The sequence below is a fragment of the Pseudoalteromonas sp. SWYJZ98 genome (genome assembly GCF_015864495.1).
GTDB classification, from domain to species: Bacteria; Pseudomonadota; Gammaproteobacteria; order Enterobacterales; family Alteromonadaceae; genus Pseudoalteromonas; species Pseudoalteromonas distincta.
Genome location: NZ_JADYXA010000002.1, coordinates 115,344 through 173,014, shown reverse-complemented (window position 1 = coordinate 173,014; position 57,671 = coordinate 115,344). Strand labels below are relative to the sequence as shown.

Annotated in this window: 51 protein-coding genes (2 of these 51 cut by a window edge); 18 read left to right on the top strand and 33 right to left on the bottom strand. The window is 40.0% G+C overall.

Annotated elements, in window-relative coordinates; translation table 11 throughout:
• The 5 genes from I6F10_RS02455 to rnm form a co-directional block, all read right to left on the bottom strand.
• Positions 1-336, bottom strand: the 5' portion of a protein-coding gene (locus I6F10_RS02455; protein WP_165742914.1) for a YceI family protein. The gene continues 246 nt to the left of window position 1, outside the view; only the first 336 of its 582 coding nucleotides appear in the window; its start codon is at positions 334-336; its stop codon lies beyond the left edge, outside the window.
• Between the two features lies 1 nt (position 337).
• Positions 338-889 carry a cytochrome b gene (locus tag I6F10_RS02450; RefSeq protein ID WP_024594560.1) on the bottom strand — a complete coding sequence of 184 codons (552 nt, stop codon included), beginning with the start codon at positions 887-889 and terminating at the stop codon, positions 338-340.
• A gap of 145 nt (positions 890-1,034) precedes the next feature.
• Positions 1,035-1,871, bottom strand: a complete 837-nt coding sequence (locus I6F10_RS02445; RefSeq protein ID WP_165742913.1) for a segregation and condensation protein A — start codon at positions 1,869-1,871, stop codon at positions 1,035-1,037.
• Between the two features lie 6 nt (positions 1,872-1,877).
• Entirely contained in the window at positions 1,878-2,498 is a 621-nt protein-coding gene (locus I6F10_RS02440; protein WP_002961576.1) for an L-threonylcarbamoyladenylate synthase, read from the bottom strand.
• Positions 2,495-3,349, bottom strand: a complete 855-nt coding sequence (rnm, locus tag I6F10_RS02435; protein ID WP_002961577.1) for an RNase RNM — start codon at positions 3,347-3,349, stop codon at positions 2,495-2,497. The genes I6F10_RS02440 and rnm overlap by 4 nt, the downstream gene beginning before the upstream one ends.
• Positions 3,350-3,813: 464 nt before the next feature.
• Between rnm and I6F10_RS02430 the strand changes: the two genes are divergently transcribed.
• From I6F10_RS02430 to trpA, 6 genes are read left to right on the top strand one after another with little or no spacing between them, the layout of a single operon-like run.
• Positions 3,814-5,382: an anthranilate synthase component 1 gene (locus I6F10_RS02430; protein WP_197098371.1), complete on the top strand. Its 1,569-nt coding sequence runs from the start codon at positions 3,814-3,816 to the stop codon at positions 5,380-5,382.
• Position 5,383: 1 nt separating this feature from the next.
• Positions 5,384-5,986 carry an aminodeoxychorismate/anthranilate synthase component II gene (locus I6F10_RS02425; protein WP_165742911.1) on the top strand — a complete coding sequence of 201 codons (603 nt, stop codon included), beginning with the start codon at positions 5,384-5,386 and terminating at the stop codon, positions 5,984-5,986.
• 11 nt (positions 5,987-5,997) lie between these two features.
• Entirely contained in the window at positions 5,998-7,035 is a 1,038-nt protein-coding gene (gene trpD, locus I6F10_RS02420; RefSeq protein ID WP_165742910.1) for an anthranilate phosphoribosyltransferase, read from the top strand.
• Entirely contained in the window at positions 7,028-8,392 is a 1,365-nt protein-coding gene (gene trpCF / locus I6F10_RS02415; RefSeq protein ID WP_165742909.1) for a bifunctional indole-3-glycerol-phosphate synthase TrpC/phosphoribosylanthranilate isomerase TrpF, read from the top strand. The genes trpD and trpCF overlap by 8 nt, the downstream gene beginning before the upstream one ends.
• Before the next feature lie 7 nt (positions 8,393-8,399).
• Entirely contained in the window at positions 8,400-9,584 is a 1,185-nt protein-coding gene (trpB, locus tag I6F10_RS02410; RefSeq protein WP_165742908.1) for a tryptophan synthase subunit beta, read from the top strand.
• On the top strand, positions 9,581-10,402 hold the full coding sequence (gene trpA / locus I6F10_RS02405; RefSeq protein WP_024595006.1) for a tryptophan synthase subunit alpha: 822 nt from the start codon (positions 9,581-9,583) through the stop codon (positions 10,400-10,402). The genes trpB and trpA overlap by 4 nt, the downstream gene beginning before the upstream one ends.
• Before the next feature lie 65 nt (positions 10,403-10,467).
• On the opposite strand, the gene I6F10_RS02400 is transcribed toward trpA, so the two are convergent.
• Both I6F10_RS02400 and I6F10_RS02395 read right to left on the bottom strand, forming a co-directional pair.
• The gene (locus I6F10_RS02400) at positions 10,468-11,046 is read right to left on the bottom strand and encodes a type 1 glutamine amidotransferase domain-containing protein (RefSeq protein ID WP_024595007.1); all 579 of its coding nucleotides are present in this window, start codon (positions 11,044-11,046) and stop codon (positions 10,468-10,470) included.
• Positions 11,047-11,371: 325 nt separating this feature from the next.
• Positions 11,372-11,641, bottom strand: coding sequence for an HU family DNA-binding protein (locus I6F10_RS02395; RefSeq protein ID WP_197098370.1), 270 nt, complete (start codon positions 11,639-11,641; stop codon positions 11,372-11,374).
• Positions 11,642-11,832: 191 nt separating this feature from the next.
• Between I6F10_RS02395 and I6F10_RS02390 the strand changes: the two genes are divergently transcribed.
• Positions 11,833-12,408 (top strand): inner membrane-spanning protein YciB, encoded by a 576-nt coding sequence (locus I6F10_RS02390; RefSeq protein WP_197098369.1) that lies wholly within the window; start codon positions 11,833-11,835, stop codon positions 12,406-12,408.
• Between the two features lie 66 nt (positions 12,409-12,474).
• Entirely contained in the window at positions 12,475-13,116 is a 642-nt protein-coding gene (locus tag I6F10_RS02385) for a CPBP family intramembrane glutamic endopeptidase (protein WP_165742906.1), read from the top strand.
• Positions 13,117-13,249: 133 nt separating this feature from the next.
• On the opposite strand, the gene I6F10_RS02380 is transcribed toward I6F10_RS02385, so the two are convergent.
• The 8 genes from I6F10_RS02380 to I6F10_RS02345 form a co-directional block, all read right to left on the bottom strand.
• Positions 13,250-15,130: a hypothetical protein gene (locus tag I6F10_RS02380; protein WP_165742905.1), complete on the bottom strand. Its 1,881-nt coding sequence runs from the start codon at positions 15,128-15,130 to the stop codon at positions 13,250-13,252.
• A gap of 9 nt (positions 15,131-15,139) precedes the next feature.
• Complete coding sequence (locus tag I6F10_RS02375; protein ID WP_165742904.1) at positions 15,140-16,231, bottom strand: hypothetical protein; 1,092 nt, start codon at positions 16,229-16,231, stop codon at positions 15,140-15,142.
• A gap of 62 nt (positions 16,232-16,293) precedes the next feature.
• Positions 16,294-19,332 (bottom strand): hypothetical protein, encoded by a 3,039-nt coding sequence (locus tag I6F10_RS02370; RefSeq protein WP_165742903.1) that lies wholly within the window; start codon positions 19,330-19,332, stop codon positions 16,294-16,296.
• 500 nt (positions 19,333-19,832) lie between these two features.
• Positions 19,833-20,999 (bottom strand): 2-methylaconitate cis-trans isomerase PrpF, encoded by a 1,167-nt coding sequence (gene prpF / locus I6F10_RS02365; protein WP_197098368.1) that lies wholly within the window; start codon positions 20,997-20,999, stop codon positions 19,833-19,835.
• Positions 21,000-21,010: 11 nt separating this feature from the next.
• On the bottom strand, positions 21,011-23,620 hold the full coding sequence (gene acnD, locus I6F10_RS02360) for a Fe/S-dependent 2-methylisocitrate dehydratase AcnD (RefSeq protein ID WP_197098367.1): 2,610 nt from the start codon (positions 23,618-23,620) through the stop codon (positions 21,011-21,013).
• 130 nt (positions 23,621-23,750) lie between these two features.
• Positions 23,751-24,875: a bifunctional 2-methylcitrate synthase/citrate synthase gene (gene prpC / locus I6F10_RS02355; protein ID WP_197098366.1), complete on the bottom strand. Its 1,125-nt coding sequence runs from the start codon at positions 24,873-24,875 to the stop codon at positions 23,751-23,753.
• Positions 24,876-24,917: 42 nt separating this feature from the next.
• The gene (gene prpB, locus I6F10_RS02350) at positions 24,918-25,796 is read right to left on the bottom strand and encodes a methylisocitrate lyase (protein ID WP_002962361.1); all 879 of its coding nucleotides are present in this window, start codon (positions 25,794-25,796) and stop codon (positions 24,918-24,920) included.
• A gap of 82 nt (positions 25,797-25,878) precedes the next feature.
• The gene (locus I6F10_RS02345) at positions 25,879-26,568 is read right to left on the bottom strand and encodes a GntR family transcriptional regulator (RefSeq protein ID WP_197098365.1); all 690 of its coding nucleotides are present in this window, start codon (positions 26,566-26,568) and stop codon (positions 25,879-25,881) included.
• A gap of 265 nt (positions 26,569-26,833) precedes the next feature.
• On the opposite strand from I6F10_RS02345, the gene rsmF reads away from it, so the two are divergent.
• Positions 26,834-28,285 (top strand): 16S rRNA (cytosine(1407)-C(5))-methyltransferase RsmF, encoded by a 1,452-nt coding sequence (gene rsmF, locus I6F10_RS02340; protein ID WP_197098364.1) that lies wholly within the window; start codon positions 26,834-26,836, stop codon positions 28,283-28,285.
• A 241-nt stretch (positions 28,286-28,526) separates the two neighbouring features.
• Here the strand turns inward: rsmF and I6F10_RS02335 are convergent, their stop codons facing one another.
• From I6F10_RS02335 to yceD, 14 genes are all read right to left on the bottom strand, one after another.
• Entirely contained in the window at positions 28,527-30,386 is a 1,860-nt protein-coding gene (locus I6F10_RS02335) for an alkaline phosphatase D family protein (protein ID WP_197098363.1), read from the bottom strand.
• Between the two features lie 4 nt (positions 30,387-30,390).
• Positions 30,391-31,170: a TatD family hydrolase gene (locus I6F10_RS02330; RefSeq protein WP_197098362.1), complete on the bottom strand. Its 780-nt coding sequence runs from the start codon at positions 31,168-31,170 to the stop codon at positions 30,391-30,393.
• A 115-nt stretch (positions 31,171-31,285) separates the two neighbouring features.
• Complete coding sequence (locus tag I6F10_RS02325) at positions 31,286-31,612, bottom strand: PilZ domain-containing protein (protein WP_002962367.1); 327 nt, start codon at positions 31,610-31,612, stop codon at positions 31,286-31,288.
• A gap of 11 nt (positions 31,613-31,623) precedes the next feature.
• The gene (locus tag I6F10_RS02320; RefSeq protein WP_197098361.1) at positions 31,624-32,538 is read right to left on the bottom strand and encodes a DNA polymerase III subunit; all 915 of its coding nucleotides are present in this window, start codon (positions 32,536-32,538) and stop codon (positions 31,624-31,626) included.
• A 1-nt stretch (position 32,539) separates the two neighbouring features.
• Complete coding sequence (tmk, locus tag I6F10_RS02315; RefSeq protein WP_002962371.1) at positions 32,540-33,166, bottom strand: dTMP kinase; 627 nt, start codon at positions 33,164-33,166, stop codon at positions 32,540-32,542.
• Positions 33,167-33,172: 6 nt separating this feature from the next.
• On the bottom strand, positions 33,173-34,159 hold the full coding sequence (mltG, locus tag I6F10_RS02310; protein ID WP_197098360.1) for an endolytic transglycosylase MltG: 987 nt from the start codon (positions 34,157-34,159) through the stop codon (positions 33,173-33,175).
• On the bottom strand, positions 34,153-34,968 hold the full coding sequence (gene pabC / locus I6F10_RS02305; protein WP_197098359.1) for an aminodeoxychorismate lyase: 816 nt from the start codon (positions 34,966-34,968) through the stop codon (positions 34,153-34,155). The genes mltG and pabC overlap by 7 nt, the downstream gene beginning before the upstream one ends.
• 59 nt (positions 34,969-35,027) lie before the next feature.
• A complete protein-coding gene (gene fabF, locus I6F10_RS02300) occupies positions 35,028-36,266 on the bottom strand; it encodes a beta-ketoacyl-ACP synthase II (RefSeq protein ID WP_002962376.1) in 1,239 nt (412 codons plus the stop codon).
• Positions 36,267-36,480: 214 nt separating this feature from the next.
• Complete coding sequence (gene acpP, locus I6F10_RS02295) at positions 36,481-36,717, bottom strand: acyl carrier protein (RefSeq protein ID WP_002962377.1); 237 nt, start codon at positions 36,715-36,717, stop codon at positions 36,481-36,483.
• 250 nt (positions 36,718-36,967) lie between these two features.
• Complete coding sequence (fabG, locus tag I6F10_RS02290) at positions 36,968-37,714, bottom strand: 3-oxoacyl-ACP reductase FabG (protein WP_197098358.1); 747 nt, start codon at positions 37,712-37,714, stop codon at positions 36,968-36,970.
• Positions 37,715-37,725: 11 nt separating this feature from the next.
• Positions 37,726-38,652: an ACP S-malonyltransferase gene (gene fabD, locus I6F10_RS02285; RefSeq protein ID WP_197098357.1), complete on the bottom strand. Its 927-nt coding sequence runs from the start codon at positions 38,650-38,652 to the stop codon at positions 37,726-37,728.
• Between the two features lie 52 nt (positions 38,653-38,704).
• A complete protein-coding gene (plsX, locus tag I6F10_RS02280) occupies positions 38,705-39,745 on the bottom strand; it encodes a phosphate acyltransferase PlsX (RefSeq protein ID WP_002962380.1) in 1,041 nt (346 codons plus the stop codon).
• 12 nt (positions 39,746-39,757) lie between these two features.
• A complete protein-coding gene (gene rpmF, locus I6F10_RS02275) occupies positions 39,758-39,928 on the bottom strand; it encodes a 50S ribosomal protein L32 (protein WP_002962381.1) in 171 nt (56 codons plus the stop codon).
• A 9-nt stretch (positions 39,929-39,937) separates the two neighbouring features.
• Entirely contained in the window at positions 39,938-40,462 is a 525-nt protein-coding gene (gene yceD / locus I6F10_RS02270) for a 23S rRNA accumulation protein YceD (RefSeq protein WP_007375269.1), read from the bottom strand.
• Between the two features lie 131 nt (positions 40,463-40,593).
• Here yceD and I6F10_RS02265 point away from each other — a divergent pair, with 131 nt between their 5' ends.
• On the top strand, positions 40,594-41,193 hold the full coding sequence (locus I6F10_RS02265) for a Maf family protein (protein WP_138488900.1): 600 nt from the start codon (positions 40,594-40,596) through the stop codon (positions 41,191-41,193).
• Positions 41,194-41,202: 9 nt separating this feature from the next.
• Here I6F10_RS02265 and I6F10_RS02260 read toward each other — a convergent pair whose 3' ends face one another.
• Positions 41,203-41,865 (bottom strand): HAD-IA family hydrolase, encoded by a 663-nt coding sequence (locus tag I6F10_RS02260; protein ID WP_331461817.1) that lies wholly within the window; start codon positions 41,863-41,865, stop codon positions 41,203-41,205.
• Entirely contained in the window at positions 41,862-42,821 is a 960-nt protein-coding gene (gene rluC / locus I6F10_RS02255; RefSeq protein ID WP_197098356.1) for a 23S rRNA pseudouridine(955/2504/2580) synthase RluC, read from the bottom strand. The genes I6F10_RS02260 and rluC overlap by 4 nt, the downstream gene beginning before the upstream one ends.
• 772 nt (positions 42,822-43,593) lie before the next feature.
• Here rluC and rne point away from each other — a divergent pair.
• Positions 43,594-46,926, top strand: a complete 3,333-nt coding sequence (gene rne / locus I6F10_RS02250; RefSeq protein ID WP_197098355.1) for a ribonuclease E — start codon at positions 43,594-43,596, stop codon at positions 46,924-46,926.
• Positions 46,927-47,400: 474 nt separating this feature from the next.
• Here the strand turns inward: rne and yejK are convergent, their stop codons facing one another.
• The gene (yejK, locus tag I6F10_RS02245; protein ID WP_002961473.1) at positions 47,401-48,417 is read right to left on the bottom strand and encodes a nucleoid-associated protein YejK; all 1,017 of its coding nucleotides are present in this window, start codon (positions 48,415-48,417) and stop codon (positions 47,401-47,403) included.
• 62 nt (positions 48,418-48,479) lie between these two features.
• On the opposite strand from yejK, the gene I6F10_RS02240 reads away from it, so the two are divergent.
• From I6F10_RS02240 to I6F10_RS02210, 7 genes are all read left to right on the top strand, one after another.
• Positions 48,480-48,692, top strand: a complete 213-nt coding sequence (locus I6F10_RS02240) for a DUF1414 domain-containing protein (protein WP_002961475.1) — start codon at positions 48,480-48,482, stop codon at positions 48,690-48,692.
• A 5-nt stretch (positions 48,693-48,697) separates the two neighbouring features.
• On the top strand, positions 48,698-50,194 hold the full coding sequence (locus I6F10_RS02235; protein ID WP_197098354.1) for a DUF3413 domain-containing protein: 1,497 nt from the start codon (positions 48,698-48,700) through the stop codon (positions 50,192-50,194).
• 86 nt (positions 50,195-50,280) lie between these two features.
• Entirely contained in the window at positions 50,281-50,760 is a 480-nt protein-coding gene (locus tag I6F10_RS02230) for a DUF4124 domain-containing protein (RefSeq protein WP_197098353.1), read from the top strand.
• Positions 50,761-50,863: 103 nt separating this feature from the next.
• A complete protein-coding gene (gene aceK, locus I6F10_RS02225; protein WP_197098352.1) occupies positions 50,864-52,582 on the top strand; it encodes a bifunctional isocitrate dehydrogenase kinase/phosphatase in 1,719 nt (572 codons plus the stop codon).
• A gap of 17 nt (positions 52,583-52,599) precedes the next feature.
• Positions 52,600-53,538, top strand: coding sequence for a LysR family transcriptional regulator (locus I6F10_RS02220; RefSeq protein WP_002961484.1), 939 nt, complete (start codon positions 52,600-52,602; stop codon positions 53,536-53,538).
• Between the two features lie 177 nt (positions 53,539-53,715).
• Positions 53,716-54,159, top strand: coding sequence for a ferritin-like domain-containing protein (locus tag I6F10_RS02215; RefSeq protein ID WP_002961486.1), 444 nt, complete (start codon positions 53,716-53,718; stop codon positions 54,157-54,159).
• A 314-nt stretch (positions 54,160-54,473) separates the two neighbouring features.
• On the top strand, positions 54,474-54,869 hold the full coding sequence (locus I6F10_RS02210) for an ExbD/TolR family protein (RefSeq protein ID WP_197098351.1): 396 nt from the start codon (positions 54,474-54,476) through the stop codon (positions 54,867-54,869).
• Positions 54,870-55,116: 247 nt separating this feature from the next.
• Here I6F10_RS02210 and I6F10_RS02205 read toward each other — a convergent pair whose 3' ends face one another.
• On the bottom strand, positions 55,117-57,671 hold the 3' portion of the coding sequence (locus tag I6F10_RS02205; protein ID WP_197098350.1) for a TonB-dependent receptor plug domain-containing protein. Its footprint extends 481 nt past the window's final position; only the last 2,555 of its 3,036 coding nucleotides appear in the window; the start codon falls outside the window, past its right edge; its stop codon occupies positions 55,117-55,119.

The window sequence follows — 57,671 nt, the reverse complement described above, 5'->3', positions numbered from 1 at the left end:
GCTGGTGCTTTTAAATGTCGCTTTTGGGTATTTATCCACATTTAAAAAATCTTTACCGTGTAAGTGCTTATCGCGCTCTGCATGGTTAGAATCAAGGCTTGTGGTGTCAATATTTACCATAATTTTTGATGCATCAGGGTTTTTAGCATCATAACTAAATGTGCCGTCAAAAGTATTAAAACGACCATATAACCAGCTGTAACCTAAGTGTTTAATTTTAAAGTTAACAGATGCGTGCCCGCCTTTTGTATCAATTACATAATCAGCTGCATTAGCGGCTGTTGCCGATAACATCATTGCAGCCGAAACGGCTGTGCTTACTAATAATTTTTTCATTTTAATCATCCTTTAATGGTTTGATCATTCTGATTAAGGTTTTATCTTTATCGATAAAGTGATGTTTTAACGCCCCTAGTGCATGCAATACTGCAAACCCTATTAATGTGCACGCGCCGTAATAATGTACTTTTCCTGCAATATCGGCTTGGTCATCAAAAGCAAAATCAAGCGCTGATACGTTAAATAAGGTAAACACTTCTATTGGACGTCCGTCTGCGGTTGATATTAAATACCCAGCAACAACAATAACGGCCAAAATAATATACATAACAATATGCGCGGTGTGTGCTAATTGGTTCATACCTTTACTTTCACCTAAGGGTTTAGGTTGTGTAGATAAAGCACGCCATAAAATTCTAAATAAAAATACGGCCACAAGCGTAATACCAATGCTTTTATGTAAATCGAGCGAGCCTTTGTACCAGCTATCGTAATAAGTAAGCTCAACCATATATAAACCTAAACCAAACAGGCCAAAAATAGTCAACGCCATGAGCCAATGTAAAATAATGGCGACAAGTCCGTAAGATGAAGGTGTATTTTTAAACATGTGTAACGTCCTATAATGCTATGACGTTACAATATAGTGCATAGCCGTAAATGAAAATAACATTTACAAACACTTTACGTGCGTATAAGCACAGAACTTTGATAATTAAAGTCAGTTTTAGAAGTTGAGGATTAAACAGATAAGTTTATAGGGTGGATTGCTCGCTCAAGCTGACATAAATTAAGCTCTCTGGGCTTACTTGCAAACAAGTAACAAGTCCTTCTTTAATGAGCTCAAGCATGGCTATAAAACTAACCACCACACCACTACGCCCTTCATCAGGCGTAAAAAGCGCATTAAAAACCACTGCTGAATTTGCTTTCGATAGCTGTTGTAATATTTGGCTCATTCTCTCTCGGGTTGAGAGTACTTCGGCAGTAATTTGATGATGTTCAAACGTTTTTGCTCGCGCCATAACATCACTCAACGCCAGCATTAAGTCTTTAAGTTCAATATCGGGGAGGTTTTGACTTGTGTCTTCATTTATTGGCATAGCGGCATGCGCTATAAAAATATCACGCCCAACACGGGGGGTATCATCGAGGTTTTCGGCGGCTTTTTTAAATAACTCATATTCTTGCAGGCGTTTAATAAGCTCAGCGCGAGGGTCTTCTTCCTCTTCAAGCTCTTCGTGAACAGGGAGTAATAAGCGCGACTTAATTTGTGCAAGTAACGCAGCCATTACTAAATATTCGCCGGCAAGTTCGAGTTGAAACTCGGTCATCATTTCAACGTAACTTACATACTGCTCTGTAATACTAAAAATAGAAAGATCGAGCACATCAAGCTTATGCTTTTTAATTAAATAAAGCAGTAAATCGAGAGGGCCTTCAAAGGTTTCTAATATTATTTCGAGCGCATCGGGCGGAATATATAAGTCTTCTGGTTTATCTACAACCGCTTTACCATGCAAAAAAGCCAGTGGCAACTTTTGCTGCACTGGCTTTTCATTACTTTTTGTATCAGCAGTACTTTCGCTCACTTGTTATTACTCAAATGGGCTTGTATCACCACAGCCAACACGTAATATTTTAACTTCATCTTCTGACAAGTCGATTACTGTGGTTGCTTGCTCGGCTAAATGGCCACCGTGAATAATTAAATCAACGTGTTTATCTAATCGCTCTAAAATTTCATCCGGATCTGATTCTGTAAATTGTTGCCCTGGTAAAATTAAAGAACACGACATTAGCGGCTCGCCAAGTTCGGCAAGTAACGCACAAGCAATTGGGTGTTCAATTACACGCATGCCAATGGTTTTTTTCTTGTCGTTTAATAGACGCTTAGGGACTTCTTTTGTGCCTTTAAAAATAAAGGTATAAGGCCCTGGCGTATTATTTTTAATTAATCTAAATAGCTGGTTATCTACACGTGCATAAGTAGATAGCTCCGATAAATCACGGCAAACTAGCGTAAAATTATCGTTTTTTTCAATACCACGAATACGCTCTATGCGCTCTTTGGCTTGCTTATTACCAATATTACAGCCAATGGCATAGCCCGAATCTGTTGGGTAAACAACAACACCACCTTGTTTAATAATATCAACGGCTTGACTAATCAATCTTGGTTGCGGGTTATCAGGATGAATATGGAATAATTGACTCATGTTAATGCCCCTTCTTGTCCTTCCCAAACTTGCCAAACACCTTGGCAGTCTTTTGGTAAGTATAAATTTTTGCCAAGCTCTAAATAGCTTGTCGGAAAATGAAAATCAGACCCTTGCGAGCAAAGTAGTTCGTACTCACGGCTGAGTTCACCTAAAAATTGACGTTCGCTTGGCGCCTGTTGAGGTTGTGCAACTTCCATTGCGTCTCCTCCTACACTTTTAAATTCTACTAATAATTTGCGTAGCCACTTGTTTGACATTTGATAGCTACTTGGGTGAGCAAGTACAGCAACACCACCAGCGGCATGTATTGCCTCTACAGCGGTTTGCATGGTGCACCAGCAACTAGGTACATAGCCTGTTTTGCCGCGCCCTAAGTACTTTTTAAAAACACCCGGGAAATTTTTAGCTACACCGCGCTCAATAAGGGCACGTGCAAAATGTGCGCGCGTAATTTGCGCGTCTTTTGCCAGCTCTTTAGCTTGCTCGTAAATGCCATCAAAACCATTTTTTGCAAGGCGTGCGCCAATTTCTAGTGCACGCTCTTCTCGCTTTTGCTGCTGAGCCGATAATAAAGAGGTAAGGTCAATATTATTAATATCAATATTTAAACCTACAATATGAATTTCGAAGCTTTCCCATTTGGTAGACACTTCGGTACCCGTTATTAATGAAAGCGGTAAGTTTTCTGCTTCAATAAATTGCTGAGCAGGCTTAATAGCCGCCACAGTGTCATGATCGGTAATAGCAAACACATCAATATTTTTATCAACAGCGCGATGCAATAATTCTTCAACCGTTAAACGCCCGTCTGAATGTGTAGTATGGCTATGTAAATCGTATTTTATCAAAAGAAAACTGCTTAAAATTAAGGGTTACTGGTGTTTATGTAAGTATAACAACTTTTTTGACTAAATTGTTTTAAATAAACACTTGACACAAAAGCATAAGATACGTTTTACTGTAGCCACTTTCAGACACATTAAGAATTAACAATAATGATCAATTCAAACTTAAACACTATTTGGTGGTGGCACTCGTAATTTTCGGGTGATGAATTGTCGTGTCTAGCAAAAATTCAAAACCCGCAACTATGCGGGTTTTTTTATAACTAAATTTTACGAAACATATACGTTAAAAATATTTAATAAATTTTGAGGCAGAAAAACATGAATAACGGTCTTACTCTTACACATCGTTGGTGGTGGCGCCTGATATAGCGGGACGGTAATGATCTGTTTGTAATTTAGATATCGTTATTCAAACCCCGCATTGCAAAAGCACTGCGGGGTTTAATTTTTTGAGGGAATGAGGTTTGATTTTTAGTCATATAACTACCACACCAGGCGAAGTAACAAGCATTACGCAAGTACGCGACTATATTAGTAGCCCTCTTGCATTATACGCGGCACTTGATAAGCCTAACTCACTACTGCTTGAATCGGCTGAGATTGATTCTAAAGACAGTGTAAAAAGTTTAATTTTAGTTGATAGCGCCCTGCGCATTGTATGTAAGGGTAAAACGGTAACTGTTAGCGCACAATCTAATAACGGCAAGCAATTATTAAGCTACTTACAAGCAAATGTTAAGAGCTGTGATTCACAATTAAACGACACAACGCTTACACTTAACTACCAAGACACCAGCAGCGATATAGACGAAGCAAGTAAGCTTGTTGCTGATAACGCTTTCAGCGCTCTTCGTACCTGTATTAACAGTATTCAAAGCACCACCGAAAATCCGTTTTCGGTATTTTTAGGCGGTGTGTTTGCCTACGACATGGTGGCAAACTTTGAGCAATTAAGTGATGTACCTGATGGCGAAAACACCTGCCCTGATTATGTATTTTACTTAGCCGAAACCTTAGTTGTTATTGATCATCAAAAACAAACAACCGAACTCATTGGCAATGTATTTAATGGCCCAGACGTACACGCTAACTGCTTTGAAGTAGGTAAAGAGCTTGAGCGCTTAAATACGCTGTGCGATAACGCAGCAGAATTTAGTGCGGATATGCAAAGTGGACAATGTGATGTAAGCGTTGATATAAGCGATGAAACGTATTGCGAGCAAGTTGTTAAGCTTAAAAAGAACATTGTAGATGGTGATATTTTTCAGGTAGTGCCGTCGCGTACATTTTCACTACCTTGCCCTGATTCTTTACATGCGTATAGCCAGCTTAAAAAGCAAAACCCAAGCCCTTACATGTTTTATATGCGCGATGAAGACTTTGCATTATTTGGCGCGTCCCCTGAGTCGGCCCTTAAGTACGATATAGGTAATCAGCAAGTAGAAGTTTACCCAATTGCTGGTACTCGAGCGCGCGGCAAATTTGCTAACGGGCAAATAAACCCAGACCTAGACAGCCGCATTGAGCTTGAACTAAGAAACGATCAAAAAGAGCGCGCCGAGCATTTAATGCTCGTTGATTTAGCCCGTAACGACGTAGCCCGCATTAGTGTTGCAGGTACTCGTTTTGCCAAAGAGTTATTAAAAGTAGACCGCTATTCACAGGTAATGCATTTAGTTTCACGCGTTGTTGGCACACTAAAACCCGAGCTTGATGCACTGCACGCTTACCAAGCGTGTATGAACATGGGCACGCTTGTTGGTGCACCAAAGGTTCGTGCTGCTGAGCTTGTTCGTCAAACTGAAGGTAAGCGCCGTGGCAGTTATGGCGGCGCTGTAGGTTACTTAACCGGTGATGGCGCAATGGATAGCTGTATTGTTATTCGCTCTGCTTTTGTTAAAAATAACATAGCCTACGTGCAAGCAGGTGCAGGTGTAGTGTTTGACTCAGATCCTATTTCTGAAGCAAACGAAACTCGCGCTAAAGCACAAGCGGTTATCACCGCCATAAAATCTACGTATAAGGCGGTATAAAATGAGTAAAGCGAATCCTATTAAAATCTATTTTTTAGATAACTTTGACTCATTTACATACAACCTTGTTGATGAGCTTACGATGCTTGGCTGCGAACTTGTTGTTTACAGAAACAACATTAGCGCTGAGGTTATTTTTAATAAAATGCGCCAAGAGCAAGGCCAAGTGCTATTAGTACTTTCACCAGGCCCTGGCACACCAACCGATGCAGGCTGTTTAATGGAGCTTATTGAGCTCTCTAAAGGCCACTTCCCAATGCTAGGCATTTGTTTAGGCCAACAAGCGTTAACACAAAGCTATGGCGGAGTAATCGGTCACGCGGGTGAAACCGTACATGGTAAGTCTTCAATTATTAATTTAGGCGAACATCCTGTATTTGATGGTATGGGCAATACAATGCCTGTAGCACGTTACCATTCATTAATGGCAACAAAAGTGCCTGATAATATAAAGGTTATTGCCCAGTACGAAGATATCCCTATGGCTATTTATCATCATGATGACAATGCATTAGGTTACCAGTTTCATCCAGAATCAATACTGACGCCAAACGGCGCAATGCTACTTCAGCAAAGTGTCGCTTACTTAACACGCGCTAAATAAAAAAGGACATTATGAGTACACAACCAGAACAACCCATAAATGTTCAACACGCTATTGAACAACTAATTACAGGGCAATCATTAAGCTACGCAGACGCCAAAGCACTGTTTGATGAAATAATGCAAGGTAACATGAGCGAGATTGAGCTAACCGCCCTACTAATAAGCCTTAAAATTAAAGGCGAAGTAAGCGATGAAATAGCAGGTGCTGCAGCCTCAATGCGCGATAACGCTGTTGCTTTTACTACCAGCAGTACACAACTTGCTGATAGCTGTGGCACAGGCGGCGATGGCTCAAACACAATTAATATAAGCACAACAGCAGCCATAGTTGCCGCTGCTGCCGGCATTAACATGGTAAAACATGGTAATCGCAGTGTATCGAGTAATTCAGGCTCTGCCGACTTACTAAAAGCGCTGGGCATTAATATAGACATGAGCCCAGAGCAGGCAGCAAAATGTCTTGAGCAAACCAATTTTACCTTTTTGTTTGCACCGCACTATCACAGTGGCGTACGCCATGCTATGGGCGTGCGTACAGCGCTTAAAACACGCACTATTTTTAATATTTTAGGCCCGCTTGCTAACCCTGCAGCACCTGATGTGCAATTGTTAGGTGTGTACAACGAAGCGTTATGTATGCCAATGGCACAAACACTTAAAACCCTTGGCACAAAGCGCGCTATGATTGTTCACGGCTCGGGCACTGACGAAATAGCTCTACACGGCCCAACAACGGTAGTTGAGCTGAATAATGGCAAGCTTACACAGTACACACTAAACCCAAGCGACTTTGACCTTGCAAACTATTCACTTGAACAACTCGCTGGTGAAGGCCCACAATACAACGCAAATGCTAGCCTTGCCATCTTACAAGGCAAAGGCACAGATGCACATAATGCTGCCATTGTGGTTAACGTAGCTGCCCTTTTATACCTAACAGGTAAAGCAGAAACGTTAAAAGAAGGGGCAAAGCGAGTACAAACATTATTAAGTTCAGGGCAAGCCATGAACACACTAAATGCAATTATTGAGGTAAGTAATGGCTAATGTATTAGATAAAATTGTTGCTGATAAAAAATTAGAACTAATTGAGCGTAAAGCCGCACGCCCGCTTGAAAGCTTTAAGCACCTTGCAGTGCCTACAAGCCGTAGCTTTTACAAAGCATTAGCCGCCCCAGGCACACAGTTTATTTTAGAGTGTAAAAAAGCATCGCCCTCAAAAGGGTTAATTAGAGAGCCATTTGATTTAACCGAAATCACCTCAGTTTATAAAAAATACGCCACCTGCATGAGCGTGTTAACTGATGCTAAATATTTTCAAGGCAGTTTTGATTACCTCGAATTTGTGCGCAGCCAAGTAGAACAACCGCTTATCTGTAAAGACTTTTTTATAGATGAATACCAAGTATATATGGCGCGTATTTATGGCGGTGACGCTATATTGCTGATGCTTTCGGTAATTGATGACGAAAGCTATAAAGCACTGCATGCTGTTGCCGATTCACTAAATATGTCGGTATTAACCGAAGTAAGTAATGAAGAAGAAGTACACCGTGCACTTGCGCTTGATGCACAAATTATTGGTATTAATAACCGTGATTTACGCGATTTAAGCACCGATTTAGCCACTACCGAAAAGCTACGCAAACTTATTCCGGCTGATAAAGTGGTTATTTCGGAATCGGGTATTTACACCCATCAAGACGTAAAACGTTTAGCTCCATTATGCGATGGTTTTTTAATTGGCAGCTCACTTATGGGCGAGCGTGATTTAGAGCAAGCATGTCGCCGTGTTATTTTAGGTGACAATAAAGTATGTGGTTTAACACGTACCAAAGATGCACAAGCGGCATATCAAAACGGTGCTATTTACGGTGGTTTAATTTTTCATCCTAAATCGCCACGCTATGTTGATTTAGATTGCGCAAAAGAGCTTAGCCAAAGTGCCCCGCTTAATTTTGTGGGTGTGTTTGTAGATGCCCCAATTGATCAAGTTGCTCAATACGCAAGTGTGCTAAAATTGGCGGCAGTTCAATTACATGGTCAAGAAAGTGACGATTACATCGCTCAGTTGCGTACACAGTTACCTACCGGCTGCGAGATTTGGAAAGCCCAAGCAATAAAAGATGCATTGCCAACGCCTGTAAATGGCGTTGACCGACACCTTTACGATACACACAGCGACACACAAGCTGGCGGTACAGGTAAAGCATTTGATTGGTCGGTGCTTCATGATGCAACCACACCGTTTATGCTCGCTGGAGGCTTAAATCCAGACAATATTAAAGATGCGCTTTTTAAAGGTGCCTTAGGCCTTGATTTAAACTCAGGCGTTGAAGAATCTGCGGGTAAAAAGTGCCCTAACAAATTACATAATGCTTTTACAAGCATCAGAAATTATTGAGGTTAAAATGCAAAATCCAGCTTATTTTGGCGAGTTTGGCGGTATGTTTGTACCCGAGTTGCTTGTCCCTGCGCTTAAGCAGTTAGAAAACGAATTTAACAAAGCACAAAAAGATCCTGAGTTTCAGGCTGAGCTAAGTAAATTATTAAACGAGTATGCGGGTCGTCCTACCCCACTTACTTTAACGCGCAATTTAGTTAAAAACCCAAAAGTAAAACTGTATCTAAAGCGTGAAGACTTATTACACGGTGGCGCACATAAAACCAACCAAGTACTTGGCCAAGCGTTACTTACTAAGCGCATGGGTAAAAAACAAGTAATTGCTGAAACAGGCGCAGGCCAACACGGCGTTGCAACCGCGCTTGCATGTGCATTACTGGGTTTAAAATGTCGAATTTATATGGGCGCAAAAGACGTTGAACGTCAGCAACCAAACGTATTTAGAATGAAGTTAATGGGCGCAGAGGTTATTCCGGTAACAGCGGGTTCTGGCACATTAAAAGATGCAGTAAATGAAGCCCTGCGTGACTGGTCAGCTAATTATCAAGACGCGCACTACCTACTAGGCACAGCAGCTGGTCCTCACCCATTCCCAACAATTGTACGTGAGTATCAAAAAGTTATTGGTGAAGAAGCTAAACAACAAATACTTAAAGCCGAAGGTCGTTTACCTGACGCTGTAATTGCCTGTGTTGGTGGTGGTTCAAACGCAATTGGTATGTTCACTGACTTTATTGACGAGCCAGGCGTTAAATTAATTGGTGTTGAGCCTGCTGGGAAAGGGCTTGATACAAATGAGCACGGTGCAACAATTTGTAAAGGCACTAAAGGTATATTACACGGTACTTACACGTACATTATGCAAAACGACGATGGCCAAATTGAAGAGTCTTACTCTGTATCAGCGGGTCTTGATTACCCTGCGGTTGGTCCTCAGCACGCATTTTTACACGAAACTGGTCGCGCTCAATACGTTGGTATCACTGATACAGAAGCGCTTGATGCGTTTCAATCACTTGCTAAAAACGAAGGGATCATTCCGGCGCTTGAATCAAGCCATGCGCTTGCTTATGCACTTAAGTATGCAGAAGAGCAAACCGAGGAAAGCGTTTTAGTTATTAATTTAAGTGGTCGTGGCGATAAAGATTTAGCACACGTTCACAATGTACTATCTGAAAGAGGTCAGCTATGAGCCAAGTAAAAACGGATCGTTACGGTAAAATGTTTGCAGCGCTTAACGAGAAAAAACAAGGTGCGTTTGTACCATTTGTAACAATTGGCGACCCAGGTAAAGAGCAAAGTGTTGCGATTATTAAAAGCTTAATTGACGGCGGCGCTGATGCACTTGAGCTTGGTATTCCGTTTTCTGATCCTATTGCAGATGGTCCTGTAATTCAAAAAGCGAATATTCGCGCACTTGATGTACACATTAACACGCAAGATTGCTTTGATGTTATTAAAGAGATACGCGAGTATAACGCCGATATTCCAATTGGATTATTGCTTTACTCAAACCTTGTTTTTAAGCGCGGCATAGAAGCATTTTACAAAGATGCAAAAGCGGTAGGTGTAGACTCTATTTTAGTGGCTGACGTACCTCTGCATGAATCTAAAATATTTAGAAAATCGGCAATGGATAACGGTGTAGACCCAATTTTTATTGCAACACCTAATGCGGATGATGACACACTTCGCCAATGCGCCTCTTACGGTCGTGGTTATACGTATTTACTATCGCGCGCAGGTGTTACCGGTACCGATACTAAAGCACAAATGCCGGCGGGTAATATTGTCACTAAATTAAAAGAATACCATGCAGCTCCTGCTCTTTTAGGGTTTGGTATTTCAACACCAGATGATGTAAAAGCGGCACTTAATGCAGGCGCAGCAGGTGCTATTTCAGGCTCTGCTGTAGTTAAAATTATTGAAGCTAACCTTAACGATTTAGACGCAATGACAACGCAGTTAAAAGCATTTGTTAGTGAAATGAAAGCGGCAACCGCATTATAAAAAGTGTAAATTTACGCATTAAAAAAGGGCATTTAAAATGCCCTTTTTTGTTTTTTAAAAGCAAATTAGTGAGCTTGGTGTTTACCCTCTAAAATCTCTTCAATAAATTTAGCATTAAATGCTTCTAAATCAGCTGGGCTTCGGCTTGTTACCAAACCTTGGTCTACACATACTTCTTGATCGACCCAATTAGCACCTGCATTAATTAAATCGCTTTTAATACTAGGAAAAGAAGTAATAGTACGGTCGCGCAATTTATTAATTTCAGCTAACAACCACGGTGCGTGGCAAATAGCAGCAACGGGTTTGTTTTTTTCTGCGCCAAAAAAGCCATCAATAAATGCTTTAGCATCTTTATCTTGGCGTAAACTGTCTGGATTAAATAAACCACCAGGAAGCATAAGCGCGTCGTAATCAGCAGGATCTGCGTTTGTAACTAGTTTATCTACTGTTACTTTATCGCCCCACTTGTCTTCATCCCAGCCAGTAATTTGGCCTTCTTTAATTGATACTATTTCGATGTTTGCACCAGCATCAAGTAATGCGCTGCGTGGAGATAAAAGCTCACTTTGCTCAAATCCATCAGTGGCTAAAATTGCGATTTTTTTGCCTTGTAAACGTGTGCTTGTTTGTAATGTACTCATTGAGATCTCCTTATTTTCTTAAAAGGTATATTTAAAATACACAATCAAAAAAGCACGATGCGTGCCGATAACAAGCAATTGAAAATAAAGGAGTTAATTTAAGTAGGATTTATAATGCCATGTAAATCATTTAGAAGGGATGAAAAAACTACATAGATCAGACATAGCTTTGCTACTTGGTGATTTAAATACAGAAACTTCGCTTCTCGCGTGAGCAAGCTCAACGCCTACAACTAACGCTCGGCATTATGTTTATTTTTGTAGACGCACAACTTGTTGGCGTGATGGGCAAAGCTCAGTCAACGACCAAGCTAAGTAGTGCTATTTAAAGCAGGTCTTTTAACGCTTTAGCCGGCTTAAAAACCGCTTTATTTGCGCCTTCTATTTCAATTGCAGCCCCTGTTTGTGGGTTACGCCCAGTACGCGCTGGGTAATAACTTAGCGCAAAGGTACCAAAGCCATTAATTTGAACTTGATCGCCCTCAGAAAGCGATTTAGTAATGACTTTTTGCAAGCTTGAAAGTGCCGCTTGAGAATCTTTTTTTGTTAATTCACTTTTGTGTGCAATGGTAGCAACGAGTTCTGCTTTATTCATTTTAGGCTCCTAAATACACGCCAAATCAGTGTTGGTTAAGCGTGGGAATATGATGATATGAAAAATACCAAACCAAATTGGTAATAAAGCCACGCAGGCTAAGGGTTACAGGGGAACAAGTCAACCTTGTAGTTGCTAAGCTTTATGTGGTAAAAAGCCTTTGACTCTTTTTTGTATAATTTAGGTAGTATATGCACGCATTAATTGAATACATTCCACTCATACTGTTTTTTGCAGTGTTTAAACTCGTCGATATTTATTGGGCTACCGGTTTATTAATGGCCACTACGCTTATTCAAGTTGCTTATAGCTACTTTAAACATGGCAATGTACCTACTCGTCATTGGATATTTTTTGGCATTGCTGCCGTGTTTGGTACGCTAACGCTGGTACTTCATGATGAGCAATACATTAAATGGAAAGCAACACTGATATATGCAGGTTTAAGTTTAACGTTACTTGTTAGCCGTTATGTACTTAATAAAAATCTCGTTAAAAAAGCGCTTAGCTCAATCCTCGAAAACGCTAATGATACAAAACAAGCCATTGTTGTCCCAGAACCATTATGGGATAAGCTTAACCTAATGTGGGTTGTTATAACTGCTGGTATAGCGGCACTAAACATTTATATTGCGTATAATTTTTCGCTCGACTTTTGGGTTAACTTTAAAGTATTTGGTTTAATGGGTATTACCTTTGTAAGTATTTTTGCCACTATTATCGCCTTATATAAATACTTCCCTGATGAAGAAGAGCCTGCAAAGTAAGCCCCCTCGTCATAAAAGTGTCGTCTTAGCTTGCTAGCTTATTAAAAAAAGCAAGTTGAGACGACCTTGAACGCTAATCAATACCGCTGGTTTGAATTTACCCTCATTTTTATATTGCTGCCCTTGTTGGGTTTTGGATTACGCGAGCATTTAGCTAATTGGCTTATCCCTGCGCTTATTATACTTATGAGTGTGTGTTGTATGTTGCTACTAGGCGATCCCCATTTTAAACGGTTTAGACTCACAAGCCTTGGACAATTTTCTGCTGTTAAAAGGCGTGTGTTTAGCTTCTTTTTTTTAGGTGCGCTGTTCTCGGGCATGTTTTACGGGATTATTCATCAAGGCAACTGGTTTACCCTTCCCCGTAACTCATTTAATGATTGGCTTTTACTGTTGGTGCTCTACCCAATACTGTCGGTTATTCCTCAAGAATTAATATTCAGAACGTATTTTTTTCATCGTTATAAACGCATTATGCCAAAAAAAGCAGTGCGTATTGTAGTTAGTGCGAGTGTATTTGCGTTGGCGCATATTGTGTATGCAAATTGGATTGCAGTAGCCTTAGCCTTTTTGGGCGGTTTACTGTTTGCGTATACCTACGCACAAAGCCGCTCAACGGTCGTGTGTGTTATTGAACACAGCTTATGGGGGCTATGGATGTTTACACTCGGGATTGGCAGCTACCTCAATTCAGGCGCATTTAACTAATGTGACAAGCATTAAAAATCCGATACTAGAAAACTAATATCGGATTTCGAATAGTTATAAAAACACTTCACTCATCACAAAAAGCGCTGAGCTGTAAGGCATATGCTGAGTTTTTAATTATTTAATCTAATAGTTAAAATAACGACTCAAACTCACCATTTGGAAATAAAACACCAGGAATACCACGTACCGCAGTAACATCAGCTAGTTTAGTATCACCAAAATATAAACCGCCACTGTAATTACGACCCTTTTGCTTTACATCTAACCAACGTCCATTTTCGCCTTTCGCTATTAGATTAATGTTGCCACTAACATCACGAATACGTAAATCTAACGCGCGATTTTGTATGCTAACAAATATATCTGTAGAGGTAAGTTCTGATAGGTTTTCCACATCGCCTACGTATGCAAATTTAAAATCACTTGCACCACTCAATGGAAAATCTAATTCAAAAGTAAATGCTAAGTCGTCATTATCTTCACCAACAAAAGGCGAAGCCTCTACTGCTGTGATATGAAATGCAGTGTTTTGAATGTCGCTTACGTAATCACCATTAAAATCAAAAGTAGATAACGTGGTTGACTCCTCACCTAATGAATTAACAAAGCGATTTAAGTTTACTGATAAATCACCTTCGAGTTTACCCGCTGTTTTATTGATAATTACGTTGGTCGTTACTTGTGTAATACCCGTATCGGCTTCGGGGTTTAATTCACTTTGAGCATCTATGCCGTCAAACTCAATCAGCAATTCACTTACATCCACACTTAATACCGTAGCACCATTTGTGACTGTTGCGCTCATTACACCTTCGATTTTATTACCTAATACACCACTTACTCTGAAAGTTGGAATTGATAAGTCAATGGTTATAGGTAACTCATCATATGTGCCAGTAATAGCCCAAGTATAAGGTGATTGGTTGTAATCAATATCTAAATCACGAAGTTTATATTGCCCTGATGGTGTAGAGCCATCAGCTAGTGGTGAATAATTTGTGATAACTTCGTTTAAAGCATTACTAAGTGCATCAAGGGTTCTTTGTGTGTCTTCATCAAACGTACCTTCAAGTTCAGTAAATTTTGCGTCTAATTCATCTGAATAGCTTTTTTCTTGAAGTCTTGCAACACCAATTATATTTCGCGTATCAACAAGTAACTCTCTTGAATCTAAGCTTTGCACTTCTGCTGAGCGAGCCTGCCAATTTGTAAATGTAGTTACACTTGCAATCGTTTGCTTAACTTGACCAGCTACATTTTTCAGCAAAGCATTACCTTGGTCGCTAAATAGATTGTCTGTAACATACTGCGCTGCTAAATCGCTGTAATATTGCCATGCTTGCTGGTCAGTCTCCAAGGTAGTAAATTCATTAAAAGCACTTTCAACACTAAACGAACTATCAGCAACACCAGATAAAATTGCCGCGTAAGTGAAGGCATTTGTAACCATTTCTGCTTCAACACTTGCATTTAAATTACTGTGCGTTAAATGATAAAAAGGCGTGGCTGATAAACTCGCCTGTGTAGCACTAAAGCCTTCTTCTGTAATTGCTTTGCTCAATGGTGATAAGTAAACCTTATTTACACCCGGTGCACTAAATGCATCCGCTTTGTAATTAAGAGTAACGGTTGTCAATTCTTGATAATCGATTAACCGGTTTGCGTTTAAATCATTTACATCACCACGTACAGTTCTGCCACACCCTGTAAATCGCGGACAAGGTAGAGCTGTATCGCTAGGTATAAACTCAAAACTATTAAAAGTAAGTGGAGTTACACTTACACTCGCAGTATTGATGTTTTCGACTTCAATTGATTCTTGCACCACCCCATCGCTATCTAAAACATTAAGCGTGCCCTGTGGTGATTGCCAATTAGATACATAAAAACTCACAGAAGAAGATGTAGCAATTTCACTCACTGCAACAGATTCTGAACTGTCACTGTCTGATGAAGAACCACAACCAGCCAATGCAATAGCGACCCCTAAAGGTATAATTTGTTTTAACATCGTCATTCCTTAAAACTTAATGTTCACGTACCAATTCACATTCGCATAATAGGCTTTATCTAAATCTAGGCTATCAGTTTGTAAATTAAGACCAAAATATTCGTTTTCTATACCAACTAAAAATGCTTCGCTTTTTGTTTCGTAGCCTGCTTGTACTCGCCAATGATCCCAAAAGTGAATACGGCCTTTTAATTGGCTAAACGTGTCTTTGTCGTAACGTTTTAAAGTTAACTGAGTTGAAAACCGATCATTTATTCTGTAATCGGCAAATGCTTGTAGTCGCATTTCCATTTCGAAATCATGAGATACCGTATTTCCAAATGCAGATGTTTTTAATGAAACTGTTGGCTGAGTAATAATATCGCCGTTATCATCTTCGCTAAATGGAATTTCAGTAGTTTGCCCCTTTACAGAGCCGCTGTCTTCGTACTCTGTTTTATACAGCAAATCTTTTACGCTAAAACCAACTTTAAGTTCGTCATTTACTTGCCAATCGGCAAAAATATCTAGGCTATAGCCTAGCCCTTCAGGCTTTTGTGAAGGTGTAAATTCTTTAAATAAAATGTCTTTAGAAAAGTTGTAATCGACAGTCACAGCACCTTCAACTTCATCACTAAAAATCTCACCATTTACAGTGGCATCTTGATAGTGTGAGCTGGCAAAAACAGAAAGTTTAGGTGTTATTGTTAATGCATTTTTATCTAAAAATTTAAAATCATAAGATACAAATACACCATTAGACGTTGCTTGTTTAGCATCGAGGTAATAAGTATAAAATCTATCTTCAAACTCTAAGTCATTCTTTTCGGTATGAGTGTATTTAGCTGTATCAGGATCAAAGTTAAGAACATAGTCATAACGACTTTGTAAACCCACTTTAAAATTACCGTAGCCAACACCCACTTCAAAAATATTATAGGTAAATGCACTGTCACCCGATTTTAATGGTGCATCAAAATCATCTACAAAGGCCTGTACTGGTTGTGCTTCAGTATAAATTTCTGCGTCAAAATGAGTAAATATTTGAAATTGGTTATCTGCGGAAGCAAGAGGAGAAATAAAAGCTGTTGAAAATCCTAACAAGAGAATTTTTTTTTTCATAATTTAATCGCTTTCTATAAAAAAAGGGAAAAGCGCTGCTTTCCCCTTTTATAGTTTAAATATTACTTAGATGAATCAATTAAATCAACATCAGTGTAAGGCACTACATCACCATCGATGTAAGTGATAGATACACCGTTAGTAACTTTAGTAGCTGAACCGAATGACATCATTTCGCCATTGTACATAGCTTTAACATCACCAGTGTAACCTGTAGATTCCATACCCGTTAGAGATAATGTGTAACCCATTGCTGCGTCACCTTTAACCATAACTTCTAATGTACTTTCATCTTCATCACCACTACCGTCAACCATACCCATTACTTTAAAGTCTAAGTCGCCAGACATACCTTCAAGTGTAATGCTTGAAGAATCTGATTCTTCAGTTGCAGTAATGTTTAGCATACCAGTGAAACCAGAATCACCGTCCATAATTTCAACGTGGTTCCAAGCTTCAGTGTTAACGATTTCAGCGTCATCAACTGTGTCAGCATCTACTTCACCATCAAATGTGAATATTAAACATGAATCAATTTGCGTAGGATCAATAATCGTACCGTCAGCAAACAGTTCACACTCTTCTAGAGCTGCAGTACGACTTTCACCCGTAACAAGTGACACAGTTGCGTCATTTTCACCCATTAATGTAGCGCCCCAAGCAACAACTAATTGCTCGCCTTGGTAAGAAGCTGAAGCACTGATCATTTCACCGGTAGTTTCGTTCTCTAATTCTAAAACTAGTGCATCTAAGTCATAGTTATATGACCAATCAGGTTGACGAGTAGAAGTACCTTCACCTGAGTTGCCCATTTCAGCCAATTCATCAATTACGTCAGCAAGAACATCTGCTGCATCGATAACCGCTTGACCGCCAGTGTTAGTAAGCACAGTCATAGTCGATAATGACTCTGATGTAGCTTTAACAGAGGTTAGTACCTCAAGTTTAGCAACCGCCGCTTCAGCAACAAGTTGTAGGTTATAAGCTGTTACAAATTGCTCGCTAGCTAGTTCACCTTGAGCTTCAGCAGCTGTTTGCATAGCTGTAAGCGCATCAATCATTGCTTGTGCGCCTTCGCCTTCAAGGTCTAGGTAAGCATTAGCAGCAACTAGTGCTTGCTCAATAGCAATTTCAAGTGCATCAACAGCAGCAGCAAAATCAGACGCAGCAGTAACAGCAGTCATAGCAAGCTCAAGAGCTTCAGTTGCGTTTTCGGCTGTATCTACCATTGCACCTTCTGCGTTAGCAAGTGCGCTTGTAGAAGCTGCTTCAGCTGTGTCTGCTGCTGATTTTTTCTCATCAGCAACGTCTGCAGTATCTTCAGCAACTAGTTTTGCTGCAGCAAAAGCAATATCAAACGTTTTAATCGCTTCTTCTGCTTCCGCTACTAGTGCAGCTAATGCAGCGTCGTATGCAACTGTGTCAGTTACAGCAACACCTGCATCTGTTTGTAAAGACGTTGCAGAATCAAGAATCTGTTGGTAATCAGAGCTTTGAGTAACTAACGCTTTTGCAGCAGTTACGTAACCTTGTGATTTAACAAAAATAGAATCCGCTTTAACTGTTAAATCAGCTGTAGCAGCTTCATTTTTCAGTAATGTTACAGCACTTACAAATGCAGCTGCGTTATCAGCTGTAAGAGCGTCGCCACCCATTGCTTGAACATCAGCAAGTGAACTTTGAGCTGTTTCAATATCCATTTCTAATGCAGTAAGTGCAGTCTGTGAAGCTGTAACTTCTACTGTTAAAGCAGCTGCTAGAGCTGTATAAAAATCATCTCCAACTGTACACTCTGCACCAGTACAACCAATTACTTCTAGTGCTTTTTTAACTTTTACTGCAGCGGCTGCAAGGCCGGCATCAGTTGCTGCACCATTTTTAACAGCTTTGTCTTTAGCTGCTTTTGCTTTTTTAGCAATACCTACTGAATTAGCGGCAAACGCATCAATTTGTGCTTGTGTTGCATTAGGGTTGTTAATAGAGAATGCCGCTTTTAAAGCGTTTTCAATTGCAGTTTCATCACCCGTTGCTACAGCAACAAAAATGTTTGCAGTATTTGTAATTGCTGTTTGTAACATTGTAGCTATTGCAGCAATGCCAGCGTCAGTATTACCTTTAAACTGGCCTGATTTAATACCCGCTTTAATGCTGCTCATTACATCACCAATTGAAGGTAAACCTTGAATTGAAGATGAAAGCTGTGCAATTGCTAAAATACCGTCAGTAAGTTCTTCTTCGCCATCAACATTACTTAAATCTACAGCGCCGCCGTTAGATAAATCGCCAATAATAGCAGAAAGTAAAAGTGCTGCGTCTTGACCCATCACTTGTACAACAGTGTTTAAGCTAGCTGTAGCAATAGCGTCTTCATCTACACTTGAACCTGAGTCAAGAAGAAGACCCGCCACTAACGATGTTAAAAAAGTAACATTAGCTTTATAAGAACCTAAAACATTAGCGTCGCCAGCTGCACCGCTCGCTCCAGATGTATCTGCTTCAACAGCTGGAATAAACTTAACAACTGAAAGCTCTAGGTCAGTTTTGTACCATTCGCCAAACTCAATATCAGTATCGCCATCATTTTCGTCGTCAACTTCTGGCGCTTCGTCGTAAGTGCCACAACCTACGTAAGCATCACAACGTAAAAAGCTATCATCGCCTTCTTCAGACGTTTTAACAGTAATGTAAACAGGTCCAGTAAAATCATCATCTAAGTAGATGCTGTAACGACCGTTTTCATCAGTTAGCACTTCAGGGTTAGCGGCAATTTTACTTGCTTCTACCGCTGCATCTGCAGCATCTTGTGATAGTGCTTCTTCAGAAAAAGACTCAGCCTCTGCTGAAGCAGCTGAGCGAAATGCAACAGGAACGCTTTGACCAGATGCATCTAAAGTCATTACAGTTACTACTGCACTTTTCATTGAACCTTTAACTGCTTTACCTGTTACTTCAATGTTAAATTGTGCATCGCCCGTTGCAGTGAAAGATTCTACAGGTGTAACAGGAATATTTCTGTCGTTATCAGAACCACATGCTGTTAAGCCTAATGTAAGTGCAACTGAAGCTGCAATAGGTGTAAATTTGATCGTACGCTTTACCATTTATTTCTCCTTGATAGCCTGGAATGAGTATCAGAAATTAGTTTAGTTGATAGTGATTTATTTAAGCTTTTATGTTTAAAAAGCATCAAAAAGTACACAATCATAACTTTTGTTACTAGAACATTAAAAATACCATTAAGCTATATAGTTATGCTACATATTTATACGTTTTATAGAAGTATTTATCTTTATTCTATGAGCTACTTCTTTATCAGCATCTCTATTATTCAATAACCTATAGACACTCATAAAGAACCAGCACATATTGATACAATATATTCATTTTATTAAATGAATATTACATATAATCTAGTTTGTTAATTATATTCTTCAAGTAAATGCGGTGGATGAGAGCTAAAAAAGACGATAATTCTAAAAATTAATGAAAAAGGATTATTTCTAACGAGTGTGAGTAGGTTTTATTTTAGCTAAGCAAACGTTTATAAAATTTGTTTGCTTAACTAAAATAAATGTTTAGTTGCGCTTAACTTCACCAGTGATTAGTAAGGTACTCTTACAACCCCTTCCATTAATACACGTGCACTTCGGCTCATACTTGCTTTGGTAACTAGCCAGTTGCCAGCATTATTTTTAGCCTCAGCACCTACTTTTAGCGTGCCCGACGGGTGACCAAAGTTAACTTCACTCAATGCTCCGCCACCAGCGGCTATATTAACAAGTGTGCCCTCAATAGCCGCAGCCGTACCAATAGCTACAGCGGCTGTGCCCATCATGGCATGATGTAGTTTACCCATCGACATTGCGCGTACTAATAAGTTGATATTGGCAGCCTTAATAACTTTACCGCTAGACGCTTTGTAATCTAAAGGCGCTGCAACAAACGCAACCTTTGGCGTATGTTGGCGAACTTGCGCTTCATTAATATCAGTGATTAAGCCCATTTTAACGGCGCCATAAGCGCGAATGGTTTCAAGCTTTGCAAGTGTAGCAACATCATTATTTATATCGTCTTGCAGCTCTGTGCCGGTATAACCAATATCAGTGGCGTTAATAAATACAGTAGGAATACCTGCATTTATCATGGTTGCTTTTAGAGTACCAACACCTGGTACTTCTAAGTCATCAACTACGTTACCTGTTGGAAATAACGCGCCATCGCCATCAGCGGGGTCCATAAATTCAAGTTTTACTTCAGCTGCAGCAAAAGTAACACCATCGAGTTCAAAGTCACCGGTTTCTTGCACTTCGCCATTGGTCATAGGGACATGCACTAATATGCTTTTTTTAATATTAGCCTGCCACACACGCACAATAGCAACACCGTTATTAGGTACTCTGCTTTTATCGACCAAACCATTACTAATAGCAAAAGCCCCCACTGCTGACGTTAAGTTGCCGCAGTTACCGCTCCAATCCACAAAAGGTCTATCTATCGCCACTTGACCAAACAAGTAATCAACATCGTGGTCGGCTTGCTCACTTTTACTTAGGATTACGGTTTTACTGGTGCTTGATGTAGCGCCGCCCATGCCATCCGTTTGTTTGGCATACGGATCGGGGCTGCCAATAACACGCAGTAATAAATTATCGCGCGCCTCGCCTGCTACTTGAGCAGGCTTTGGTAAATCAGTTAAATTAAAAAACACACCTTTACTGGTGCCGCCACGCATATAGGTTGCAGGCACTTTAATTTGCGGTTTAAACATAATGTTTGCCCTTATGCAGATTGCGTTGCTTCTAAAAAGTCTTGAGCAAAGCGTTGTAACACACCACCAGCCGCGTAAATAGAAAGCTCTTCTTGGGTATCTATACGGCACTTCATAGGCACAGTAAGCACTTCACCGTTTTTACGGGTAATGCTTAAATTAACTGTGGCGCCTGGTTTTAAATCGCCCGTTACATCGTACATTTCACTGCCATCCAGCTTTAGGGTTTTACGCGTTGTGCCTGCTATAAACTCAAGCGGTAAAACCCCCATACCAATTAAGTTAGTACGGTGAATACGCTCAAAACCTTCAGCTGCTATTACTTCAACGCCTGCAAGTCTTACGCCTTTTGCGGCCCAATCGCGCGACGAACCTTGCCCGTAATCGGCACCGGCTACAATAATAAGCGGTTGTTTACGCTCCATGTAGGCTTCGATTGCTTCCCACATACGAGTATTAGTACCTTGTGGCTCTAAGCGTGCGTAGGAGCCTTGCTTAACTTCGCCGTTTTCATCAAGTACCATTTCATTAAGTAGTTTAGGGTTTGCAAATGTTGCACGCTGCGCTGTTAAATGATCGCCCCGGTGCGTTGCGTACGAGTTGTAGTCTTCCTCTGGGACGTTCATTTTGGTCAGGTATTCACCAGCAGCACTACTTGCCATAATTGCGTTTGATGGCGATAAATGATCGGTTGTAATGTTATCGCCAAGAACTGCAAGCGCACGCATACCGGTCATTGTGCGCTCACCCGCAAGTGCACCTTCCCAATAAGGAGGACGACGAATGTAGGTGCTTTCTGGGCGCCAGTCGTAAAGTGGATCGTTATCTTCACCGTAATCTACGGTTAAATTAAACATCGGCTCGTATACTTTTCTAAACTGCTCTGGCTTAACGCTTTGCTTAATTACTGCATCAATCTCTTCGTCTGACGGCCATAAATCTTTAAGCGTAATATCGTTGCCTTGTTGATCTTGCCCTAGTATCCCTTTTTCAATATCAAAGTGAATAGTACCTGCAATAGCGTACGCAACAACTAAAGGAGGTGACGCTAAAAATGCTTGTTTAGCATAAGGATGAATACGCCCATCAAAGTTACGATTACCCGAAAGCACCGCGGTAGTGTATAAATCGCGATCGATCACTTCTTTTTGAATCACAGGGTCAAGCGCCCCGCTCATACCGTTACACGTTGTACACGCAAAACCAACAATACCAAAGCCAAGTTGCTCAAGCTCTGTTAGTAGGTTTGCATCTTCAAGGTATGATTGCACTGCTTTTGAGCCCGGTGCTAATGAGGTTTTAACCCAAGGTTTGCGCATTAAACCCTTAGCATTTGCGTTACGGGCAAGGAGTGCTGCAGCAATTACATTGCGTGGATTACTAGTATTAGTACAACTAGTAATAGCGGCAATAATACATGCGCCGTCTGGCATTAAGCCTTCTTCATTTTCAACAACGCCCGAAATACCTTCTTTAGCTAAATCGCTTGTCGATACACGGCGGTGCGGATTAGATGGACCGGCAATATTGCGCCCCACGCTTGATAAATCAAACTTAAGTACACGTTCGTATTTTGCGGTTTTTAAGCTATCGCTCCAAAGGCCTGCTGTTTTTGCGTAGTTTTCAACAAGGGCAATTTGTTCTTCTTCACGCCCTGTTAAACGCAAATAATCTATTGTTTTATCGTCGATATAAAACATGGCTGCAGTTGCGCCAAATTCAGGTGTCATGTTTGAAATGGTTGCTCTGTCGCCAAGTGTAAGCGCGTCTGCACCTTCACCGTAAAACTCTAAATAAGTAGATACAACACGTTGCTCACGTAAAAATTCAGTAATGGCTAGTACAATATCGGTTGCGGTAATACCGGGTTGGCGCTTACCTGTTAGCTCCACGCCTACAATATCAGGTAGGCGAATATAAGAAGCACGACCAAGCATCACGCTTTCAGCTTCAAGCCCACCTACGCCCACAGCAATAACGCCCAGCGCATCAACATGTGGCGTGTGGCTGTCGGTACCAACTAAGGTATCGGGAAATGCAATGCCATCTCGGTTTTGAATAACCGGCGACATTTTTTCAAGGTTAATTTGATGCATAATGCCGTTACCCGGTGGAATAACGTCAATATTTTTAAACGCAGTTTTAGTCCAGTTTATAAAATGAAAACGGTCATCATTGCGTCTGTCTTCAATGGCGCGGTTTTTTTCAAATGCGTTAGGATCAAAACCGGCATGCTCTACCGCCAGTGAATGATCCACTATTAACTGCGTAGGTACTACCGGATTCACTTTTGCGGGGTCGCCGCCTTTGGCTGCAATTGCATCACGCAAACCTGCTAAATCAACAAGCGCTGTTTGCCCTAAAATATCGTGGCACACTACGCGCGCCGGATACCACGGAAAATCCAAGTCTTGCTTTCGCTCAATTAGCTGATTAAGTGCATCGGTTAACATAGCAGGGTCGCATCGGCGTACTAGGTTTTCGGCAAATACACGCGATGTATAAGGTAGTGTGGCGTATGCACCTGGCTTAATTGCATCTACGGCTTCTTGCGTATCGTAATAGTCGACATTTGAGCCCGGTAAAGGTTTACGGTATTGGGTGTTATTAATTATGGTCATGGTAAGGGTTCGCTAATTTGGTGACGGTGTTTGCTCACAGCTAGCGTGTTTAATAAAAAGTTTGAGAAAAACTACTCGCTAATAGCTATGTGCAATAAAAAAGTGAGCACATGCGTGCTCACCCATTTTTTTAACGTGACTCTATTGGTGTGTAACTGCGTGCGTCAGGCCCTGTGTAATCGGCACTTGGGCGAATAATACGGTTGTTAGCGCGCTGCTCTTTTACATGTGCTGTCCAGCCCGTAACACGGCTCATTACAAATATTGGCGTAAATAACTTAGTCGGAATATCCATAAAGTGATAAGCAGACGCATGGAAAAAATCGGCATTACAAAACAGTTTTTTCTCGCGCCACATAATTTCTTCACAACGAACAGAAACAGGGTAAAGCACGGTATCGCCCACCTCTGCCGCTAGTTTTTCAGACCACTTTTTAATAATTACATTACGCGGATCAGACTCGCGATAAATAGCATGACCAAAACCCATTATTTTGTCTTTACGTTCAAGCATGCCCATAATTTCTTTCTCAGCATGTTCAGCGCTTGTAAAACCTTGAATCATATCCATTGCCGCTTCGTTAGCACCACCATGTAATGGACCACGCAGTGTACCAATCGCACCAGTTACGCAAGAATGAATATCAGAAAGCGTTGATGCACACACACGCCCTGTAAAAGTAGAGGCGTTAAACTCGTGCTCTGCGTACAAAATTAGTGATACATTCATTACCTGTGCAAACAATTCACTAGGTGCTTTGTCATGTAACAGTGTTAAAAAATGTGCGCCAACTGAGTCGTCATCAGTTTGTGTTTCAATGCGTACGCCGTCGTGTGTAAAGCGGTACCAGTAACAAATAATACTTGGGAACACAGCAACCATACGGTCGATTGCATCATTAGCTTGGCTAAAATCAAGCTCCATTTCAAGGTTACCCAACATTGAGCAGCCCGTGCGCATTACATCCATTGGGTGCGCGTCTTTAGGAATATTTTCAAGCACAGTTTTAAGCGCATCAGGTAAGCCGCGTAAACTTTTTAGTTTTGCTTTATATTCTGCCAATTCGCTTGTGGTTGGTAACTCACCACGTGAAAGTAAAAAAGACACTTCTTCAAACTGCGCTTTTTCGGCAAGTTCGCTAATATCGTAACCACAATACGTTAAGCCAGAACCACTTTGTCCGACAGTACACAATGCTGTTTGACCAGCCACTTGTCCGCGTAAACCCGCGCCGCCTAATGCTTTATCTACCATGATCTTCTCCTATCTTAAATTTGTGTGTGATTTTAATAATTATTATTTGTCAGATTTTGATGAAAAAAGGGTGTCGAGTGTGTTCTCGTACGTGTGGTAATCTAAAAAGTCGTAAAGTTCAGAGCGCGTTTGCATATTTTCAATTTGGCTTTGTTGCGAGCCTTCATTTAAAATTGCTGAATACACGTTTAGCGCTGCTTTGTTCATGGCTCTAAATGCACTGAGTGGGTAAAGCACCATTTCAACACCTACATCGCTTAACTGCTCTTTTGTGTAAATTGGTGTTTGGCCAAACTCAGTAATGTTTGCCAAAATTGGAACGTTAATCGCTTTTGCAAATGCTTGGTAATCAGCAAGGTCGTGCACGGCTTCTGCAAAAATAGCGTCAGCACCGGCTTCAACACAGGCAGCTGCACGGTCTATCGCGGCATTTAAACCTTCTTTTTGAAATGCATCGGTACGCGCCATAATGTAAAAATCGCTGTCGGTTTTTGCATCAACCGCCGCTTTAATGCGGTCAACCATTTCACCTTGGCTTACAATTTCTTTATTTGGGCGATGCCCGCAGCGCTTTTGCGCTACTTGGTCTTCTATATGAAAACCCGCCGCACCCGCTTTAGTCATTTCTTTTACTGTGCGTGCAATGTTAAACGCCCCACCCCAACCGGTATCAGCATCAACAAGTAGTGGTAAATCGCTAGCACCGGTAATACGGCGAATATCTTCAAGCACGTTATCAAGGCTTGTCATACCCAAATCAGGCATACCAAACGATGCGTTTGCAACACCGGCACCTGAAAGATAAATAGCTTGGTGGCCCATTTTTTCAGCCATCATCGCTGTGTAGGCGTTAATAGTACCGACCACTTGTAACGGGCGGTTATTGGCAATAGCGTGTTTAAATTTTAATCCTGCTGACATTACTTTCTCCTCACTTTGAACGGTTGCTACGTGGAGTAACTTATAGTTTTAATCTGTAATTGTGACTGTTTAACTGCTCTGCTTAACTTTTAGCCGTTAATAAATCAAATTTGGTTTGAATATTTGCTTGCGATGCACTGATATGGCGCTTCATGAGCATTTCGGCCAGCTCGCCATCGTGGTTTTCAATGGCGTTAATAATCGCTAAATGCTCATCAAATGCTTTTGATACACGCGGCCCCACCATGCCCATTTGTACACGGTACATGCGTATTAATTGATAGAGCTCATTACACAGTAAATGAATTAAATGCGCGTTTTTACTGCCTTGAATAATACGGTAATGAAAATCTAAATCGCCGGCTTCTTGATAGTAAGACTCGCCCTCTTTAACACGTTGTGTTTGTAGGTGCTGATTAAGTAATTGCTTTAAGCCTTTTATCTCTTCGGGTTCCATATTGTCGGCAGCCAGCCTACATGCCAAGCCTTCAAGTGAGCTGCGAACTTGATAAACTTCAATCAAACGCTCAGCAGTAAGGGCAACTACTCGGCAACCTACGTTAGCTTTACGCTCAACAAGGTAGCAACTTTCTAGGCGATTTAACGCCTCTCTAAGCGTTGCACGGCTTACACCATAACGTTTGGCAAGCTCAGGCTCTGATATTTTACTGCCTTGAACTATACTGCCTTCAACAATCTCACGGCGCATATCTACAAATACTTGATCTGATGCGGTAGTTATAGGCGCTTCGTTTAAAAATGTGTGTGTCATAAGTTATTTTTTAGATTGTCGACAATTAATGTGGTTACTATGGGCTTATTAAAAAATCATGTCAACCCTTAAACACATCACAATGGCTAAAAAACACGCCTATTGTCGACACTATTAACCTAAAGTCGCATAAAAATGGTTTTAAAATAGACTAAAACAGTGAAGTGTCGACAGCGTAATAAATCAGATGTTACGCTTTTTAGCGCTGAAAACACCTCGCATAAATGCTATTATCGCGCTTTATTTTTATAGTATGAGCTAACGCGTGAACGCCAACACTTTTATTCCTGAGCACTTTATTGATGACGTAAAAACCTATTTACCAGCGCATCTAAACTTAGATGACTTTTTAAATGCGTGTCGCAGGCCACTCAGAAAATCTATCCGCGTTAATACATTAAAAATTAGCATTGAAGAATTTGTAAAACGTGCCAATGAAAAAAATTGGCTGCTAACCCCCATCCCTTGGTGCAGTGAAGGCTTTTGGTTAGAGCGCCCAAGCGATGAAGAGCAAAACCTAGCCCTTGGTAATACCGACTTACATCTAAGTGGTGCTATGTACGTGCAAGAGGCAAGTTCAATGCTGCCGCCTATCGCATTAAAGCAAAGTATTAAACTCGCTGACTCTCAAAATAATTTCGTGCTTGATATGGCATCAGCACCGGGCTCTAAAACATCGCAACTTGCAGCACTTATGGATAACCAAGGCGTGCTTGTTGCAAATGAGCTTTCGTCATCTCGCTTAAAGGTACTTAGCGCAACGCTCAAACGTATGGGGGTTGGCAACTGTGCGCTCTCGCATTTTGATGGTATTATTTTTGGCAACTATATGTTTGAATGCTTTGACAGCATATTGCTAGACGCGCCCTGCTCTGGCGAAGGCACGGTACGTAAAGACGCCGACGCACTAAAAAATTGGTCCATAGAATCAAACATACAAATAGCCCAAGTGCAAAAAGACTTAATTAAAAGCGCGTTTTACGCATTAAAGCCAGGTGGCACATTAGTATATTCAACCTGCACACTTACTCCACTCGAAAACCAGCAAGTGTGCGATTATTTGCTCAGTGAATTTGGCGACTATATAGAGCCTGAGTCACTAAGTGATTTATTTGAAGGTGCAAGCAAAGCCACCACAAGTGAAGGCTATTTGCATGTTTGGCCGCAAACATTCGATAGCGAAGGCTTTTTTATCGCTAAATTTAAAAAACACGCAAGTTGCGATAACCCAAATCAAACTGTTAAAAAAGGCGCGTTTCCGTTTAACGAGTTTGATAAAAAGCAAAGTGCCGCGTTTATGCAGTCGCTTAAAAAGCACTTTGGGTTAACTAACCTGCCTGGCAGCTTAATGCAACGCGACAAAGAACTGTGGTTATTTCCTGAGGGGTTTGAAGCCGTGCAAAATAAAATTAAGTACGCACGTTTGGGTATTCAAATTGGCATTATTCATAAAAATGGCGTACGGCTAACCCATGAGTTTGCAACGGTATTTGGCAATGAGTGTAAAACTAATATATTTGCTTTAAATAACGAGCAAGCAAATGATTATTTTCAAGGTAAAGATATACGCTTAACTGAAGTAACTCAAACAATAGGTGAAGTAGTATTAACACTGTGTGGCTGCCCTATTGGGCTGGGGAAATGGCAAAAAAATAAGATTAAAAATTCTCTACCACGTGATTTAGTACAAAATACACAGTTAATAAGCTGGAGCTAAACTAAAGTATAAAACATGCATAATTAATCTAATCCTTTATTGCCAAATGTAACTAAGTGGCAAAATTAGTTATGCTTTTTTAGGTGGTTTTACTACACTTTTAAATACTTTCTTCTTCTCCCTAAAGAACCAAGAAAGTGTTTTAGTTAACGCTAGACTCAATTTAGAGTCACTTTATAGCCCAAAGATTTTTATAAGTCTTTGGGCATTTTTATTTACAGTTAACTTGTAGATAAACAACTTACTGCTCTTCTAAATCAAACTCAGTAAAATGCCCTTCACCGTGTATTAACTGATAGCGGGCTAAATTCCCCTGCTCTAGTGTTATTAAACTAATAGCTGAGTCGCTTACTAAGTATTTTTGCCCTTCACCAATGGTTTGGTGCTTATCTACTTCCATATGCCAGCGTTTGGTAAAAAAGTTTAATGGGCTTTTTGGGCCGTATAAAATTGAATCTAGTTTATCGAGTATGTTTATTAATTTACGCGGGAACTCATTTTTAATACCGCTGGCGGTAAGCTGCCAAATTCGATTGGGGTGATCGCCAAAACGCTTTTGCACCGAAAAGCAAAATGAGTAATGTACGTCTCCCGATAAAATAAGGGTTTCGTTTGGGGTGTCGGTTCGTCTAAAGGTATCGAGTAGCTTTTTGGCTGACCCTTCGTGCGCCATCCAGTTTTCTACGTCAACCATGAGCGGTTGGCCACATATGTTAAACATGGCTTGAATGGCTTCTATTGATTTAACACCAAATACGGGGGCTGGTGATACAATAATAACTTGATCGTAGCTTAATAGGCTTTCTTCAAGCTCTGTGAGGCGCTCCCAATCAAGTAGGCCTGAAGGCTCATTAAAGTTTTGCTCATTTCGCCAACGGTGCGTACGTGTATCTAGCACCACTACTTTTGGGGTTGTAGTTAACTCATAATGCCAAAAACTAAAATCGTTTAGTAGTTTATCAAATGCTTTAAACTGCCATAAATTATTAGCAGTACGGCTTTGCTTAAAAGGTGTTAGTAACTCGCCTGTTTTATTTAGTGCATCGTTCCCCATTCCTTGAAAAAGCCAATAACTAATTAAGCCGTTATTGATGATCCGTTTACTACTTGGGTTTTCATTTATAGCTTGCTCCCACCCAGCGGTGAGGTTCCAGTCATCGGTTACATCGTGATCGTCAAACATCATTAGCGTAGATACATTGGCAAACAATCGCTCTACTTCAGTTAAGCCTTTTGCATAATCAATCAGTGCTGTTTTTTCAGCGTCAAAAATAGTTTTGTTTTGCTTGTTTTGACCTGAATACGTTGTGTTTTGTATATCAACGCATTGCCAAGCAGCAGCACTAAAATTTAATAAATAAAGTGCAATGTATTCTTCAAAATGGATAAGGTGATTGTAGGCTTTTACACTTGAAAAATGCGGTTCGTCTTTTTTTAGCCAGTAACCAACACCTAACTTTGAGCGTTTTTGCCAAGGCGTTTTTGGTAAAAACAAATGGCGATTATAAAGTTGCTCATTTATATCATCCGGTAGCTCAATGGCAAGTGGTTGCTCTTTATAGATACCTAAGGCTTTAATTAACTGATGAATAGCTAATAACATGGGGCCTGCTACGTCATCGGCGTAAACCTGGTCACCGCTCAGTAATAGCAATTGTGCGCCTTGGTTATTATTACCGCGCTGAGTATTTTGCCAGTGACTTGCAGACACTAAGCTGTCTTTTGCTGGGTGATGTGCATTACGGCACGAGCCATGCAAAATATCACTGAGTTTATCGGGGATTACAAATGCAGGCGTTGTTTGATTGCTATAGCACCAAGGCGATAAATCGATTGCTGTGTCGTCAATTACAAGCTCATAGTTTAATAAGCTATCGACAGGGAGTTTGTTGTCTATTGGCTTTATAATAACGAAATGCAGGTATAAATGTTCGCCCAAAGAAACAGTATGTTGATCGCTATAACACTCAACATTTAATAAGTTTATTTGGCAGTTTGCAGGCTTGGAGGTAGCAAACTGAATACAGACTCCAGTTTGCTCTGCACGGCGCACCATTGGCCCCATTAGTAAAATAGGAAGGTTTGCCGTGTGAGTAATCATGTATTTAGCCTTTAGCTGCTAATTTAAATAAAGAATAAAAGTTTTCGGTAGTCGCTTTAGCAAGTTCATTAAAGCTAATGCCTTTAAGTTCGCTAATGTAATAAGCTACATCTTCTACGTACGCTGGTTGGTTTGTTTGCCCACGATACGGTACTGGTGCTAAATAAGGCGAGTCGGTTTCTATTAATAATCTATCTAGCGGTATTTGCTTTACTACTTCTTTTAGCTCAATAGCATTTTTAAAGGTAACAATGCCCGAAATAGAAATATAAAAACCCATGTCTATGGCTTTTTTTGCCATATCCCAATCTTCGGTAAAGCAATGTAGTACACCACCGCAGTTTTCGGCTTTGTGCTCACGCATTAAATTAATGGTATCGCTGCGGGCATCACGTGTATGAATAATTAACGGCTTTTGTAATTCGTTAGCCACTTCAATATGCCCAACAAAGCTTGCTTGCTGCACTGCGTGGGTATCTTTTGAATAGTAGTAATCAAGACCCGTTTCACCAATAGCAACGACTTTGTCGTGTGAAGCTAAGTCGATTAGTTGCTGTTTATTAAGGGCGTCTTTTTGATCAAGTGGATGTACACCGCATGAGGCTGATACATCGTTGTAATGCTTAATTTTATCAAGCATGCTTGGAAACTGATCAAGCGTTACGCTTACACATAAAAAGTGCTCTATTTGCTTTGCACGCGCTTTATCAAGAACTTGGTCAAGGTTTAAGTCTAGTTTATCAAAATCAAGACGGTCTAAATGGCAATGAGAATCTACAATCACTATAAGGCCTGTATTATGTTCAGGGTTTAAATTTGTTCGTTTAATTTATTATGTTAGTAATTAAAAGAACCCAATATAGGGCGGCGTTAATCTCAATGAAAAACCAACCCTATAACTACATGGTATATGTTTGATCGCCTGAGTTTAACATAGTCCCAAGCAGCTTTTCGATTTTAGCGTTTAGGTTTGTTTTATCATCTAAAAAACTAATACCAATACCTGGAGGATTAGAGCTTTGTGCACCTTGTGGCGTGATCCACGACACTTTACCTGTCACTACGTCATCTTCTAAGGCATCGGGCAAAGTAACTCTAAGCGCTAATGAATGCCCTGCTTCGTAACGCATATTAGTGCGTACAAATAAGCCACCTTTTTTTAAGTAAGGCATATAACAACGGTATAACTCGTCTAAATCGTCTATGTCTACTAGTAGTTCTTGCATGATTAATCCTTTTAAGAATTTCGCAATGTGTATGCTAATCGTGATACAGCAAGCGGTAAATTAAGGCCAAGTACTTGTGTGTTATTTTGTAAAAACTCGCCCAATGCATTTTGCGCACTTTGATAAGCGTCAAAACTCATGCCTTGCAGTAATTGCTGCTTTAGTTGCACGCTTAAAAACAAAGTAAATATACGAACAAGTTCAGGCTGTTTATTTATTATATCGACTAACGCTTTGAAATTATGGCTTTGTTTAAACTCAGTTGCAAACTTATACAGTGTATCAATATTTTTCAGCTGGTCTTGCTGTTGCCAATGCTTTACTTGCAGCGGTTGGTTATAAAAAAGTGCTAACCAACTATAGTTAGGAATATCTAATGTCTCTAGCCATTGCTGAGCAAGTGCTGTATTAGTTATTTTTACGTCACTTTTAGCGCATCGACTTAAAATAGTTGCAGGGAGCTGTTCTGGTTGGCTTGTGGTTAATATTAAAAAGCGGCTATTAGTTGGCTCTTCAAGTGTTTTTAATAATGCGTTAGCTGCTGCTGTGGTCATTTTTTCGCAATTTTCGATTATCGCGACTTTATTGCCATTTTGCGCTGCAGAGTGATTCATAAAATCACTAATACCACGAATATCATCTACACCAATACTTTGCCCATCAACTTGCGTTAAACGTTTGTCGGGGTGAGTGCCAGCCAGGGTAAGTAAACAGCTTTTACACTGTCCGCAAGGTTTTAGCATACTGTTTTGCGCAGCTACCTGCTTAGCTATATTTTGGCATAACAAAGCATTCCCAAGCTCATCACTTAACTCAAACTTACCTACGCCAACAGGCCCACAAAATAATTGCGCATGATGAAAACGCTCTGCGCGATAACTTTTCGCTAAACGTGCTTGAGTATCATGTAGCCAAGGCAATGGCATATTATTTTAAGCCTTCAAAAAATGAATGCAGTACATTGGTAATATCGCGATGTACTTTATCAATACTTTGGTTTGCATCAACGGTTTTAATTGTATTGTCGTCATTAGCAAGTTCAACATAACGCATACGTGTACGCTGAAAAAACTCAATGGCTTCTTGTTCAATACGGTCAAGCTCACCACGCCCTTTTGCACGCTCAAGACCTATTACTGGGTCAATATCAAGGTAAATAGTTAAATCAGGCTTTAAGCCTTTTAACACCATTGACGAAAGTGAAGCTAATGTATTTGAGCTAATGCCACGCCCACCACCTTGATACGCCTGAGACGATAAATCATGACGATCGGCAAGTACCCATTGGCCTTTATCAAGCGCTGGGGTAATAACATTGTGCATTAGCTGCGAGCGAGCTGCGTACATAATAAGCAACTCGGTTTCAAAGGCAATTTCTTCTTCATGCTCTGCTTTTACAAGCGTACGAAGCGATTCTGCCAATGGTGTGCCGCCAGGTTCACGGACGTTAATAAAGTCTATTTTTTGTTTGTTTAAAAAGTCTTGGCATAACGAAATAGCGGTTGATTTACCCGCGCCTTCTAGCCCTTCTATTACTATAAATTTTGGTTTCATAAAATATTAATTCTTTTTATTTAATATATACGTTTTAACTGCTGCGTTATGCTGTTTTAACGTGGTTGAAAATTGGTGGCTACCATCGCCTTTTGATACAAAGTAAACATATTCACTTTGCGGCGGATTAACTGCAGCTAAAATAGCGGCTTTTGATGGCATTGCAATCGGTGTTGGCGGTAAACCATTAATACGATACGTATTGTAAGGCGTATAATCGCGCAAATCTTTACGTTTAATATCACCATCAAAATCAGCGCCTAGCCCGTATATTACGGTTGGATCGGTTTGCAGGCGCATATTAGTGTTTAATCGATTAACAAACGCTGATGCAATTAACGGACGCTCACTGGCAAGGCCTGTTTCTTTTTCAATAATTGAAGCCATTATTAGTGCTTCGTATGCTGTTTTATAGGGTAGATTAGCAGCGCGCTGCTGCCAAGCATCATCTAATGTTTGCTGCATTTTTTGTGCTGCACGTTTTAATACACTGCTTGCAGTATCGTTATTATGATAATGGTAAGTGTCGGGGAATAACCAGCCTTCTAAGTGCGTGTCATTACCCAGTATTTGAGTACTTAGTTCGTCAGTTTTTAAATCGTTTTGTAAATTATCAGCTTTTTTAATAGCACTTAGTACTTCACGTAAGTTTTGACCTTCAATTATGGTAAAACTAAAACTAATTTGCTGACCTTGGTTAATTTTTTTTACGTTGTTAATAACGCTATCGGCTGTTAGCTCGTAAAGCCCCGCTTTTAAGTCGGTAAGTGTGGGATCTAATTTGGCAATTACCTGATAACGCCAACAACTTTCTACCCAGTTTTTAGCTTGCCATTGTTGGCATAACTTATTAAAGCCAGTGCCATGCTTAACTTCAAATTGTGTGTTTTGTGCTACCTTTAACGGGCTATTTATTGTTGCTTGTAATTGCTGGTAACCAACAGCAGTGGTTATAACAGCTAAAAAAAGTACCAATAAAATAACTTTTAACACTCAGCCTCCTTGGCTAATAATTTAGTTAGTAATGCGTGGCTGTCGTCTGTATTAAATACCTGTTGCTCAATACGTTTTACAGGTACTGCTCCCATTAAGCTATTACACACAAATACGGCGTCTGCTTGGGTTAAGTCTTCTACTTTCACGCGTTTAAATTCAACAGGCAATTTATCACATAACGATTGTAGATAAACGCCCTTTATTCCGCACTCATCAAGCAATGGCGTAAACACACGCTTATTTTCAATCGCAAAAATATTAGCTGCTGAAGCTTCAATTACATTGTTATTGTAATCAAGCACTAACACATCGTCGCAGTTTTGCGTTTGCATTGCTTTTTTAACTAGTACTTGCTCTAGCCGGTTTAGTGTTTTAAGACCCGCTAAATAAGGCTGTGCTGCTAATTTAATTGGGCTTATTTCGAGATTTACACCCTTTTTAACAAGCGCTTCGTAATTACTAGGGTAATCTAATATGCTCAATAAAATAGTAATATTACACTCACTTGGCAGCCCATAACCACGTCCGCCTTCGCCTCGCGTTACAAGTATTTTAAGCACGTTGAGTGGTGCAGCTTTTATATGCAAAGCAATTTGGTTTTCAAGGCGATTAAAATCTAGCTCAGGAAAACCCAAACGCTGTGCGCATTCAATCAAACGCGCTTTATGATGAGCCCAATACTGTACTTGCCCATCAACAACTTTAGCCGTTGTAAAAAAGCCGTCACCGTAATTTAAGCCTCTGTCACGCGTGCTTAAAGTGCTGTTTTGATCTACTGCTATTATTGTTTGCATTTTATTTGGCATATAAAAAAAGCCCAGTTAAACAACTGAGCTCTTATAATTTGATTCGTTGTTAAAAAAGATTATACCTTTTTAAATAACAACGAGCCATTAGTACCACCAAAACCGAACGAGTTACACAGTGCAAAGTCTAACTTTGCATCACGTGCAGTGTGAGCAATATAATCTAAGTCACACCCTTCGTCTGGGTTATCAAGGTTGATAGTTGGCGACACTTTTTGATCTGTCAGTGATAAAATCGAAATAATCGATTCAACCGAGCCTGCAGCACCTAACAAGTGACCCATCATCGATTTAGACGAGCCTACCATTACATCTTTAGCTGCGTTACCAAAAATAGACTTAACAGCGGCAGTTTCTGCTTTATCGCCTGCATTTGTAGATGTACCGTGTGCGTTAATGTAACCAATTTGCTCAGCGTTTACTTGCGCATCATTTAGTGCGTTTTGCATTGCAAGGGCAGCACCCGCTCCATCTTCTGGTGGTGATGTCATGTGGTACGCATCGCCGCTCATACCAAAGCCTACAAGCTCAGCATAAATTTTAGCGCCACGTGCTTTAGCATGTTCGTACTCTTCAACTACAACAACACCTGCACCGTCAGAAAGCACAAAGCCATCGCGGTCTTTATCCCAAGGGCGAGAAGCCGCTTGTGGATCGTCATTGCGGGTTGAAAGTGCACGTGCAGCATTAAAGCCACCCATACCAATAGGCGTACAGGCTTTTTCTGCACCGCCAGCAACCATGGCATCAGCATCACCGTAGGCAATCATGCGCGCGGCATGGCCAATATTATGCAAACCAGTAGTACAGGCAGTTACAATTGAAATATTTGGACCACGAAGTCCATGCATCATTGATAAGTGACCTGAGATCATATTAATAATAGTAGACGGCACATAAAATGGCGATAACTTGCGCGGACCACTATTTAATAACTTAATGTGGTTTTCTTCGATAAGCGTTAAGCCACCAATACCAGAGCCCACAGCAACACCTATACGTGTTGCGTTTTGCTCAGTAATTTCAAGGCCTGAATCTTTAAAGGCTTGAACACCCGCTGCTATGCCGTACTGAATAAACAAGTCCATTTTTTTAGTATCTTTCGCTGACATATATGCTGTTGCATCAAAGTCATTTATTAAGCCAGCGAATTTAGTACCAAATTTTGATGTATCAAAGTGGGTTATTGTTTGAATGCCACTTTTGCCATCTAATAAGCCTTGCCAGGTTGATTGAACATCATTACCTAGCGGCGTCAACATTCCTAAGCCAGTTACGACGACTCGACGTTTAGCCACGGTTTGCCTCCAATAAGGGATATTTACAAGGGGATGACATACCCAAGCTACCTCAAAGTGCTAGTCCCAAAATAGATTAAAAACGCATAACACAATCAAAATTAATTTTTAGCTAAAATTGAGCATTGAGGCTTAAGTTTTGAATCACGAACTTTGAGGTGGTTTGGATATAAAAAATTAAAGGCAGCGGATGCTGCCTTTAACGTGCGATTAATTACTCAGCGTGTGCTGTTACGTAATCGATAGCAGTTTGTACTGTAGTGATCTTCTCAGCTTCTTCATCTGGGATCTCAGTATCAAACTCTTCTTCAAGAGCCATTACTAGTTCAACAGTATCAAGAGAATCTGCACCTAGGTCATCTACGAAAGAAGATTCATTTTTAACTTCTTCTTCTTTAACACCTAGTTGTTCAATGATAATTTTCTTTACGCGTTCTTGGATATCGCTCATTCTTCTTTCCTTTATTAAAAACGCCGATGCGTTATTTTCAGATTGCCGCGTAGTTTACGCGGCATAATTCTCTGATTCAATGATTTGACCATAAATAATTGTCTGGTCAAACCTCTGAGTGTGTATTTTGTCTTTTATCGCTTATTTTCGCAGCGATTTCAAGTATGTTTAAAGCAAGTTCACAAATAATTCAATGTTTTTGAGGTAACTTACTTAACTTTATTAGGTAATAATGTGGGTACAATGGTTATTAAACCATGTACATCGCGCCATTTACATGCAAAGTTTCACCTGATACGTACGCAGCAGCGTCAGATGCTAAATAACATACCGCAGCTGCAATTTCGTCTGGTTGACCTAAACGCCCTGCTGGAACATTTGCAAGTGTTGCTGCTTTTTGCTCTTCAGTTAAATCATCAGTCATATCAGTTTGAATAAAACCAGGTGCCACTACGTTTACTGTAATACCACGTGATGCCACTTCGCGTGCAAGTGACTTAGAAAAACCAATTACCCCTGCTTTAGCCGCTGCATAATTAGCTTGCCCTGCATTACCCATAGTGCCCACTACTGAGCCAATATTGATAATACGGCCTTTCTTTTTCTTCATCATTGGACGAAGTACCGCTTTAGATAAACGGAAAATCGAGCTTAAGTTAGTGTCGATTATATCGTCCCACTCAGCCTCTTTCATACGCATTAATAGGTTGTCACGTGTGATACCTGCGTTATTAACAAGTACGTCAATATCGCCAAAATCAGCTTTTATTGCGGCAAGTGTCGCTTCAATAGATGCAGGATCCGTTACGTTTAATGCATAACCTTTACCATTGTCACCTAGGTACTCGCTGATTTTAGCAGCGCCTGACTCGCTTGTTGCAGTGCCTGCTACTTTTGCACCTTGCGCAACTAATGTTGTTGCAATTGCTTTACCAATACCACGGCTAGCGCCAGTAATTAGGACAATTTTGCCCTCTAAAGAAAATAAATTAGACATTTTATATACTCTTATTTAGCTGCAGCGATTGAAGCGGCATCGTTTACTGAGCCACAAACCATTGCTTTATCAATTCGTTTAGCAAGTCCTGTTAATACTTTACCAGGACCAAATTCGTAGCTTTGCGTTACATCTTGTGCAACCAAGGCTTGTACTGTTTCTGTCCAGCGAACTGGGCTGTATAGTTGACGTACTAGTGCATCTTTAATTGCATCAGCGGTCGATTCAGCTTTTACATCAACATTATTAATTACATCACACTTAGGTGTATTAAATGTTAAAGCGGCTAAGTCTACCGCTAGCTTAACAGCAGCTGGCTTCATTAGTTCACAATGTGAAGGTACGCTAACCGAAAGTGGTAATGCGCGTTTAGCACCAGCATCTTTACATGCTTGTGATGCTCTATCTACTGCCGCTTTATGCCCTGCAATAACAACTTGACCAGGAGAATTGTAGTTAACTGGAGATACAACCTCACCTTGCGCTGAGGCAGCACATGCCGCTTTTATTTCTTCATCGCCTAAGCCAATAATCGCAGCCATTGAACCTACGCCTGCAGGTACAGCTTCTTGCATGTATAAACCACGGTTTTCAACAAGCTTAACAGCTTCGCTCAAGCTTAGTACGTCGCTACATACTAGTGCTGAATATTCGCCTAAGCTGTGACCGGCCATAACAACGTCTGCATCTGGGTTTGCTGCAAGCCAATCACGGTAAATAGCAACACTTGCAGTTAATAATGCAGGTTGTGTACGATGAGTTTGATTTAATTTTTCTTCTGGGCCATTAAGAACTAGCTCTGCTAAGTCGTAACCCAGTGCATCTGATGCTTCTGCAAATGTTGATTTAACAATGTCAGAACTCTCTAGTAGCTCTTGTAACATACCAACGCTTTGCGAGCCTTGACCTGGGAATAGAAGTGCAATTTTTTGTGCCATACTTTGCTCTTTTTAATTAAACAAATAAATAATGAAATACACGGCACATCAATTATTGATTAACCGCCGTGTCTTTAGAATGTGTTTTTTCGAAAATAGCGGCTATTTTATCAGGAAGTTGACGTTCAACCTCTTTTACCGCTTCATCAATTGCTGCTTGAAATGCTTTAGCTGACGCATTTCCATGACTTTTAACGACAATACCGCGCAATCCTACCAGAGAAGCACCGTTATACTGGTCGGGGTTCACCCTTTTATAGAGTTTTTTTATTATTGGACGCAATATAAACGCCATACATTTATACAAAAGGTGCTTTTCGAGCGCAGCTGTAAACTTATTCATAATAAGCTTGGCAATGCCTTCGCATGTTTTAAGCGCCACGTTACCCACAAACCCTTCGCATACAATAACATCAGCCTTGCCAGAAAAAATATCACTTCCTTCGCTATAACCAATGTAATTAATATGTGGGCTTTGCTGCATTAATTGTGCAGCCTGTTTAATATCATCGTGGCCTTTAATGTCCTCAGCGCCAATATTTAATAAGCTAACGCGAGGGTTATCGCAGCCAAGTGCTTGGCCAGCAACTACAGAGCCCATAATCCCAAACTGATACAGCATTTGCGCATCACAATGCACATTAGCTCCTAAGTCGAGTAAATATACTGGGTTTTGGCTTTCTGTAGGAACAGATGAAATGAGTGCGGCACGTTTAACACCTGGCAGCATTTTTAATACGTAGTGAGCCATAAAAAATAAAGCGCCGGTATTACCTGAGCTAACACACGCTTGAGCTTCGCCCGACTTAACTAAATCAAGGGCAACACGCATAGATGAATCTTTTTTTGAACGTACAGCAATTGCGGGTTCGCAGGCGTTAGTGACTATTTCACTACAATGACGAATTATGAGTCTTGGATGAGATAAAGAATCGAGGGATTCGAGTTCTTTAGATATAACGTCTTCATTGCCACATAAAATGAGACTTAAATTGGCATGAGCGTTTACCGCATGAACGGCAGCAGGAATAGATGAACGGGGGCCGTAATCGCCCCCCATCATATCTAACGCTATGGTTAGATCTTTCAGCATATAAGTAATCTCTTATTTAGAAATTACTTGAACGCCTTTGTAGTAACCATCTGCAGTCACATGGTGACGACGATGAGTCTCACCAGATGTTTGATCTACAGTTAAAGTTGGACCACTGATCGCATCGTGTGAACGGCGCATGCCGCGTCTTGCACGAGACTTTTTGCTTTTTTGTACAGCCATAGTCTTCTCCTAAGAATCTTTCTTAAGTTGTTTCAAAATATCAAATGGATTAGGTTTATCATCTTCCGCCTTTAATACACCAAAGCTGGCAGGCTTTGCTGAATAACTGCATGAAGCTTCGTTGTGGGTAGCCACTAATGGAATTGCTAAAATTAGTTCGTCTTCAATTAAATCAAAAACGTTAACTTCACCATTTTCATCAAGTGCTACTTCGTCGTAGTCTTCAGGAAAAATATCTAACTCTGTATCTTCACCTACTGGTGAATATGCAAAGTCTTGAACCAAATCCAACCCTAAATCACCATTACAACGTTGACAAATGACAGTAACATGTGTGGACAAATTGCCTCTAATCACAGCGAAACCTTGATCATCGTTTTTGCAATGTATTTTTACCGCTATTTCACCTACTTCTTCCTGCACAACTTTCTCTAAACGAGTAAGTTTTTCAAGCGGTACAATTCCGTCATACTTTAAACGGTGCTGCGCTGCTTTGCCTGGATGAAGAGTGATGGGAATTTTCACCTTTTGCATAGGGGCTGCATCATATAGATAGTTAGTTTGTTAGTCAAAGTAAAAAACCATTTTTACTTGGTTTTTAACGTGTTTTACTCTCGGATCTGATTTATCCTAACTCAATCTGAATTATCGTAGGAAAACAGTCCATGAAGCTTCCACTCATTTTAGCGTCAAGCTCGCCTTTTAGGCAGTCTTTATTACAAAAATTTAATTTACCCTTTGATACGTTTTCACCCGACGTTGACGAATCAGCACTTGAATGCGAAACACCTACTGAACTGGTTAAGCGTTTAAGTGAGTTAAAAGCCTCAGCAGCTAATAAACACTTTAAAAAAGGGTTAGCAATTGGATCAGACCAAGTCGCTGTGTTTAACAATCAAATTTTAGGTAAACCGCACAATAAACAAAATGCTCTAAAACAACTAAATTTATTTAGCGGTAATACTGTAACATTTTTAACAGGGCTTTGTGTTTACGATATTGTAACTGGAACAAAAAAAACCTGCGTAGAACCTTTTAATGTGACATTTAAAACCCTAAGTGATGCACAAATTAGTGCTTATTGCGACGCAGAGCAGCCTTATAACTGTGCTGGCAGCTTTAAAAGTGAAGGGTTGGGTATCTGTTTATTTGAAAAACTAAGCGGAGACGATCCTAATAGCTTAATTGGATTACCATTAATTAAACTCAGCCAATTATTGGCTGAGTTTGGTATTGATGTGCTTACCGCTCAAAGCAAATTCTAATTAAATAAATTAGCCAAGCAAAACCTGTTGCAATTGCAGATAATTATCTACTGTTGCAACAGGGCTAAGCTTATTTAGCTGCTGTGCGTTATGTACACCCATTGTTACGCCAATTCTATCCATGCCTGCAGCTTTTGCCATTGTCATGTCTATTTGGGTATCACCAATCATTACAGCGTCTTGAGCGCTTATGCCAAGTTCTTCAAGTAATTGATACAGCATATCTGGAGAGGGCTTAGACAGTCCGTCATCGCTTGTACGTGTTGCACTAAAAAAATGTCTGAGTTGGCTTTGATCAAGCAAACGCTCTAATCCATCTCGACCTTTACCTGTTGCAACCGCTAAAACAATGCCTTGCTCTTTTAAGGCACCTAAAACGCTAACAACATTATCAAATACAGGAGTTGGCGTGGTATCAACACTATATTGGTGTTTATACCCCTTAATTAGCGCTTGATGCTGCGCGGCATTATCGGGAAATAAAACATCAATTGCTTTTTCAAGCGACATACCAATGATATTTTTAATTGCCAAATCACTTGGCGCCACTAAATTAAGTAACTCAGCACTACTACGAATACAGTTAACTATTTTAGTGACTGAATCCATAACGGTGCCATCCCAATCAAAAATGACAAGCTTATATTTTTTAATCGGCGTCACTGTAATCACTGTTTTGCGTCTCGTAATTTTAGTAATGTATTTTTAAGCGTTTTATCAAGGGGTGCTTCAATACGCATCGTTGTTTCGTTTTTAGGATGATAAAAACTTAAATCGTGTGCATGTAAGAATAAGCGGTTTAACCCAACTTTACGCATAGAATCGTCAAAACCCTGATCGCCATATTTGTCGTCGCACGCTATTGGGTGACCTTTACATTGCGTATGTACACGAATTTGGTGCGTACGCCCTGTAACAGGCGATGCTTGTACAAGTGAGCAATCGTTAAAACGTTCAAGTACTTTAAAACGCGTATGCGAAGGCTTGCCCTCAGTGTTGTCTACACGTACTACGCGTTCACCCGATTTAAGCGTATTTTTACGCAGCCCTTCGGTAACGTTTTTAGTTTTAGAGTCCCACTGCCCTTCTACAAGTGCCCAGTAGTTTTTTTCCATGGTTTTTTCACGAAGCTGTTCATGCAATGCGGTTAACACCGAACGGCGCTTCGCTATAAGTAAACAGCCCGATGTATCACGGTCAAGCCTATGAACTAGCTCAAGGCTGCGCTCTTCTGGGCGAAGTGCGCGCAATGCTTCAATTAAACCATAACTTAAACCACTGCCACCATGAACAGCCATACCTGAAGGTTTATTTATGACGATAAGGTATTTATCTTCAAATAAAATATCGTTTTCTAGGCGAGTTACTTTGTCTAACTTTGATGGTACAAACTCTTCACGCTCAGCAACTCTGATAGGTGCAATACGCAGTACATCGTCAAGCTGTAGTTTATATACAGGCTTAATACGCTTTTTATTAACGCGTACCTCACCTTTGCGCAAAAGTTTATAAATAGCGCTTTTAGGCACCCCTTTTAAATGGGTAATAAGAAAGTTATCAATACGCTGACCTAAATGGTCTTCATTGATCGTGACATAAGTTACTTGTAAGTCGTTTTTTTCTGACATTGCCTAATCACTAATTTAAGTAAAATAATTTAGTTGCTAACACTGTAATAATAGTGGGATAATCAGCAGCGCAAATATTTAGTATTTGCAAATAACAACGGTGCTTTTTAACACATTAAAACATTCGTGATGCACATTCTGGGTAGCCGATCATACAGATCCGAGTTAAGTTTTCCAAAGCTTTTATGCCTCCTCAGTTAACACGTGCGATCAATTAACGGCAATGCGCGTAATATATTGCTGGTTAAGTTTGAACATGAAGCGATTTTTAATGTGCTAGAGAAAGCAATGAACAGATAATTTGTCTGATAGTGACGACGTAAAAAACGTCGTTCAGCACTAGCTCAATTATTGTAGTACCGTACAGCAGCTTATTTAGAATTAAAAAAATCTAATAAATAAGCGTTCATTAACATCGGCAGCGATTTTTGCTCTTAAAACGGATATTAGCGATACATCAGTATGTATTGCTCACCAACTTAATGAGCCCTACGCGCCTAATATGAATGATATTTAGTAAGATTAATATGACAGGCCGACTTCTGGGTAAAACTTGTAAACGTAGCTGAAAAGCCGACAGTTTTAGCACCATTAAGAATTTAATAGCGGTAATAATCGCTATTGTTTGCCAGCATTTAAAATACTGCATACGAAATACAGAGCCGTTCCGTTAAAGACCCAGTCGTGAGGCTGCACATTCTAAAAATAGGGACAACTGAACAGGCGAGAAAAACATCGTCATGTCAGCGACATAAATAAGTAGAGTAACAATATGAAACGTATGCTAATCAATGCAACGCAGCAAGAAGAAATGCGCGTAGCACTGGTTGATGGCCAGCGCCTTTATGATTTAGATATCGAAAGCCCAGGTCACGAACAGAAAAAAGCCAATATTTATAAAGGCAAAATCACTCGCATTGAACCATCTCTTGAAGCAGCATTTGTTGATTACGGTGCTGACCGCCATGGTTTCCTTCCTTTAAAAGAAATTGCACGTACTTACTTCCCTGCAGGTTACACTTTTCATGGTCGCCCTAACATTCGCGACGTAATAAAAGAAGGTCAAGAAGTAATAGTACAAGTTGATAAAGAAGAACGCGGCCAAAAAGGCGCAGCGTTAACTACTTTTATCAGTGTTGCTGGTAGCTATTTAGTTCTTATGCCTAATAACCCTCGTGCTGGCGGTATTTCTCGTCGTATTGAAGGTGATGAGCGAACTGAACTTAAAGAAGCATTAGGTCGTTTAGAACTACCTAAAGGTATGGGCTTAATTGTTCGTACAGCGGGTGTTGGTAAATCATTTGAAGAACTTAACTACGATTTAAAAGCACTATTAGTACATTGGGATGCAATTAAACAAGCAGCCGATAGTGCTAAAGCACCGTTTTTGATTCACCAAGAAAGCAACGTGATTTTCCGCGCAATACGCGATTATTTACGTCGTGACATTGGCGAAATTTTAATTGATAAACCACGTGTTTTTGAAGAAGCTAAAGCGCACATTGAGCGTTTTCGTCCTGACTTTATGAGCCGTGTTAAGCTTTATCAAGGTGACACGCCTTTATTTACACATTACCAAATTGAAAGTCAAATTGAGTCTGCATTCCAGCGTGAAGTACGTCTTCCTTCTGGTGGTTCAATTGTAATTGACCCTACCGAAGCACTGACATCTATTGATATCAACTCGTCTAAGGCAACTAAAGGCGGCGATATTGAAGAGACAGCACTTAATACAAACTTAGAAGCGGCCGATGAAATTGCACGTCAATTACGTCTTCGTGACCTAGGTGGTTTAATTGTAATCGACTTTATCGATATGACTCCTCCACGCCATCAACGTGAAGTAGAGAATCGTTTAAAAGATGCAGCGCGCCCAGACCGTGCTCGCGTTCAAATTGGTAAAATCTCACGCTTTGGTTTACTTGAAATGTCGCGCCAGCGTTTGCGTCCTTCATTAGGTGAAGCAAGCCAAGGCCCATGTCCACGTTGTAGTGGCCAAGGTACTATTCGTTCAAACGAATCAATAGCACTTTCAATTCTTCGCTTAATTGAAGAAGAAGCAATTAAAGACAATACAGCACAAGTAAATGCACAAGTGCCTGTTGCTGTTGCTGCTTATTTATTAAATGAGCAACGTCGTAGTGTTCATCGCATTGAAAAACATCATAAATGTGACGTAGTGATTATTCCAAATCAACATATGGAAACACCACACTATGAAGTTATGCGCTTACGTAAAGACGAAACACTTGAAACTGTAAGTTACGGACAAGTTGTTGCACCAGAGCCTGAAGTATTCGAGATGTCAAAATCTCCAAGTACGCCAGTCCGTGAAGAGCCGATGCTAAAAGGCGTGGTAATGCCTTCTACTCCTGCTCCACAAGCAGCGCCAGCTAAAGCAGTAGAGCCTGCTGCGGTAGCACAAACTAAAACTGAAGGTGGCTTACTAGCTGCTATTGGTAATTGGTTTAAGTCGTTATTTGCAAGTGAATCTGAAGAAGAGAAAAAAGAAGCTGTAGAAAAAGAGCAGCAAGAAACGCGCAATAATGCGCGTCGTGGTAACGATAACCGTCGTCGTAATAACAATCAACGTCGTCGTAATAATAACCCACGCACTAACAAGCCGCGCAATGAGCGTCCAGCCGCTGAAGAGGAAGCTAAAACTGACTCAGCAGCAAGCACCGAGACTCAAGAGAGAAACGAGAACCGCAACAAGCGCCGTCGTAATCCTAACTCTCGTAAGCGCCCAGAGCATAAAAACCAAGAAAAAGATCAAGTTAAAACTGAAGCCCCTGCAAAGGCGGAAGTAGAAACTGATTCTAAGCCAGCACAAGCTGCAGAGCCTAAAGAGCAAAAGCCTAAAGTTCGCCGTCAACGTCGTAACATACGTAAAAAAGTACGTCTGCAAGATGAAAAAGCTGAGCAAGCTAACTCAACAGAGCAAGCACCTGAGCAAACGGTTGTAACTGAAACTCCACAAGTTCAAGAGCAAGCTCCTGCTGTAGAAAAGCAAAAGCAAACCCCGGCAGAAAAAACAGCTCACATTAAAGAAGAGAAAGTTGATGTTGTTGATTCTAGCGATGAAACAGCAACTACTGAAGACGAACAAGAGCAAACACGTACACGTTCACGTCGTTCTCCTCGTCATCTTCGTGCATCTGGTCAACGTCGTCGTCGCCCTGAAGGTGAAGCAGAAGTTAAATCTGATGAAGCCCCTGCATTTATTCCAGTTGCTGATCAAGCTGCTGCAGAATACGAAGCAGAACTTAAAGCGAAATCAGAAGAAACACCGGTAGATGCGTCGCAACAAGTTGAACAAGCCGTTGCGGTTGAAGACTTAGCAAAAGTTGAAGCTGTAGAAGAGCCAGTAAAAGCTAAAGAACCGGCTAAAGCTGAAACGCCAGTAGCCACTGAAGAGCCAGTTAAAGTTGAAACACCAGTAGCAACTGAAGAGCCTGCTAAAGTTGAAACACCAGTAGCAACTGAAGAGCCAGCTAAAGTTGAAACACCAGTAGCAACTGAAGAGCCAGCTAAAGCTGAAACGCCAGTAGCAACTGAAGAGCCTGCTAAAGCTGAAACGCCAGTAGCCACTGAAGAGCCAGTTAAAGTTGATACACCCGTAGCAACTGAAGAGCCTGCTAAAGCTGACACGCCAGTAGCAACTGAAGAGCCTGCTAAAGCTGAAACACCAGTAGCAACTGAAGAGCCTGCTAAAGCTGAAACGCCAGTAGCAACTAAAGAGCCTGCTAAAGCTGAAACACCAGTAGCCACTGAAGAGCCTGCTAAAGTTGAAACACCAGTAGCCACTGAAGAGCCTGCTAAAGCTGAAACGCCAGTAATAACTGAAGAGCCTGCTAAGGTTGAAGCAAAAGTGAAAACTGAAAAATCAGCACCGCATGTTAAAACAGCGGTTACTCAAGGGTCAGCAAGTGCGCCAATGGCACAACCTATTCCTGTAGCTGATAGCGAAGTGAAACATACGTCTGTAGCAATGGCTCACGATAAACGTGAACTAGTTCCAGACAGTGGTTTACGTGCAGGTTCAATCAAACCTGCTGGTCGTGCAAGTTCTGCAATGACTAAAACAATGAGTGTTGATCAATAACTAACATTCATTTAAAAGCCCCGCTATTTAATAAATAGCGGGGCTTTTTTGTTTATATGATTTGAATAATCAAAAAAATGACTTCACGCCCGTAAAAAGCGATTTATTCACAAAGAGGTTAAGAGACGCTGCGCTTTTAGAGGTAGTAAAAAGGCTAAGTCTTGTTAATAAAGCACGACTTGTGTTTTCTCTTTCACTTCTCTTTGTGAAATAAATCTTTAAGTGGTTTTATTAGCAAAGAAATTAAATAAACAGAAGCGTTGCTTCTCGCGTAAGCAACCTTCACTACTTCAGCCGAAATTTAACACCGTGAATAAGATTAGCTTGTGTTTCTTATTTACTCCTCTTTCACTTCTCTATGTGAAATAAATCTTTAAGGTTTTTTTCCGATGCAACGAATTTATATACCGATACAAAAAAGCGCGATATAGATACCGCGCTCTTAAATCAGATTTTTAACTTAACTTGTTAAATTTACTCGCTTTCACTTTCCATAAAACGTTGTAACTGATCTTTTAAGTTTGGTGGAATACCTTTAATTACAAGCGTGTCCGTTGCCTCGTTGTAAGTTACGCGCTCACCTAAGTGTTTACGTTCAAAGCTTACACTCACACCACCACCAAGACCTGAGAACTTAACCATGCTGGTTACGGTTTTCTTATCAACAGGGAAAGTTTCTTCTAAGTCATAGCTTTGTTCTTTACAAAAACTATCAAACGGGCTGTCATCGCCTTTTGTAAGCGTTGCAGATAGCTCGCTTACGCTGGCATCTTCACCAGTTGTCACACAGTCATTACAGTAGTCAAAGACTTGTTTACGTAAATCGTCTTTTTCTGATTTATCAAATTGTTGCTCAGATAAATAATCCTCTACTGCGCTAAGCATTACTTGGCTTTGCTGTTTTGAATCAATACCCTCTTCACAACCTAAAAAGTCTAAGAAAAAGTCAGCAACTTTACGTCCAGCTCGCCCTTTGATAAATGAAATATAACGGTTGTCGTCAGCTTGTGTATCCCACGCTGTTAAATCGATACGAGCAGCAAGTTGCATGCGTGATATGTCTAAATGACGAGAAGCGGCTAAATCAAGCTCTGAGGTCATAGAATAATGCTCTTTGATGTTAATCATCGCAATTAGCATGTAATCAGTTGCAACGTACTGGTAATGACAAAATACTAAATAGCCTGTTTCACTAAATGCATACTTATCAAGCTCTTCTTTTAAAACCGTCGAGGCTTGCTCGGTCATATGCCAAAAGCCTAACTCATCATTACGGTAACTTTGCATTGCAGATGCTACAACACTGTTTTTGTCACCACTGAAAGCACAATAACCTTTACCAGGTTTACCATTGTATGCATGATGTAATTGTTCGATAAAAACGGCTACTTTATCGTTAATTACCATCTCATCATTTCGAAGGTGAATTTGCGTATCGTCGTCTTTTTTGTCTACATAGTGAACGACTAATTTTTTAACGTCTGTTGTCATCTTTGTTTTTCACGCCTCTAGTGTTAAAATACGAGAATATAACTATTTTATTGAACCAACTAATGCCAATCTTATCAAAATACTCTAATGAAGAAGTAGAACAAATCGTCGATCAGCTTATTGATGTGCTAACTAAACACAATGCGCCGGTTGATTTAAGTCTTATGTGTTTAGGAAATTCTATCACGCATATCTTAAAAGAGCATGTACCAACAGGGAAAAGACAAGCTGTAACCGAGAACTTTGCAAAAGCGCTCGCGCAGTCGGTTAAATAAAATTTATGAATTTATCGCAGCACAATCAATTTTCATCAAAAGCGAGTCAACTGCTAAGTTGGGGGCATTGGTTTACCTTTGCCAATATCGGCTTAGCCCTACTTATTAGCTTAAGCTATTTATTTGCAGACTCGCCACCTACAAGCTTTTTAGGCATTACTTATATGCTAGTTACTTGGCTAAGCCACACTAGTTTTATAGCCTTTTTAGCGTTTGTGCTGACGGTATTTCCGCTTAGTTTAATATTCCCCTACCCACGACACATTCGTGGCATGGCCGCTGTAATAGCCACTGTAGGCGCATCATTGCTTACTCTTGATGCTTATGTGTATGTTAATTTAGGTTATCACCTAAGTATATCTGCCTTACCTGAAATCATTTCATTGTTGTGGCATCGTTTAACAAGCTCTCCTGCTTTAACAACAATTTTAGCCAGTGGTATTGTTGTTGTTATTTTAGGCTTTCAGCTACTTGTGAGTAATTACACATGGCACCACCTTGAGCGTTTAAAGCAATATAAATTTGCACGTTACGCAATTTCTTTCTTAATCGTGTGTTTTTCGCTTAGCCACAGTATTCATATTTGGGCTGACGCCAATTTAAACTTTGATGTAACAAAACAAGATAATGTTTTGCCACTTTCATACCCTACTACCGCTAAAAGCTTGTTAGCTAAAAATGATCTGCTAGATATAGAAAGCTACGAGCAAGCACACAACGTAAAAATTAATAACCAAAATATTAGTTATCAAATGCCAAGCCCGCTTGAAAAATGCGAGGACTACACACAAGCCAATGTAGATATATTTGTATTTGAAACTCAACAACAACTCGAAAAGTTTGTTGCCGAGAAAAAAAACATGCACAAAACAGAGCAGTTTTTACAGCCAACAAATCATGACGATACGTTATTTAGCTTAGTGTATGGTTTACCCGCTTTTTATAAAGCAGCAATTTTAACCGAGCAGACACTCCCAGTTTGGCAAAGTCAGCGCCGTAGCATTGAAGTAACTGGCATTGAAGAACTAAGCTTTATTAATGATCAAGCACATAGCTCTAGTGCTATTCGAGTAATTAAAGCGAGTGATACCCCTACTGTTCGAGATGATGAAACACAGGTTTTTGCTTTTAGTCTTGCCAATAACAAGCAAGAAGTAGTAACCACCTCAACGTTATACAGCTCTGACAAACGTATTTCTAAAGTAGATGGGCTAATTCAACCTAGCGACTTAATTGCAACAAGCGTTGGGCAATATTTAAATTGCAAAGCTATTGCCAAGCAAACAATGCTAGGCGTTAATCTATACAAGAAAAAAGACGATATGGGCGTGAACTACTCTCAGGGTGTTGTTATAGCCTATAAAAAAGATAGGATTACCTTAATAGATTCAGATGGTAACTTTAAAAACATCTCTGCCGCTGAAGGTTTTTCTATTGAACAAGGTTTAGATATACCATTTTTAGTACAAAGTATTAAAAAGCTCAAAACCTTTACCCAATAACAGTTATCCTAACCTAGCTTGATATACCACCAAGCTAGGTTATAGTTTTATATTGTTGTTAGATATAAAAACCAAGGATGACATGTATGTTTAAAACTTCTCGTTATATTCTCCATTCTAGCTTTTTACTTATCAGTTTTTTTAGCTTTAGCGATACCACTTACTACAAATGTGTAACAGAAAAAGGCACTGTCTTTTCTCAACTGCCTTGTGACGACGAAGCAACGACTTATAAAGTTAACACAACGGGTAATCAGTATTCTGGTCCTAAGGTTGACTACACTAAACAACTAAACGAACTTGAGCGTGAAAGGCTTCTATATGGCTTACAGGCAGAGCTTCGCAGTAATAACCATAAACTAACAATACTTGATCGTAATAAAGAGCGTGCTGAATACAAACAACAAGAGCGGTTAAATCATATCTTAGCCATTGATGATAAAAAACGTATTACTAAAGACATTACTAAAAAACTAAAAGCAATTAATCAAACATATAAGAAAAACGTATCGGCTGTGACTAAACAAATTAAAATTCTCGAAAAAAAGATAGCTCAATTCCAATAAGTTACTCTTAGTTAGTAAGTAACATTTATCTTGGTTTTAAACTTAAAATAACATACCCTTAACACAATAGAGTATAAACTCTAGGGACTTTTAAGGAGTGCAAATGCAACCTCGCCATATTGCTGAATTAATTTTAACGGGTTTTAAAAGGCACTATCAGTTATTTCAAAAAACAACAGCCAAAGCCCCTCTTGCCTTTGCAAAAAAAGATTGGCAAGCAATTAATGATATCAGCCGTTTGCGTATCAGCTATTATGATGATCGTGTTAACGAAACCACGCAAGCGCTAAAAAAAGAAACCCCAACCGAACAACTCGATGAAAGCCTATGGCTTGAAGTTAAAAAGATATATCAGCATTTTTTATGTTTTCATCCCCAAGCAGAGCTCGCCGAAACTTTTTATAACTCTGTATTTTGCCGGCTGTACCATAGGCGCTATTTTCATAATGACTTTATATTTGTAGAAGCAACCTTAAAAGATGCTCCTTCAGTGCCTGTAGAAGCAGAATATAGAACATACTTTCCTGTAGTTGATGGCCTAAAACCAACAATAAAACGCATTATTAGTCATTTTGATTTTAAGGCCCCATTTGTAAATTTAGAGCGTGATATCCGCCTCCTTGTTAAAGCTTTTTATAAACAAGCCCCCGATACACATCACCAACCTTGGCAAATGCGCTTTGATATTTTACACACACCTTTTTATCGAAATAAAGCAGCCTATATTGTTGGTCGTGTTGTTTCAAAAAGTGGGGTTCAGCCCTTTATAATCGCTGTATTACACGATGGAGATAACGGATTATATTTAGATGCACTTTTAACTAAGTCATCTCAAATGCGTGTTATTTTTGGCTTTGCCCGCGCCTACTTTATGGTAGAGACTCACGCACCTTCAGCACTTGTTCGGTTTTTAAATCAACTTATGCCAAACAAAACACTTGCTGAGCTCTATAACGCAGTGGGTTTTCATAAGCAGGGTAAAACTGAGTTTTACCGAGAGTTTTTAAATCATTTATCTCACTCTAGTGATGAGTTTACAATTGCACCGGGGACTCCCGGTATGGTGATGATGGTATTTACCCTCCCCTCATTTGGCTATGTTTTTAAAGTAATAAAAGACAAATTTGGTGAGAGTAAACCCTTTGGCCGTGATACCGTATTAAAGCGCTATCAACTAGTAAAAAACCATGATCGCGTTGGCAGAATGGCCGATACCATAGAATATTCTAACGTCGTATTTCCTTTAGCGCGTTTTGATAGTAATTTACTTGCGCAATTACATAAAACAATTGGCTCATCAATGGTAATTGAGGGCGATTGGTTGATCATCAAGCACTTGTATATTGAACGGCGAATGACACCTCTTAACTTGTTTTTAGAAAATGCTGATGAAGAAAGTGTCGCCGACGCGATTGAAGAATATGGGCAAGCCCTAAAAGAAATGATTGCTGTTAATATATTCCCTGGTGATATGCTCTTAAAAAACTTTGGTGTAAGTAAGCACAAACGTATTATTTTTTACGATTACGATGAAGTTCAATACCTAACCGATATGAACTTTAGAGCATTACCAAAAGCAAAGAGCTATGACGACTATTTAATGGATGAACAAAGTTACTCTGTTGCACCACAGGACGTATTTCCTGAGCAGCTTTGTACATTTGTAATGCCAAACCCTATGTATAAAAAGTTTTTACTCAGCACTCATCCTGAGCTTATAGATGTTAGCTTTTGGAAGCAGGCACAACAAAATATAAAAAATGGTCAGGTAAGTCATATTTACCCATACCCGACAGCACAGCGCTTTATTCACCACTGGTAAGCGCTAAAGGACACACAATGAATATAAGCAAAATAGATTTAAATTTACTCGTTTACCTCGATACATTGCTTCGAGAATGCAACGTAACACGCGCTGCTAATCAATTGAGTATAACGCAACCTGCAATGAGTAATGGCCTTAAACGTCTTCGTAACTTATTTAACGACCCTATTTTAGTTCGTACCAGCGATGGTATGGTGCCTACCGAGCGTGCTTTGGAGTTACAACCCGTTATTCGTGGCATATTAATGACCCTTGAAGAAACTCTAGCTCCTAATCGAGAATTTGAGGCAAGCCAAAGTAAGCGTGTGTTTAGAATAATGGCCAGTGATTACGCTGCAAGTACATTAGCACCAAAGCTTTTAAGTAAATTGCACGAAGAAGCCCCCGATACTACTTTAGATATACTCACACCAAGTGATGTCACCTTTCATGATGTAGAAAACGGTAAAGTAGATATGGCAATCAACCGTTTTGAAAACTTACCACAGTCTTTTCATCATAAACGTATTTGGAAAGATAGTTTTTGCTGCTTAGTAAAAGCCGATAATCCTATAATTGAAAACTTTAGCCTCGACAGCTATTTAAAAGCGCGCCATATATGGGTAAGCAAAACAGGTTTTGGTGTAGGTGTGGGCATGGACCCTAAAGATGTGCAAAAACTTGGCTGGGTTGACGAAGCACTTGCTCACTTTGGTAAGCATCGTAATATTGCCACTTTTACGCGTAACTACCATGTAGCAATTCATTTAGCTAAAGAGAAAAATTTGATTGCGACCCTTCCTTCAAAAGCCGCAAATATATATTTAGATGATCCGGGGCTTAAAATTTTAGAGCCACCATTTCCAATTCCTCCTTTTGAGCTTGATATGATTTGGAGCCCACTGTTACATCGCGATGCGAGTCACATTTGGTTACGTCAAAAAGTAGCTGAAGTAGCTGAAGAGCTAAAATAACTTTATTACACAATATAATGTAAAAATTGCTAGGTTAATTTTTTGCCTGTTAACTTAGCACCCTACTGAGACAAAATTAAACCAATAAAATCAAACAACTACATAACCATTGAAACGTGGAACATACATTGCTTTTATTAAATTGAACTATACATTCATTTAATTAAAGAGGTCATTATGAACACCCATCAAGGATCAGAAGTAAATCATATTACTGACATCATTCAAGTTATGAACAGCGGCATCGATTTTTATCAAAAAGCACAGGAAAAAGTTGAAGACCCTGCTATTGGTGCACTTTTTCAGCGTATGATAGATGCCCGAAAAGTGAGTGTTGAGCGCTTGCAGCCATATGCAATTAATGAAAAAGGCGAACGCGAAGATGGCTCATCTTTCGCAGTTGAAGCACGGCGTGCGTACACAGCCCTATTGACTACTTTCACCTCACACAACGACAGCACGTATGTAAAAGAGCTTGAAGAAGTAGAAGATAAAACCCTTGAAGAAATTAAAGCAGCAATGGATAAACCGCAACCAGCTGACTGCGAAGCTGCACTGGCTAAAACATTATTAACAATGCAAAGCTGCCATGCAGAAATGAGCCGTATGCAAAAGCATTAAGCTTACATAGCTCACAACTAGAACCCAGCCTCGAGCTGGGTTTTTTATTGCCTCTAATACCAATCTACATAGTTTTTTAAGCAATTTAACAAATTGCATTACATTATAACGATGCTAAATAGACCCCATATATAAGCAGAACGGTATAAACACCACCTTATTTCACCACATTTTAAATACATAATTAGTACAAATATTTAATGTTATTAGAATGTTTATTTAACCACGCTTTATTTTTGCTGTGCTAATTTTGTTAATAGGTACCTAAAACCTTGCTGTGGCGCCGCAGCATTTAATTAAAAATAAGGTCCAATATGAAAAGCAAACTAACTAAACTGCAAAATAATGCTGATGTAGATATGACCCCGATGTTAGACATAGTGTTCATATTACTAATTTTCTTTATTGTAACTACATCTTTTGTAAAACCTGTGGCTATTGAATTAAACCGACCACTCGACAGCCCTCAAATAGATAAGCCTGTTAAAAATGCTTTATTTAGAATTGATGAAAGTAACGGAGTATATTTTTCTGGGAGGTTAATTGATTTAGAGCAAGTTGCGACTAATTTAGCGATGTTCGCGGCTAAATATGAAGTAAGTTCAGTACTTATAACAGCAGACGAAAACAGTACACATAATACTTTAATGAATGTAATGAATAATATTAAGCAATACGATGATTATTCAATAAGTTTGATTTCTAAATAAAATCAGCCCAAACTAAAACCAAAAAAAAGGGCCATACGGCCCTTTGAGTTAAATAACGAAAGGGAGAGTTGCTTAACCTAAACTCTGGCTAATAAATCTATCTCTAGCAGCTATTTTCAGCGTTAACTGCGTTGAATTTAATTGCAATAGGCCAGCTATTGACGCGTAAATTCGCCTGGTTTTCACTGAAAATCTCTGGCTACAGAAATCAAAGTTTAAATATCTTAACCAGAGTTCAGGTTATTAATTAAAAACGGTATTCTGCACCTACGTAGTAGTAAGCACCGTTAAATCCAAACGGAGCCGAACGACGTGAGTAGTCAAACACACCTGAGCTACTTATTACTGTGTTGCCACTAGCATCCACAATAGTACCTGAGCGAGAGTTACCTATTTCATTTTTATCTGGGTAAACATCGAACAAGTTATTTGCACCAATATTTACTGATAAATCTTCAGTAACGAAGTAGTTAACTTTAACGTCAGTTAAAATTTCTGCGCCATACGTTTGACGACCGCCATCTTCTACTGTGTATTCACCAAAACGATTAAGTGAGAGGTTAACAGTCCAATCATCACGTTGATAAAGCGCACTTAAGTTAATACGGTCCTCTGGTTGCCACTCTTCTATAATAGAGATATCTTCAGCTGAGAATATATCTTCTACTTTTACTGTCTCAAGGCTTGAGCCAGCAGGAGAGAACAACGATACAACATCTGTTTTGGTAAAGTTAGCTGCAAGTGTAAAATCAAGCGTGCCGCCTAAACCTTCGGTGTTCCACGTTGCTACAAAATCAACACCACGAGTTTCTGTATCAGCACCATTTAAGAAAAACTGCCCTACGCCAGCATCAGCACTGTTTAGTGCTGCATCAAGGCTTGTAGATAACCCTTTACCTAAGCGATCACTAATTACAATACGGTCGTCAATATCAATCGAGTAGTAATCAACGGTTACATTAATATTATCGGTAACGTTATACACAATACCTAAACTACGGTTTTGTGATTTTTCTTCTTTAAGTTTAGGAATTCCTAAACTTTGCGCAAGTGTTGAATCATTTCTAAATGTACCAACTTCTTCTGCAACTAAATTACCATTAGTATCAACAACAAATTGTGTGCTTACGTTATTAAAGTAAAGCTGCTGCATTGAAGGCGCTCTAAATCCTGAGCTTAATGCACCACGTAATGAAATATCGTCGGTTATAGACCAGTTACCAGCAAGTTTAAAGTTTACTGTATCGCCAAAACCTTTGTAGTTATCGTAGCGAAGTGCACCAGATAAAATCACATCTTCAATTACATAAGCTTCTGCATCTACGTAAAATGAAATTACATCACGTGACTCATCCACTGAAGACGCAGGTGATGAACCACCAAAACCTTGTGAACCACCCGATGCATCTTCAGAGCCAACACCACCACTTAAACCGCTGTAAATACTTACACCATTTAATGTGTCGTAATCGCGGTACGCATATTCATTACCTTCTAAAATACGGTATTCATCAGTACGGATTTCTGCACCCATCGCTAACGAATAATCATCAAAGTTTTGCGTAAAATCAATATTGATTGTTTGCAGTGATAATTCCATGCCGTAAGCGTACGCTTCACGTGGAATAGCTGTACGAATATCAGCTGCACTTAAGCCTTGGTCATAACGTAAAAAGTTAGCGTATGAGGCATTGATAGTGTCACTTGTAGTGTAATCAATACTATTCTCGCCATAGGTGTAAGATAAATCAAGGCTTGAATCGTTATCAAATTCAGTTTTATAACCAAAGTTGTACGAGATATCGTCGATAGTTGTGTTGATTTTTGGTAAGAAACCTAGCGGAATCGTCGCATCGTTATCTTGTAGTACTGGGTTACCGCCTGCATTTGCATTATGACGGAAAAATGCAGCCGACTCATTTTCGCGTGTTGAGTAAGTAATAAAGCCGTAAAGCTCGCCATCACCTAACTCGTAACCGGTATTAATTGTTAAACCAAACTGCTGAGAATCAGCATCACCAATTCTAAAGGTATCACGATCGGCTGTCAGCTCACGCGGATCGCCAGCAAGTAAAGTGCCGTCACTTAGTTCTGTACAACCATAAAACTGACAAGAGCCATGTAAACCGGCACGGTTAGTCGGTGCACGGTCACGGTAATTGATAGTTGTATTTAAATAACCGTCATCACCTAGCGCAAAGCCTTTATTAAAATCAAGGTTAATGGTTTCGCCATCGCCTTCAGAATATTGACCGTAGTTAATAGCCGCTTTGCCACCTTCGCTACCATCTTTAAGTACAATATTAATAACACCAGCAATTGCATCAGAACCATACTGAGCAGCAGCGCCATCACGTAATACTTCAATGCGTTTAATTGCAGAAGCTGGAATTGCATTCATGTCAGTACCTGCGGTACCACGCCCAACAGAGCCATTAATATGAATGATACTTGCTTGGTGACGACGTTTGCCGTTAATTAACACCAATGTTTGATCGGGGCCCAAACCGCGAAGTGTCGCAGGTCTTAAAGCATCAGTACCATCACTAATTGCAGAGCTTGAAAAGTTAAATGAAGGGGCGATAGACTGTAGCATACGACCAACTTCTGTTTGGCCCGTATTTTCAAGCGCTTCTGCACTTAGGATATCTACTGGAACGGGTAAATCTTCAACTGAACGTCCTGCTACACGGCTACCGACAATAGCGATTTTTTCAATTTTTTCTTGAGCGACTTCTTCTGCTGCGTTTACACCTTGCGAATTTACTGCAAGTAAAGCTGGTAATACTGCTGCACTGACCG

Bases quoted from the DNA above. Each gene is read 5' to 3' on its own strand.
- rne (WP_197098355.1), top strand. From the start codon at position 43,594: ATGAAACGTATGCTAATCAATGCAACGCAGCAAGAAGAAATGCGCGTA.
- I6F10_RS02380 (WP_165742905.1), bottom strand. From the start codon at position 15,130: ATGTTAAAACAAATTATACCTTTAGGGGTCGCTATTGCATTGGCTGGT.
- trpB (WP_165742908.1), top strand. From the start codon at position 8,400: ATGCAAAATCCAGCTTATTTTGGCGAGTTTGGCGGTATGTTTGTACCC.
- I6F10_RS02220 (WP_002961484.1), top strand. From the start codon at position 52,600: ATGAATATAAGCAAAATAGATTTAAATTTACTCGTTTACCTCGATACA.
- I6F10_RS02210 (WP_197098351.1), top strand. From the start codon at position 54,474: ATGAAAAGCAAACTAACTAAACTGCAAAATAATGCTGATGTAGATATG.
- prpF (WP_197098368.1), bottom strand. From the start codon at position 20,999: ATGTTTAAACCGCAAATTAAAGTGCCTGCAACCTATATGCGTGGCGGC.
- I6F10_RS02440 (WP_002961576.1), bottom strand. From the start codon at position 2,498: ATGAGTCAATTATTCCATATTCATCCTGATAACCCGCAACCAAGATTG.
- I6F10_RS02345 (WP_197098365.1), bottom strand. From the start codon at position 26,568: ATGACACACACATTTTTAAACGAAGCGCCTATAACTACCGCATCAGAT.
- I6F10_RS02325 (WP_002962367.1), bottom strand. From the start codon at position 31,612: ATGCAAGAACTACTAGTAGACATAGACGATTTAGACGAGTTATACCGT.
- I6F10_RS02335 (WP_197098363.1), bottom strand. From the start codon at position 30,386: ATGATTACTCACACGGCAAACCTTCCTATTTTACTAATGGGGCCAATG.
- I6F10_RS02215 (WP_002961486.1), top strand. From the start codon at position 53,716: ATGAACACCCATCAAGGATCAGAAGTAAATCATATTACTGACATCATT.
- pabC (WP_197098359.1), bottom strand. From the start codon at position 34,968: ATGCCAAATAAAATGCAAACAATAATAGCAGTAGATCAAAACAGCACT.
- aceK (WP_197098352.1), top strand. From the start codon at position 50,864: ATGCAACCTCGCCATATTGCTGAATTAATTTTAACGGGTTTTAAAAGG.
- I6F10_RS02320 (WP_197098361.1), bottom strand. From the start codon at position 32,538: ATGCCATTGCCTTGGCTACATGATACTCAAGCACGTTTAGCGAAAAGT.
- plsX (WP_002962380.1), bottom strand. From the start codon at position 39,745: ATGCTGAAAGATCTAACCATAGCGTTAGATATGATGGGGGGCGATTAC.
- I6F10_RS02450 (WP_024594560.1), bottom strand. From the start codon at position 889: ATGTTTAAAAATACACCTTCATCTTACGGACTTGTCGCCATTATTTTA.
- I6F10_RS02235 (WP_197098354.1), top strand. From the start codon at position 48,698: ATGAATTTATCGCAGCACAATCAATTTTCATCAAAAGCGAGTCAACTG.
- trpD (WP_165742910.1), top strand. From the start codon at position 5,998: ATGAGTACACAACCAGAACAACCCATAAATGTTCAACACGCTATTGAA.
- trpA (WP_024595006.1), top strand. From the start codon at position 9,581: ATGAGCCAAGTAAAAACGGATCGTTACGGTAAAATGTTTGCAGCGCTT.
- I6F10_RS02400 (WP_024595007.1), bottom strand. From the start codon at position 11,046: ATGAGTACATTACAAACAAGCACACGTTTACAAGGCAAAAAAATCGCA.
- acnD (WP_197098367.1), bottom strand. From the start codon at position 23,620: ATGACCATAATTAATAACACCCAATACCGTAAACCTTTACCGGGCTCA.
- yejK (WP_002961473.1), bottom strand. From the start codon at position 48,417: ATGACAACAGACGTTAAAAAATTAGTCGTTCACTATGTAGACAAAAAA.
- fabD (WP_197098357.1), bottom strand. From the start codon at position 38,652: ATGGCACAAAAAATTGCACTTCTATTCCCAGGTCAAGGCTCGCAAAGC.
- I6F10_RS02390 (WP_197098369.1), top strand. From the start codon at position 11,833: ATGCACGCATTAATTGAATACATTCCACTCATACTGTTTTTTGCAGTG.
- prpB (WP_002962361.1), bottom strand. From the start codon at position 25,796: ATGTCAGCAGGATTAAAATTTAAACACGCTATTGCCAATAACCGCCCG.
- I6F10_RS02265 (WP_138488900.1), top strand. From the start codon at position 40,594: ATGAAGCTTCCACTCATTTTAGCGTCAAGCTCGCCTTTTAGGCAGTCT.
- trpCF (WP_165742909.1), top strand. From the start codon at position 7,028: ATGGCTAATGTATTAGATAAAATTGTTGCTGATAAAAAATTAGAACTA.
- rpmF (WP_002962381.1), bottom strand. From the start codon at position 39,928: ATGGCTGTACAAAAAAGCAAAAAGTCTCGTGCAAGACGCGGCATGCGC.
- I6F10_RS02425 (WP_165742911.1), top strand. From the start codon at position 5,384: ATGAGTAAAGCGAATCCTATTAAAATCTATTTTTTAGATAACTTTGAC.
- I6F10_RS02230 (WP_197098353.1), top strand. From the start codon at position 50,281: ATGTTTAAAACTTCTCGTTATATTCTCCATTCTAGCTTTTTACTTATC.
- tmk (WP_002962371.1), bottom strand. From the start codon at position 33,166: ATGAAACCAAAATTTATAGTAATAGAAGGGCTAGAAGGCGCGGGTAAA.
- prpC (WP_197098366.1), bottom strand. From the start codon at position 24,875: ATGGTAGATAAAGCATTAGGCGGCGCGGGTTTACGCGGACAAGTGGCT.
- I6F10_RS02395 (WP_197098370.1), bottom strand. From the start codon at position 11,641: ATGAATAAAGCAGAACTCGTTGCTACCATTGCACACAAAAGTGAATTA.
- I6F10_RS02370 (WP_165742903.1), bottom strand. From the start codon at position 19,332: ATGGTAAAGCGTACGATCAAATTTACACCTATTGCAGCTTCAGTTGCA.
- fabG (WP_197098358.1), bottom strand. From the start codon at position 37,714: ATGTCTAATTTATTTTCTTTAGAGGGCAAAATTGTCCTAATTACTGGC.
- I6F10_RS02375 (WP_165742904.1), bottom strand. From the start codon at position 16,231: ATGAAAAAAAAAATTCTCTTGTTAGGATTTTCAACAGCTTTTATTTCT.
- yceD (WP_007375269.1), bottom strand. From the start codon at position 40,462: ATGCAAAAGGTGAAAATTCCCATCACTCTTCATCCAGGCAAAGCAGCG.
- acpP (WP_002962377.1), bottom strand. From the start codon at position 36,717: ATGAGCGATATCCAAGAACGCGTAAAGAAAATTATCATTGAACAACTA.
- rluC (WP_197098356.1), bottom strand. From the start codon at position 42,821: ATGTCAGAAAAAAACGACTTACAAGTAACTTATGTCACGATCAATGAA.
- I6F10_RS02240 (WP_002961475.1), top strand. From the start codon at position 48,480: ATGCCAATCTTATCAAAATACTCTAATGAAGAAGTAGAACAAATCGTC.